Origin of the sequence: Pseudomonas sp. CFBP 13602 (genome assembly GCF_014842725.1) — a bacterium.
Classification (GTDB): Bacteria; Pseudomonadota; Gammaproteobacteria; order Pseudomonadales; family Pseudomonadaceae; genus Aquipseudomonas; species Aquipseudomonas baltica.
Genome location: NZ_JACYVT010000003.1, coordinates 226541 through 281962 on the forward strand (window position 1 = coordinate 226541; position 55422 = coordinate 281962).

53 protein-coding genes and 5 tRNA genes (2 of these 58 only partly in view) are annotated in these 55422 nt (G+C 61.4%); 26 read left to right on the plus strand and 32 right to left on the minus strand.

Features of this window, described 5'->3' with window-relative positions:
* A protein-coding gene (locus tag IFU31_RS07460) for an MFS transporter (protein WP_122475240.1) crosses the window boundary here: on the minus strand, positions 1-320 show its start. The gene continues 895 nt to the left of window position 1, outside the view; 320 of the gene's 1215 nt are visible here — the first part of the coding sequence; it begins with the start codon at positions 318-320; its stop codon lies off the left edge, out of view.
* Between the two features lie 228 nt (positions 321-548).
* Here IFU31_RS07460 and IFU31_RS07465 point away from each other — a divergent pair, with 228 nt between their 5' ends.
* Together IFU31_RS07465 and IFU31_RS07470 are read left to right on the plus strand one after the other, a co-directional pair.
* Positions 549-1418, plus strand: coding sequence for an isocitrate lyase/PEP mutase family protein (locus IFU31_RS07465; protein ID WP_122475242.1), 870 nt, complete (start codon positions 549-551; stop codon positions 1416-1418).
* A gap of 358 nt (positions 1419-1776) precedes the next feature.
* Positions 1777-2940, plus strand: coding sequence for a type III PLP-dependent enzyme (locus IFU31_RS07470; protein ID WP_122715155.1), 1164 nt, complete (start codon positions 1777-1779; stop codon positions 2938-2940).
* 42 nt (positions 2941-2982) lie between these two features.
* Here IFU31_RS07470 and IFU31_RS07475 read toward each other — a convergent pair whose 3' ends face one another.
* Together IFU31_RS07475 and IFU31_RS07480 are read right to left on the minus strand one after the other, a co-directional pair.
* Positions 2983-3741 carry a tetratricopeptide repeat protein gene (locus tag IFU31_RS07475; RefSeq protein WP_192102625.1) on the minus strand — a complete coding sequence of 253 codons (759 nt, stop codon included), beginning with the start codon at positions 3739-3741 and terminating at the stop codon, positions 2983-2985.
* Complete coding sequence (locus tag IFU31_RS07480; RefSeq protein ID WP_122475247.1) at positions 3738-4418, minus strand: Fe2+-dependent dioxygenase; 681 nt, start codon at positions 4416-4418, stop codon at positions 3738-3740. The genes IFU31_RS07475 and IFU31_RS07480 overlap by 4 nt, the downstream gene beginning before the upstream one ends.
* 205 nt (positions 4419-4623) lie before the next feature.
* On the opposite strand from IFU31_RS07480, the gene IFU31_RS07485 reads away from it, so the two are divergent.
* Together IFU31_RS07485 and IFU31_RS07490 are read left to right on the plus strand one after the other, a co-directional pair.
* Positions 4624-6933 (plus strand): TonB-dependent receptor, encoded by a 2310-nt coding sequence (locus tag IFU31_RS07485; RefSeq protein ID WP_192102626.1) that lies wholly within the window; start codon positions 4624-4626, stop codon positions 6931-6933.
* A 159-nt stretch (positions 6934-7092) separates the two neighbouring features.
* The gene (locus tag IFU31_RS07490; protein WP_192102627.1) at positions 7093-9618 is read left to right on the plus strand and encodes a PepSY domain-containing protein; all 2526 of its coding nucleotides are present in this window, start codon (positions 7093-7095) and stop codon (positions 9616-9618) included.
* A 276-nt stretch (positions 9619-9894) separates the two neighbouring features.
* On the opposite strand, the gene IFU31_RS07495 is transcribed toward IFU31_RS07490, so the two are convergent.
* From IFU31_RS07495 to ptsP, 3 genes are read right to left on the minus strand one after another with little or no spacing between them, the layout of a single operon-like run.
* On the minus strand, positions 9895-11625 hold the full coding sequence (locus IFU31_RS07495; RefSeq protein ID WP_122715150.1) for a PTS fructose-like transporter subunit IIB: 1731 nt from the start codon (positions 11623-11625) through the stop codon (positions 9895-9897).
* An 11-nt stretch (positions 11626-11636) separates the two neighbouring features.
* Positions 11637-12578 (minus strand): 1-phosphofructokinase, encoded by a 942-nt coding sequence (gene pfkB, locus IFU31_RS07500; RefSeq protein ID WP_192102628.1) that lies wholly within the window; start codon positions 12576-12578, stop codon positions 11637-11639.
* The gene (gene ptsP, locus IFU31_RS07505; RefSeq protein ID WP_192102629.1) at positions 12578-15451 is read right to left on the minus strand and encodes a phosphoenolpyruvate--protein phosphotransferase; all 2874 of its coding nucleotides are present in this window, start codon (positions 15449-15451) and stop codon (positions 12578-12580) included. Before ptsP ends, pfkB begins: the two co-directional genes overlap by 1 nt.
* Positions 15452-15785: 334 nt before the next feature.
* Here ptsP and cra point away from each other — a divergent pair, with 334 nt between their 5' ends.
* Together cra and IFU31_RS07515 are read left to right on the plus strand one after the other, a co-directional pair.
* On the plus strand, positions 15786-16781 hold the full coding sequence (gene cra, locus IFU31_RS07510; RefSeq protein ID WP_192102630.1) for a catabolite repressor/activator: 996 nt from the start codon (positions 15786-15788) through the stop codon (positions 16779-16781).
* Positions 16782-16783: 2 nt separating this feature from the next.
* Entirely contained in the window at positions 16784-17572 is a 789-nt protein-coding gene (locus IFU31_RS07515; protein WP_192102737.1) for a TatD family hydrolase, read from the plus strand.
* A gap of 105 nt (positions 17573-17677) precedes the next feature.
* Here IFU31_RS07515 and ampE read toward each other — a convergent pair whose 3' ends face one another.
* From ampE to IFU31_RS07530, 3 genes are all read right to left on the minus strand, one after another.
* Positions 17678-18514, minus strand: coding sequence for a regulatory signaling modulator protein AmpE (gene ampE / locus IFU31_RS07520; protein WP_192102631.1), 837 nt, complete (start codon positions 18512-18514; stop codon positions 17678-17680).
* On the minus strand, positions 18511-19074 hold the full coding sequence (gene ampD, locus IFU31_RS07525) for a 1,6-anhydro-N-acetylmuramyl-L-alanine amidase AmpD (protein WP_192102632.1): 564 nt from the start codon (positions 19072-19074) through the stop codon (positions 18511-18513). Before ampD ends, ampE begins: the two co-directional genes overlap by 4 nt.
* A gap of 93 nt (positions 19075-19167) precedes the next feature.
* Positions 19168-21390 carry a DUF1631 domain-containing protein gene (locus IFU31_RS07530; RefSeq protein WP_192102738.1) on the minus strand — a complete coding sequence of 741 codons (2223 nt, stop codon included), beginning with the start codon at positions 21388-21390 and terminating at the stop codon, positions 19168-19170.
* A 276-nt stretch (positions 21391-21666) separates the two neighbouring features.
* Between IFU31_RS07530 and nadC the strand changes: the two genes are divergently transcribed.
* From nadC to IFU31_RS07555, 5 genes are all read left to right on the plus strand, one after another.
* A complete protein-coding gene (gene nadC, locus IFU31_RS07535; RefSeq protein WP_185795227.1) occupies positions 21667-22515 on the plus strand; it encodes a carboxylating nicotinate-nucleotide diphosphorylase in 849 nt (282 codons plus the stop codon).
* Between the two features lie 44 nt (positions 22516-22559).
* A complete protein-coding gene (locus IFU31_RS07540) occupies positions 22560-22814 on the plus strand; it encodes a hypothetical protein (protein ID WP_122715142.1) in 255 nt (84 codons plus the stop codon).
* A 178-nt stretch (positions 22815-22992) separates the two neighbouring features.
* Positions 22993-23577 (plus strand): SMI1/KNR4 family protein, encoded by a 585-nt coding sequence (locus IFU31_RS07545; RefSeq protein ID WP_122475267.1) that lies wholly within the window; start codon positions 22993-22995, stop codon positions 23575-23577.
* Positions 23578-23798: 221 nt separating this feature from the next.
* Entirely contained in the window at positions 23799-24050 is a 252-nt protein-coding gene (locus IFU31_RS07550) for a type II toxin-antitoxin system HicA family toxin (RefSeq protein ID WP_122795362.1), read from the plus strand.
* On the plus strand, positions 24047-24403 hold the full coding sequence (locus IFU31_RS07555; protein ID WP_192102633.1) for a type II toxin-antitoxin system HicB family antitoxin: 357 nt from the start codon (positions 24047-24049) through the stop codon (positions 24401-24403). Before IFU31_RS07550 ends, IFU31_RS07555 begins: the two co-directional genes overlap by 4 nt.
* Positions 24404-24434: 31 nt before the next feature.
* On the opposite strand, the gene IFU31_RS07560 is transcribed toward IFU31_RS07555, so the two are convergent.
* The 5 genes from IFU31_RS07560 to IFU31_RS07580 all read right to left on the minus strand — a co-directional run bounded on the left by IFU31_RS07560 (position 24435) and on the right by IFU31_RS07580 (position 27783).
* Positions 24435-25208, minus strand: a complete 774-nt coding sequence (locus IFU31_RS07560; RefSeq protein ID WP_192102634.1) for an EAL domain-containing protein — start codon at positions 25206-25208, stop codon at positions 24435-24437.
* 90 nt (positions 25209-25298) lie between these two features.
* Complete coding sequence (locus IFU31_RS07565; protein WP_122475273.1) at positions 25299-25916, minus strand: TPM domain-containing protein; 618 nt, start codon at positions 25914-25916, stop codon at positions 25299-25301.
* 18 nt (positions 25917-25934) lie between these two features.
* Positions 25935-26708 carry a TPM domain-containing protein gene (locus tag IFU31_RS07570; protein ID WP_192102635.1) on the minus strand — a complete coding sequence of 258 codons (774 nt, stop codon included), beginning with the start codon at positions 26706-26708 and terminating at the stop codon, positions 25935-25937.
* Positions 26705-27304, minus strand: coding sequence for a LemA family protein (locus tag IFU31_RS07575; protein WP_122475276.1), 600 nt, complete (start codon positions 27302-27304; stop codon positions 26705-26707). Before IFU31_RS07575 ends, IFU31_RS07570 begins: the two co-directional genes overlap by 4 nt.
* A gap of 260 nt (positions 27305-27564) precedes the next feature.
* A complete protein-coding gene (locus tag IFU31_RS07580) occupies positions 27565-27783 on the minus strand; it encodes a hypothetical protein (protein ID WP_192058563.1) in 219 nt (72 codons plus the stop codon).
* Positions 27784-27907: 124 nt separating this feature from the next.
* Here IFU31_RS07580 and IFU31_RS07585 point away from each other — a divergent pair, with 124 nt between their 5' ends.
* Positions 27908-28087 (plus strand): hypothetical protein, encoded by a 180-nt coding sequence (locus IFU31_RS07585; protein WP_122475279.1) that lies wholly within the window; start codon positions 27908-27910, stop codon positions 28085-28087.
* Between the two features lie 55 nt (positions 28088-28142).
* Here the strand turns inward: IFU31_RS07585 and IFU31_RS07590 are convergent, their stop codons facing one another.
* On the minus strand, positions 28143-28388 hold the full coding sequence (locus IFU31_RS07590) for a hypothetical protein (protein ID WP_192102636.1): 246 nt from the start codon (positions 28386-28388) through the stop codon (positions 28143-28145).
* A gap of 166 nt (positions 28389-28554) precedes the next feature.
* On the opposite strand from IFU31_RS07590, the gene IFU31_RS07595 reads away from it, so the two are divergent.
* Complete coding sequence (locus tag IFU31_RS07595) at positions 28555-29322, plus strand: hypothetical protein (protein WP_192102637.1); 768 nt, start codon at positions 28555-28557, stop codon at positions 29320-29322.
* On the opposite strand, the gene IFU31_RS07600 is transcribed toward IFU31_RS07595, so the two are convergent.
* A complete protein-coding gene (locus tag IFU31_RS07600) occupies positions 29319-29729 on the minus strand; it encodes a VOC family protein (protein WP_192102638.1) in 411 nt (136 codons plus the stop codon). The genes IFU31_RS07595 and IFU31_RS07600 overlap by 4 nt on opposite strands.
* 426 nt (positions 29730-30155) lie before the next feature.
* On the opposite strand from IFU31_RS07600, the gene IFU31_RS07605 reads away from it, so the two are divergent.
* Complete coding sequence (locus IFU31_RS07605; RefSeq protein WP_192102639.1) at positions 30156-30461, plus strand: DUF1484 family protein; 306 nt, start codon at positions 30156-30158, stop codon at positions 30459-30461.
* Positions 30462-30534: 73 nt separating this feature from the next.
* On the opposite strand, the gene IFU31_RS07610 is transcribed toward IFU31_RS07605, so the two are convergent.
* Positions 30535-30610, minus strand: a tRNA-Thr gene (locus IFU31_RS07610).
* Between the two features lie 21 nt (positions 30611-30631).
* Between IFU31_RS07610 and IFU31_RS21855 the strand changes: the two genes are divergently transcribed.
* Entirely contained in the window at positions 30632-31087 is a 456-nt protein-coding gene (locus IFU31_RS21855; RefSeq protein ID WP_446731022.1) for a hypothetical protein, read from the plus strand.
* 47 nt (positions 31088-31134) lie between these two features.
* Here IFU31_RS21855 and IFU31_RS07620 read toward each other — a convergent pair whose 3' ends face one another.
* Positions 31135-31524, minus strand: coding sequence for a pilin (locus IFU31_RS07620; protein WP_192054742.1), 390 nt, complete (start codon positions 31522-31524; stop codon positions 31135-31137).
* A 223-nt stretch (positions 31525-31747) separates the two neighbouring features.
* Between IFU31_RS07620 and pilB the strand changes: the two genes are divergently transcribed.
* From pilB to yacG, 5 genes are read left to right on the plus strand one after another with little or no spacing between them, the layout of a single operon-like run.
* Positions 31748-33445, plus strand: coding sequence for a type IV-A pilus assembly ATPase PilB (gene pilB, locus IFU31_RS07625; protein ID WP_192054743.1), 1698 nt, complete (start codon positions 31748-31750; stop codon positions 33443-33445).
* 4 nt (positions 33446-33449) lie between these two features.
* A complete protein-coding gene (locus IFU31_RS07630; RefSeq protein ID WP_192054745.1) occupies positions 33450-34667 on the plus strand; it encodes a type II secretion system F family protein in 1218 nt (405 codons plus the stop codon).
* Position 34668: 1 nt separating this feature from the next.
* Complete coding sequence (locus IFU31_RS07635) at positions 34669-35538, plus strand: prepilin peptidase (protein ID WP_192102640.1); 870 nt, start codon at positions 34669-34671, stop codon at positions 35536-35538.
* Positions 35535-36158, plus strand: a complete 624-nt coding sequence (gene coaE, locus IFU31_RS07640; RefSeq protein ID WP_192102641.1) for a dephospho-CoA kinase — start codon at positions 35535-35537, stop codon at positions 36156-36158. The genes IFU31_RS07635 and coaE overlap by 4 nt, the downstream gene beginning before the upstream one ends.
* Complete coding sequence (gene yacG / locus IFU31_RS07645) at positions 36155-36358, plus strand: DNA gyrase inhibitor YacG (RefSeq protein ID WP_192102642.1); 204 nt, start codon at positions 36155-36157, stop codon at positions 36356-36358. The genes coaE and yacG overlap by 4 nt, the downstream gene beginning before the upstream one ends.
* Before the next feature lie 132 nt (positions 36359-36490).
* Here yacG and IFU31_RS07650 read toward each other — a convergent pair whose 3' ends face one another.
* A complete protein-coding gene (locus IFU31_RS07650) occupies positions 36491-36916 on the minus strand; it encodes a DUF3830 family protein (protein ID WP_192102643.1) in 426 nt (141 codons plus the stop codon).
* 100 nt (positions 36917-37016) lie between these two features.
* Between IFU31_RS07650 and IFU31_RS07655 the strand changes: the two genes are divergently transcribed.
* Positions 37017-37646, plus strand: a complete 630-nt coding sequence (locus IFU31_RS07655) for a DUF1780 domain-containing protein (protein ID WP_122475299.1) — start codon at positions 37017-37019, stop codon at positions 37644-37646.
* 329 nt (positions 37647-37975) lie between these two features.
* Positions 37976-39277 (plus strand): NAD(P)/FAD-dependent oxidoreductase, encoded by a 1302-nt coding sequence (locus IFU31_RS07660; protein WP_192102644.1) that lies wholly within the window; start codon positions 37976-37978, stop codon positions 39275-39277.
* Positions 39278-39522: 245 nt separating this feature from the next.
* Here the strand turns inward: IFU31_RS07660 and IFU31_RS07665 are convergent.
* From IFU31_RS07665 to rluD, 7 genes are all read right to left on the minus strand, one after another.
* A tRNA-Pro gene (locus tag IFU31_RS07665) sits at positions 39523-39599 on the minus strand.
* Positions 39600-39697: 98 nt separating this feature from the next.
* Positions 39698-39773 (minus strand) — tRNA-Lys (locus IFU31_RS07670).
* Between the two features lie 5 nt (positions 39774-39778).
* Positions 39779-39855: transfer RNA gene (locus IFU31_RS07675), tRNA-Pro, on the minus strand.
* Between the two features lie 10 nt (positions 39856-39865).
* A tRNA-Asn gene (locus IFU31_RS07680) sits at positions 39866-39941 on the minus strand.
* Between the two features lie 386 nt (positions 39942-40327).
* Entirely contained in the window at positions 40328-42892 is a 2565-nt protein-coding gene (gene clpB / locus IFU31_RS07685; RefSeq protein ID WP_192102645.1) for an ATP-dependent chaperone ClpB, read from the minus strand.
* A gap of 251 nt (positions 42893-43143) precedes the next feature.
* A complete protein-coding gene (pgeF, locus tag IFU31_RS07690) occupies positions 43144-43881 on the minus strand; it encodes a peptidoglycan editing factor PgeF (RefSeq protein ID WP_192102646.1) in 738 nt (245 codons plus the stop codon).
* Complete coding sequence (rluD, locus tag IFU31_RS07695; protein ID WP_122475306.1) at positions 43878-44840, minus strand: 23S rRNA pseudouridine(1911/1915/1917) synthase RluD; 963 nt, start codon at positions 44838-44840, stop codon at positions 43878-43880. The genes pgeF and rluD overlap by 4 nt, the downstream gene beginning before the upstream one ends.
* 150 nt (positions 44841-44990) lie before the next feature.
* On the opposite strand from rluD, the gene IFU31_RS07700 reads away from it, so the two are divergent.
* From IFU31_RS07700 to IFU31_RS07715, 4 genes are all read left to right on the plus strand, one after another.
* Entirely contained in the window at positions 44991-46013 is a 1023-nt protein-coding gene (locus IFU31_RS07700) for an outer membrane protein assembly factor BamD (protein WP_122475307.1), read from the plus strand.
* A gap of 112 nt (positions 46014-46125) precedes the next feature.
* Complete coding sequence (locus tag IFU31_RS07705) at positions 46126-46359, plus strand: PP0621 family protein (protein WP_122475309.1); 234 nt, start codon at positions 46126-46128, stop codon at positions 46357-46359.
* On the plus strand, positions 46349-47944 hold the full coding sequence (locus IFU31_RS07710) for a sensor histidine kinase (RefSeq protein ID WP_446731023.1): 1596 nt from the start codon (positions 46349-46351) through the stop codon (positions 47942-47944). Before IFU31_RS07705 ends, IFU31_RS07710 begins: the two co-directional genes overlap by 11 nt.
* A gap of 2 nt (positions 47945-47946) precedes the next feature.
* The gene (locus tag IFU31_RS07715; protein ID WP_192102647.1) at positions 47947-49293 is read left to right on the plus strand and encodes a sigma-54-dependent transcriptional regulator; all 1347 of its coding nucleotides are present in this window, start codon (positions 47947-47949) and stop codon (positions 49291-49293) included.
* 167 nt (positions 49294-49460) lie between these two features.
* Here the strand turns inward: IFU31_RS07715 and thiO are convergent, their stop codons facing one another.
* The 6 genes in view from thiO to pilV are tightly spaced (at most 20 nt apart) and all read right to left on the minus strand, a layout consistent with a single transcriptional unit that may run on beyond the window.
* Positions 49461-50561 carry a glycine oxidase ThiO gene (gene thiO / locus IFU31_RS07720; protein ID WP_192102648.1) on the minus strand — a complete coding sequence of 367 codons (1101 nt, stop codon included), beginning with the start codon at positions 50559-50561 and terminating at the stop codon, positions 49461-49463.
* A gap of 20 nt (positions 50562-50581) precedes the next feature.
* Entirely contained in the window at positions 50582-50977 is a 396-nt protein-coding gene (locus IFU31_RS07725) for a type IV pilin protein (RefSeq protein WP_185795216.1), read from the minus strand.
* Positions 50978-50985: 8 nt separating this feature from the next.
* Entirely contained in the window at positions 50986-54099 is a 3114-nt protein-coding gene (locus IFU31_RS07730) for a pilus assembly protein (RefSeq protein ID WP_446731024.1), read from the minus strand.
* Entirely contained in the window at positions 54083-54592 is a 510-nt protein-coding gene (locus IFU31_RS07735; protein ID WP_192102650.1) for a pilus assembly PilX family protein, read from the minus strand. Before IFU31_RS07735 ends, IFU31_RS07730 begins: the two co-directional genes overlap by 17 nt.
* A 10-nt stretch (positions 54593-54602) precedes the next feature.
* On the minus strand, positions 54603-55337 hold the full coding sequence (locus IFU31_RS07740; RefSeq protein WP_185795213.1) for a PilW family protein: 735 nt from the start codon (positions 55335-55337) through the stop codon (positions 54603-54605).
* Positions 55334-55422, minus strand: the end of a protein-coding gene (gene pilV, locus IFU31_RS07745; protein WP_192054759.1) for a type IV pilus modification protein PilV. The gene runs 388 nt beyond the window's last position; the window shows 89 of its 477 coding nt (coding positions 389-477); the start codon falls outside the window, past its right edge; its stop codon occupies positions 55334-55336. Before pilV ends, IFU31_RS07740 begins: the two co-directional genes overlap by 4 nt.

Genomic DNA, 55422 nt, shown 5'->3' on the forward strand with positions numbered 1-55422 from the left:
ATGGACAGCAGCATGATGCCAATCAATGTGCAGACCATGCCGGCGGGCAACAGCAGCGGCTTGGGATGGCGATCGGTGTAGAAGCCGATCCAGGGTTGCAGCAATGATGCGGTGACCTGGAAGGTCAGGGTGATCAGGCCCACCTGGGTGAAGGTCAGCCCGTAGCTGGCCTTGAGCATGGGATAGATCGACGGCAGCACCGCCTGGATCAGGTCGTTGACCAGGTGCGCGAGGGCGCAGGCACCCAGGATGCGCATCACCAGCGGGCTGGTCTGTGCAGCGCCTGGCGCAGGGTTGGCGATTGTTGTGGGAGTGGCCATGGGGATTCCGTTGGCAGGCAGGCATGGCCGGACACTCTGCCATTTTGCGTGCGCCGTCGCCAGTTGCCGAAGCAGGCGAATCAGGCACGGCGCAATGGCGCCAACGAATACAACTTCACCCGTGCGGTGATAAACTGGCGCCAGTCACTAAAAACCCATGAAGAATCGATAAAGTTCCAGAAACCCTCCGCATGAGGCATTGGGGTTTCGCCAGAATCAGGAGCGATCATGCCCAAAGTTTCCCACACGGCCCTGCGTCGCCAGTTCCGTGAGCTGCTTGCTTCAAAACAGTGTTATCACACCGCTTCGGTGTTCGATCCGATGTCTGCCCGCATTGCCGCCGACCTGGGCTTCGAGGTCGGTATTCTCGGCGGTTCGGTGGCGTCGCTGCAGGTGCTGGCGGCCCCCGACTTCGCCCTGATCACCCTGTCCGAGTTCGCCGAGCAGGCCACACGCATCGGTCGTGTGGCGCAGTTGCCGGTGATTGCCGACGCCGACCACGGCTATGGCAACGCGCTGAACGTGATGCGTACCGTGGTCGAACTGGAACGCGCCGGCATCGGTGCCCTGACCATCGAGGATACCCTGCTGCCGGCGCAGTTCGGTCGCCGCTCCACCGACCTCATCTCGGTGGCCGAAGGGGTCGGCAAGATTCGCGCAGCGCTCGAAGCGCGGGTCGATCCCGAGCTGACCATCGTCGCCCGGACCCACGCCGGGGTGCTTTCGACCCAGGAAGTGATCAGCCGCACCCAGGCCTACCAGGCCGCTGGTGCCGATGGCATCTGCATGGTCGGCGTGAAGGACTTCGAGCACCTGGAACAGATTGCCGAAAACCTCAGTGTGCCGCTGATGCTGGTGACCTACGGCAACCCTGCGCTGCACGACGACGCACGCCTGGCGGCGCTGGGTGTGCGCGTGGTGGTGGACGGCCACGGCGCCTATTTTGCAGCGATCAAGGCGACCTACGACTCGCTGCGCGAACAGCGCCAGCAGTTCAGCAAGAGCACCGACCTGAGCGCCACCGAACTGACCCACACCTACACCCATCCGGAGAGCTACGTGAGCTGGGCCAAGGAATTCATGAACGTGAAGGAGTGACCGACGGGCCAGCCCCTCGGGAACATCATGCGGTCATGTGGGTCGGTTAAAAGGGAACCGCTGCAGCAGTGTGCAGCGGTTGCAGTGCCAGCAATCGAGCAACGTACGAAAACGCGACATTTTTAGTTGCTCTCAAGCCTTCCACGCCCTAAAGTTCGCGCCGACCGTCCATGCTGGAAACGATCCATCCGGCTCAAGTACTGACGACGAGACAACAGGCCACCGGAAAGCAGCTTTCCGTGGCCTTTTTGCTTTCGCCCGACATGCCTTGGGAAGTAGGCGAACCAAAGTGGGGATACGGAGGACGGTCATTTGAGCCCATTTATATTCACGACGTTTGCCACCAGGAGTCCCTAGCATGTCGATCAACGTCGAAGACTACTTCGCACCCGATACCTTCAACAAAATGAAGGCGTTCGCCGACAAGCAAGAAACCCCATTCGTAGTCATCGATACCGCCATGATCAGCAAGGCCTACGATGACCTGCGCGCCGGTTTCGAATTTGCCAAGGTGTATTACGCGGTCAAGGCCAACCCGGCCGTGGAAATCATCGACCTGCTGCGCGACAAAGGCTCGAGCTTCGACATTGCCTCGATCTACGAGCTGGACAAGGTCATGAACCAGGGCGTGGGGCCGGAGCGCATCAGCTACGGCAACACCATCAAGAAGTCCAAGGACATCCGCTACTTCTACGACAAGGGCGTGCGCCTGTACGCCACCGACTCCGAAGCCGACCTGCGCAACATCGCCAAGGCCGCGCCGGGTTCGAAGGTCTACGTACGGATCCTTACCGAAGGCTCGACCACGGCCGACTGGCCGCTGTCGCGCAAGTTCGGCTGCCAGACCGACATGGCCATGGACCTGTTGATCCTGGCTCGCGACCTGGGCCTGGTGCCGTACGGCATCTCCTTCCACGTCGGCTCGCAGCAGCGTGACATCAGCGTGTGGGACGCGGCGATCGCCAAGGTCAAGGTGATCTTCGAACGCCTCAAGGAAGAAGACGGCATCGTTCTCAAGCTGATCAACATGGGCGGTGGCTTCCCGGCCAACTACATCACCCGCACCAACAGCCTGGAAACCTATGCCGAGGAAATCATCCGTTTCCTCAAGGAAGACTTCGGTGACGAGCTGCCGGAAATCATCCTCGAGCCGGGCCGCTCGCTGATCGCCAACGCCGGCATTCTGGTCAGTGAAGTGGTGCTGGTGGCGCGCAAGTCGCGTACCGCAGTAGAGCGCTGGGTGTACACCGACGTGGGCAAGTTCAGCGGGCTGATCGAAACCATGGACGAGTCCATCAAGTTCCCGATCTGGACCGAGAAGAAAGGCGAGATGGAAGAGGTGGTGATCGCCGGGCCGACTTGCGACAGCGCCGACATCATGTACGAGCACTACAAATATGGCCTGCCGTTGAACCTGGCCATCGGCGACCGCCTGTACTGGCTGTCCACCGGTGCCTACACCACCAGCTACAGCGCGGTGGAATTCAACGGCTTCCCGCCTTTGAAATCGTTCTACGTCTGAATGCACCAGGGACTTGCGGGCAGCCTCGGGCTGCCCGTGACTCTACTGCTCCAGCGCCTGCAAGCGCTGCGCGTAGAGGCTGGCCATCGCCCTGATGGCCGGATGTCTGACCTGCTCCAGCACCTTCATGCTGCTGCGCAGGAAATTCGCGTTCCCCCCTTCGAGAGCCCGCTGCAGCCAGATCAGTGCGGTATCGACGTCGCCCTCCTCTGCCAGCATCGCGGCATGGCTGAATTGGCCGCGGAAGTCTCCCGCCTGGGCCGAACGCATGTACCAGACCTGTGGCCTGGGTAGATCGGCGCCCGCCACCAGCCCCTGTTCCAGGTAACGCCCTACCAGATTCATGGATTTGGCGTGGCCCATGGTGGCCGCCTGCAGATAGCAGGCGAACGCTCGCGGGTGGTCGAGTGCCACGCCGCGCCCGGTACCCAACAGATTGGCCAGGTTGTACAGGCCCCAATCGAGCCCGGCCCGTGCCGCGTGCAGGTAATGGCCGGCAGCACGTTCGGCACTGGCCTCGCAGCCCCATCCGTGTTCGTGGCAGCGACCGAGCATGTTGTGCGCCATGGCATGGCCCCGGCTGGCCGCGATGGCAAACCATTTCAGTGCAAGCGCCGCATCACGTTCGATACCGCGGCCATCGAGCAGGATCTGCCCGAGCAATGCCTGTGCATCGACCACGCCCTGCCCCGCAGCGATCACCAGCGCCTGGGCGGCCTTGCGCGGTTCGGCGACGAGCATCGCCTTCAACTGCTCGTTGTCCAGCACCTCCCGACGGCGCAGGCTGAAGTCGCCGCTCATACATCCACCCAGCGCCGCAGCAGGTTGTGGTAGGTGCCGGTGAGTTGAATCAGCGAGGGGTGCTCGGGGACGTCGCGGCTCAACTGCTGGATCGCCCCGTCCATCTCGAACAGCAGCGCCCGCTGACTGTCTTCGCGAACCAGGCTCTGCGTCCAGAAGAACGATGCGAAACGCGCGCCGCGGCTGACCGCACGCACCTTGTGCAGGCTGGTGGCCGGGTACAGCAGCAAGTCGCCGGCCGGCAGCTTGACTTCGCGAGTGCCGAAGGTGTCCTGGATCACCAGTTCGCCGCCGTCGTAGTCCTGTGGATCGCTGAAAAACAGCGTCGAGGACAGGTCGGTGCGTACCCGTTCGATGCTGCCCTTGGCCTGGCGTACGGCATTGTCGATGTGAAAATCGAAACTTCCGCCTGCGGTGTAGCAGTTGATCAGCGGTGGAAACACCTTGTTCGGCAATGCCGCCGACATGAACAAAGGGTTGGCCCACAGGCGTTCGAGCAGCGCCGCGCCGATCTCCATCGCCAGCGGGTGGCCTTCGGGCAGTTGCAGGTTGTGCTTGGCCTTGGCCGACTGATGGCCTGCCGTCATCCGCCCATCCGCCCAATCGGCCTGCTCCAGGGCCTGGCGAATGCGCAGCACTTCGTCGCGCGCGAACAATCCGGGAATGTGTAGGAGCATGGAAAGTCACCGCAAGCCAAGGGGCAGCAATGGTATTGATTCCCATTGCCGGAACACAAGCGCGCATGTCCTGAAATGCAGACAAAACCGTCGAGCAAATTGTAAAGAATGTAAACGGCTCTCGAATAGCAATATTTCGCAATTGCTACAAATATGCAGTTACATTATGCTCCGCCGCCTCATAACCTTGGGGAAGGTTTCCACCATGACGCGCCAACACCACTTCATTCCGGTCTCATCGCCACGGCTGCTGGCCTCTGCCATCGGCATGGCCCTGGGCGCTACCTGCGCCGCGCCAACGGCACAGGCCGCGCCGGCCAGCGAGGCCAAGGGCGCCTCAGTATCGCTCGGTGCCACCAGCATCACCGGCGACGCGCAGGAGCCGACGTCCTACCAGGTCGAGCGCGCCTCGTCCGCCAAGTACACCGCGCCGCTGGTCGATACCCCGCGCTCGGTGACGGTGGTGCCGCAACAGGTGATCAAGGACACCGGTGCACTCAACCTGCAGGACGCGTTACGCACGGTACCGGGCATCACCTTCGGTGCCGGCGAAGGCGGTAACCCGCAGGGCGACCGACCCTTCATCCGCGGTTTCGACGCACAGGGCGACACTTACCTGGACGGCGTACGCGATGCCGGCGCGCAAAGCCGGGAAATCTTCGCCGTGGAATCCATCGAGGTCAGCAAAGGCCCCAACTCGGCCATCGGCGGCCGTGGCGCTGCGGGCGGCACCATCAACCTGGTGAGCAAGAAAGCGCACCTGGGCGACTCACTGGATGGCGGTTTCACCTGGGGCTCGGACCAGACCCAGCGCTATACCCTGGATGGCAACTACCAGTTCAGCGACAGCGCCGCCGGGCGACTCAACCTGATGAGCCACCAAAGCAACGTGGCCGGGCGCGACCAGGTCGACTACGACCGTTGGGGCATTGCGCCGTCGCTGGCCTTCGGCCTGGGCACCGAGACTCGGGTCTTCCTCGACTATTACCACCTGGAGAGCGACGATCTGCCCGACTCGGGCATTCCCTACAGCATTCCGGCGGCGGGCAACGCGGGCCGCACCTCGGCCAATCCGGACAAGCCTGAGGACGGTGGCAGCCGCAGCAACTTCTATGGCCTGAGCGACCGTGACTTCCGCAAGACCCGCAGCGACATCGCCACCTTCGCCATCGAGCACGACCTCACCGACGCCTTGACCGTGAAGAACACCCTGCGCCATGGCAACACCATGCAGGACTACATCCTCACCCAGCCCGACGACAGCCAGCGCAATGTCAACAACGGCAGTGTCTGGCGCCGCGCCAACAGTCGCGTCGGCAACACCGCGACCACCACCAACCAGACCGATCTGTTCGGTGACTTCTACGTCGGCGGGTTGAAGAACAGCTTCTCCACCGGCATCGAATTCAGCCGCGAAGACAGTGACCGCAGTTCCTACACCGTCAACACCGACACCACGCCGCGCACCGCCGGCGCCAGCACCAACTGCACACCGGGCAGCATCGTTTCCAGCGGCTACAACTGCACGTCGCTGGCCAACCCCAATCCGGACGACCCGTGGAGCGGCGCCATTGCCCGCAACTACGCCGGCACCGACACGTCCAGCAAGACGCGGGCGATCTACGTGTTCGACACGCTGGAGCTGAGCCCGCAGTGGCAGGTGAACGCCGGCCTGCGCTACGACCACTTCGAAACCGACTACCGCACCTTCACCGCCGCCGGTGCCACCACGGCCAAGGGCAAGGACACCAGCGAGTTCGTCACCGGCCAACTGGGGCTGGTGTGGAAGCCTGCCGAGAACGGCAGCGTGTATGTTTCCTACGCCACCTCGGCCACCCCACCCGGTTCGCTGGTGGGCGAAGGCATGGAAGGCAACCCGCTGGGCGGAGCACCGGATCGCGCAGGCAACCTGCTGAGCAGTGACCTGGAGCCCGAAGAAACCACCAACTACGAAGTCGGCACCAAGTGGGACCTGCTCGACCAGCGTCTGTCGCTGACCGCCGCACTGTTCCGCACCGAGAAAGAAAACACCCGCGTGCAGACCAGCACCTTTGCCTACGAGAACGCCGGCAAGACCCGAGTCGATGGCCTGGAGCTGTCGGCGTCCGGCAAGCTTACCGAGCAATGGCAGGTGTTCGCCGGCTACAGCTACCTGCAGGCGCGCGTGGTCGACAACGGCCCGCTGGGCGCGGCCAACGACGGCAACCAGATGCCCAACACGCCGAACAACAGCGCCAGTCTGTGGACCACCTATAACCTGACGCCCAAGCTGACCATCGGCGGCGGCGCCTTCTATGTCGACGACGTGTTCGGCAATGTCGCCAACACCACCATGGTCGACAGCTACGTGCGCCTGGATGCCATGGCCAGCTACAAGATCAGCAAGCATTTCGACGTGCAGCTGAACGTGCAGAACCTGGCCGACAAGACCTACTACGACAAGGCTTTCAGCACCCACTTCGCCAACCAGGCGGCGGGACGCACGGCGCTGTTGAGCACCAACTTCCACTTCTAGCCACTGCGCGTCGGTTGCTGCGCCCCGCTCGTTTCGACGACGCGGGGCGTTTCACGTCGCAACGGCAATGATCAGAATCGGTGCGCCTGAGACTGATTCTCAGCCAGTGCTGCATAATGCCGTCTGCCCTCCTTTCGATCGGCCCGCTCAAGGTGATTCGTGTTCAAGAACGTCCTCTTCCAGTTGCACTGGTTTTTCGGCATCACCGGCGGCCTGGTGCTGGCCCTGATGGGCATCACCGGGGCCAGCTACTCGTTCGAGGATGAAATCCTGCGCGCGCTCAATCCGCAGACCCTGAACGTGCAGATTCGCGATGGCGGCATCCTCCCTGCTGCGCAGCTGGTGGAAATCCTCGAGCAGCGGCAGGGCAGCAAGGTTGCCGCATTGCGTGTGGACCTGGTCGACGGCAGCGCCGCACGGGTGTCGTTCACCCCGCCGCCAGGGCAACGTCGAGGGCCTTCGGCCTATTTCGATCCGTACACTGGGGAGTTGCAGGGCGAGGTGGTCGGCGAAGGCTTCTTCGACTTGATGCTGGACCTGCATCGCTTCCTGGCCATGGGCGCGACGGGCCGGCAGATCACCGCAGCCTGCACCCTGATGCTGGTGTTCTTCTGTCTTTCCGGCCTGTATCTGCGCTGGCCGCGCAAGGCGCTGCAATGGCGCACCTGGCTGACCCTGGACTGGGCCAAGAAGGGTCGCGCCTTCAATTGGGACCTGCATGCGGTGTTCGGCACCTGGTGCCTGCTGTTCTATCTGCTGGCGGCCTTGACCGGCCTGACCTGGTCTTACCAGTGGTTCGGCAACGCGGTGAACAGAATGCTCTCCGACAACCCTGCCGCCCAACGCATCGAGCGGCGCACCGCGTCTTCTGCCGATGTGGCGCCCACGGTGGATTACGACGCGCTGTGGGCCAGCATCCAGGGCGCGGTCGGTCCACGACTGAGCGTGGTCAATATGCGTGTTCCGGGCAATGTCGGCCTGCCGGCAACGGTGTTCTACCTGCGTACGGATTCGCCCCATGATCGGGCCTTCGGCCTGCTCAGCCTCGACCCGGCCACCGGTCAGGTCAAGGACATCCAGCGCTATGAGGACAAGTCGCTGAAAGCGCAACTGCTGACCAGCATCTACGCCCTGCATGTGGGCAGTTATTTCGGCCTGGTCGGTCGTATCCTGATGATGCTGGCGAGCCTGACGATGCCGTTGTTCCTCATCACGGGCTGGCTGCTGTATCTGGATCGGCGTCGCAAGAAGCGCCAGGTACGCCTGGCCCGCGGCGCCTTGCACCAGCAGGACGAGACGTCGGCCGGTTGGTTGATCGGGTTCGCCAGCCAGAGCGGTTTCGCCGAGCAACTGGCGTGGCAAACCGCCGGGCAACTGCAGTCGGCCGGTCAGAACGTGCGTGTCCGCGCCTTGGGCGAGGTGGATGAAGCGCAGCTGCGGCAGGCCGACAAGGCGTTGTTCGTGGTCAGCACCTTCGGCGACGGCGAGGCACCCGACACCGCGCGCGGCTTCGAGCGCAAGGTGCTGGGCAGTGCCTGTGCCCTGCCCGGCTTGCGCTACGCAGTGCTGGCGCTGGGTGACCGGCAATACCAGCAGTTCTGCGGGTTCGCTCATCGTCTGGACCAATGGCTCGATGAGCGTGGCGCCCAGCCGCTGTTTGCCTCGATCGAGGTCGACAACGCCGACCCAGCGGCCTTGCAGCACTGGCAGCAGCAATTGAGCGGGCTGACCGGGGGCGTCGCCCAGGCCGTGTGGCAGGCACCGGCGTTCAGCCCGTGGACCTTGCTCGAACGCCAGCTGCTGAATCCGGGGAGTGAAGGCGCAGCGGTCTATCGCATTGCCTTGCACAATGATGGCGAGGCCCACTGGCAGGCTGGCGATCTGGTCGACGTGCTGCCACGCAACGGCTGCGCGGCCATCGACCAGTGGTTGTCCGGGCTGGGGCTGCAGGCGTCTGCGCTGGTTGAGGTCGATGGCTTGCAGGAGCCGCTGGGTCAGGCGCTGGCCAGTCGGCAACTGCCGGCCAGTCGCGGGCACCTGGTAGGTTTGCATGCACAGGCGCTGGTGGATGCGCTGATACCCATCGCTGCACGTGAGTATTCCATTGCTTCGCTGCCCAGCGACGGCCGGCTGGAACTGATCGTGCGCCAGGAGCGCCACGCCGACGGCAGCCTGGGGCTGGGGTCGGGATGGCTGACCGAACACGCCCAGGTGCACGGCGCGGTCAGCCTGCGCTTGCGGCGCAACGCCGGCTTTCATCTACCGCAGGAGCCGGTGCCGGTGATTCTGCTGGGCAACGGCACCGGTCTGGCTGGCTTGCGCAGCTTGCTCAAGGGCCGCATCGAACAAGGCCAGCGGCGCAATTGGTTACTGTTCGGCGAACGTAACCGAACCCATGATTTCCTGTGCGCGGATGAGTTGCTGGGGTGGCTGGCCAGTGGTGATCTGGCGCGGCTGGATCTGGCGTTCTCGCGTGATCAGGCGCACAAGGTGTACGTGCAGGATCGGTTGCGCGAGGCCGGTGAGGTGTTGCTGCAGTGGGTGGAGGATGGTGCAGTGATCTATGTCTGCGGCAGCCTGCAGGGCATGGCCAGCGGGGTGGATGAAGTGCTGGCCCAATTGCTGGGCCGGGAACGCCTGGACGACCTGATCGAAACCGGCCGCTACCGACGCGACGTCTACTGACCCACCGCGCATACCGCCGACGCGGCTCGCGCCGCTGCTACAGGGGTTGCGGTGTGTCAGCCTCACCGCGATGAAACCGCACACCGCATCCAGCCTGATCGCCCCCTCTGTAGCAGCGGCGCAAGCCGCGTCGGCGGTACATGCGGTGTATCAACCTCACCGCGATGAAACCGCACGCGCCCTCTGTAGCAGCGGCGCGAGCCGCGTCGGCGGTGCATGCGGTGTATCTGGCTCACCACGGTGAGGCCGGACGCGGCTTGCGCCGCTGCTACGGGATCAGGCCTTGACCGGCTCTACGGCAATTTCCTGGACTTCCGGCTTCTTGATCACTGCATACACCACCGCAGTCAGCAAGGCCCCGGCAACGATGGCCAGCAGATACAGCAAGGCATGGTTGATCGCGTTGGGAATCAACAACACGAACAGCCCACCGTGCGGCGCCATCAGCTTGCAGCCGAAGTACATCGACAATGCGCCGGTCAACGCGCCACCGACCAGGCTCGCCGGGATCACCCGCAGCGGATCCTTGGCAGCGAACGGTATGGCACCTTCGGAAATGAAGCACAGCCCCAGCACCAATGCCGCTTTGCCAGCCTCACGCTCGGTCTGGGCAAACTTGCGTCGAGCCAGGAAGGTGGCCAGGCCCAAGCCAATCGGCGGCACCATGCCGGCGGCCATGGTCGCGGCCATCGGCGCGTAGCTCTGCGAGGCCAGCAGCCCCACCGAAAACGCGTACGCCGCCTTGTTGATCGGTCCGCCCAGGTCGACGCACATCATCGCCCCCAGCAGCACGCCCAGCAGCAACGCATTGGTAGTACCCATGCTGTCGAGGAAGGTGGTCAGCCCAGCGAGCATGCCGGCCACCGGTTTGCCCACTACGTAGATCATCACCAGGCCGGTGAACAGGCTGGCCAGCAGTGGAATGATCAGGATCGGCTTGAGCGCTTCCAGGCTCGCCGGCAGGCGCGCATAGCGGTTGATCGCCTTGGCGGCGTAACCGGCAATGAAACCGGCCGCGATACCGCCAATGAAGCCCGCACCCAGGGTGCTCGCCAGCAAACCACCGATCATGCCAGGCGCAAGTCCCGGACGGTCAGCGATGGAGTAAGCGATGTAGCCCGCCAGCAACGGCACCATCAGCTTGAATGCCGCCTCGCCACCGATCTGCATCAATGCCGCTGGCAAGGTGCCCGGCTCCTTGAACGCCTCGATACCGAACACGAACGACAACGCGATCAGCAAACCGCCCGCCACCACCATCGGCAGCATGAACGACACACCGGTCAACAGGTGCTTGTAGACGCCGGTCTTTTCCTGCTTCTTGGGCGCACCGGCAGCGCTGCCGGTGGACTCCACTTCACCTTCGGCCAAGGCCTTGTTCAGCGTGGCCTGGGCCTGTTTCAAGGCGATACCGGTACCGCAGCGATAGATCTTCTTGCCGGCAAAACGCTCGGTAGCCACTTCGATGTCGGCGGCCAGCAGCACCACGTCGGCTTCGTCGATGGCCTGCACGCTCAACGGATTGCGCGCACCCACCGAACCCTGGGTTTCCACCTGCAGTTCATAACCCAACTGCTTGGCGCCTTGCTGCAAGGCCTCGGCCGCCATGAACGTGTGCGCCACCCCGGTCGGGCAAGCGGTGACCGCTACCAGCCGTGGCGCGCGCGACGCGGCCGCGGCGGCTGCCGGTGCCGCGGCATAGGGCTTGGCCTGATCGGCGGCCTGGCGCAGGAAGCCGTCGACGTCCTGCAGGGCGTGGGCCGGGCTGCTCTGGAACAGACGCTTGCCGACGAAGCGGCTCAGGTCCATGGCGCCGGTGTTGACCACCAGCACCCAATCCGCGTTCTCGATATCGGCTGCGCTCAGACGCAGTTCCGGGTGTTGCGGGTCGAACACTTCAACGAAGGTGGTCCAGCCCTGGCGACGGGCCGCAGCGTCGAGCAGACGTGCGCTCAAGACGCTGGACACCCGCCCGCTGGGGCACGCGGTGACAATAGCTAGTTTCATCTTCAACCCTCTTATTGTTCTGTCAGCGGACGTACGCTGACGCCGCTTTCAAGCCGCGCCAGGTGCGCGGCATCACTGATTCCGAAGCCGATCTGCGTCACCGCCATGGCGGCGATCGCCGTGGCCGTGCGCAGGCTGTGTTCCGGCGCCTGCTCGCTGAGCAGACCGTGCACCAGCCCGGCCAGCAGCGAGTCTCCGGCACCTACGGTGCTGGCGACCTCGACGGTGGGCGGCAAGGCCTGCAAGGCGAGGTCGGCCGCGAACCAATTGACGCCGCGTTCACCCTGCGAGATCACCACATTGGCGACGCCGTCGGCCAACAGGCGCTGCGCCGCAGCCGCTTGCTCGACCGGCGTTTCCACGGAATTGCCGAGCACCTCGGTCAGCTCGTGGGTGTTGGGCTTGATCAGCCATGGACGCGTCTTCAAGCCCGCACGCAAGGCAGCCCCGCTGGTATCGAGTGCCACCTTCAAGCCCATGTGCGCAAGCTGTTCGAGCAGCGCCTGAAACCATTCAGGGCTCACCCCACGCGGCAGGCTGCCGGCCACTACGACGGCGTCGTGGCCCGCTGCAATGTCGTGCAGGCGAGCCAGCAAAGCGGCCTGGGCTTGGTCGTCGACCACCGGCCCTGGACCATTGAGGTCGGTGACCCGGCCACTGCGTTCGGCCAGCTTGATGTTGCTGCGCGTCTCGCCCGGCACACGAATGAACGCATCGGTGAAACCGCGTTGAGCGAACAAGGCCTCGAACGGTTGCGGGTTGGCCTCGCCCAGAAAGCCGCTCACCGTCACTTGATGGCCGAGGTCGGCCAACACCTGGGCAACGTTGAGGCCCTTGCCGGCGGCGTGCCGGTGCAAGGCAGTGCTGCGATTGACTTCGCCCAGTTCCAGTCCGTCGATTTCCACGGTCAGGTCCAACGCCGGATTGAGCGTCAGGGTCAGGATGCGTGCCATCAAGATTTCTCCACCAGGGCACGTACCTGCGCAGCGGTGCCCAGCCCGAGCGCATGCCGGGCCAATTGTTGCGCGTGGCTGAGCGTCAGCTCGCGCACCCCCGCCTTGACCTCGGCGATGCTGCGCGCCGAGACACTCAATTCATCCACGCCCAGGCCGACCAGCAACGGCACTGCCAGTGGATCAGCCGCCAGTTCGCCGCACACGCCGACCCACTTGCCGTAGTCGTGTGCCGCGCGCACGGTGATGTCGATCAGTTGCAGCACCGCGGGATGCAGGCCATCGGCCTGGGCCGAGAGGGTCGGGTGACCACGGTCGATGGCCAGCGTGTACTGGGTCAGGTCGTTGGTGCCAATGCTGAAGAAGTCGACCTCGCGGGCCAACACCGGGGCCAGCAATGCCGCCGACGGCACCTCGATCATGATGCCCAGCTGCAGGTCCTTGACCGGAATCTCGCGACGCACGCGCTCGGTCATGTCCTTGGCCTGGCGCCACTCTTCGAGGCTGCCGACCATGGGGAACATGATCCGCAACGGGCGGTTGTCGGCGGCGCGCAGCAGTGCGCGCAGCTGGCCTTCCATCACGTCGGGACGCTGCAGGGTCAGGCGAATGCCGCGCACCCCCAGGAACGGGTTCTCTTCCTTGTCGATCGGCCAGTACGGCAGCGGTTTGTCGCCGCCCACATCGAGCGTGCGCACCACCAACGGCCGACCTTGCAGGCCATCGAGCACGCGGCGGTACTCGGCTTCCTGCACCGCCTCGTCCGGGGCTTGCGAATGGGCCATGAAAATCAGCTCGGTGCGCAGCAGGCCAACGCCTTCGGCGCCCTGCTCCACGGCCTTGGCGACACCGGCGCTTTCGCCGATGTTGGCGAACACTTCCACCGCGTGCCCGTCCAGGGTCACGGCGCTCTCCATGCGTCGCTCGGCTGCCGCCTGCAGGCGCTGCTCGCGACGGTCACGGTCGGCCAGCGCCTGTTCCAGCACCTCGGGCGCCGGGGCCACAGTCAGCAGGCCGCGCTGGCCGTCGATCAACAATGCGGTGCCGGCGGCAATCTGCAACACCGCCTCGCCTGCGCCCACCACGGCAGGAATGCCGAGGGCACGCGCAACGATGGCGCTGTGCGCAGTGGCGCCACCGCGGGCGGTCAGAATCCCGGCCACGCGCGCCGGGTCCAGACGGGCGACGTCGGATGGGCCGACCTCGTCCATCACCAGAATATAGGCCTGCTTGGGTTCTTCCAGGGTAGGCACGCCGCACAGCTGCGCCAGCACGCGACGGCCGATGTCGCGCAGATCGGCTGCGCGCTCGGCCAGCAGCGCATCCTGCAGCGATTCCTGCTGCACCGCGGCCGCTTCGATCACCGTGTTCCAGGCCGCGGCAGCGCTTTCGCCCTGCTGCAGGCGGGCAGCGACTTCATCGGTCAGGGCCGGGTCGTCGAGCATTTCCTGGTGAGTGACGAAAATCTCGCGGATGGCTTGTGCCTGGGCGCGCTGGATCAACCCGTCGATGTCCTGCCGGACCTGGCCAAGGGCGGCCTGCAAGCGTTCACGCTCCAGCGCCACGGACTCGCCACGCTGGGGAAATTCGAAATCGTGCAGCACCTGGATGTGCGCCGGGCCCATGGCGATCCCAGGGGCAGCGGCGACACCCTGGACCTGCACGCCCGCGCCTGGCGCCTGTGGCTTGAGCTTGACCGCCTTGGTCACAGCGGGCGGCGCAGGCGCAGCCTCGGTGACGCTCGGCAGCGGTTCCACTTCCTCGCCCAGGCCCTCCTCGATGGCCGCCAACAACGCCGGCAAGGCGTCGCCGGCAATGGTCGGCTCGGCGACCAGTTCCAGGGTCTGACCGCGCTGCGCACCCAGGCTGAGCAACTTGCTCAGGCTCTTGGCAGACACCGCGAGACCGCCGGACTCGACCACCCGCAAGCGAATCTCGCCTTCGAAGCTCTTGGCCAGCTGCGCCAGAATCTTCGCCGGCCGCGCGTGCAGGCCATGTGCGTTGGCCAGCACGATGCGTGCGCTGGGCCAATCGGCAGGTAGCTCACCGCCCAGCGCTTCGAGCACGGCGCGAGTGCTGGTAGCAGCGCCCAATTCGTTGCCGCGGCCTTCGATGAGCAATGCGCACAGGCGTTCGAGCAAGGCCTGGTGAGCTTCGCCCAGGCTGGCCAGGCAGAACAGCCCAGTCAGCGGCTGGCCCAGGTAGCGCAGGGGTTTGTCGGGGGTGACGAAGGCCAGGCCCGGACGCTTTACGGTCTGCTCGCTGTGCAGCCACCACAAGCCATCGCCCAGCGGCAGGGCTTCGACCTGCTGAAGCAGCGCGGCAAAACCATTGCTCACGCAGTCGGCCTGACGCAGCAGACGCGCACCACGCCAGACCAGTTCCTCGAAGTCTTCGGCCATCACGCTCAAGCCGATCATCTGCGCATCCAGCGCCAATTCCTGCGGCGCCCCTTGCAGCAGCTTCAGCAACGCGGGTGCATCGGTGGCCTGGCGCAGCGCTTCACCCAGGTCGGTTTCACCCAGCGCGCGGGTCAGCAGTTGCAGCAGGCGCAGGTGTTCGTCGGACTTGGCGGCGATGCCGATGGCCAGGTAGACCTTCTGGCCGTCACCCCAATCCACGCCTTCGGGAAATTGCAGCAGGCGCACGCCGGTGGTGAACACCAGGTCACGGGTATCGGGCGTGCCGTGGGGAATGGCGATGCCTTGGCCCAGAAAGGTCGAGCCTTGAGCTTCACGCGCTTGCAGGCCGGCCAGGTAACCTTCGGCCACCAGGCCATCGGCAACCAGTTTGTCGGCGAGCAATTGCAGGGCGGCGGGTTTATCCACGGCGCTCTGGCCCATGGATATCTGCTCTATAGTGAGCTCCAGCATTGCCTCTCTCCTTTACAGCGGCGGCAGCGCGCTGAGGTATTGTTGTGAAGTGTGAGCATAGAGCATCGAGGTGCGCGCTCTGTACTTCCGATAGGTCCGGCCTGCGTTGCCGAGGGTAAGGTTGAGACCTCGACAAGAGATGTTTTACGGCAGGAAACACGCGGGCTGAAACGTTTAATCTAGAATGCAGCGCACGTTACTCGATAATCTTCGATGATTGAAGTCCAACCTGTCGGTTACGTTGCCTGAACTTAGCCTGGCGCCACCCGACAAACGATGAATGAGCGCGCTTCAATGCCTCGGCATGGGCGCGACGACACTAAGGAATCAACGGTTGAAACTCAGCGATATTGCTCGCCTGGCTGGCGTCTCGGTCACCACTGCCAGTTACGTCATCAATGGCAAGGCCGCTCAACAGCGCATCAGCAAGGCGACGGTGGCGCGCGTCGAGGCCATCGTCCAGGAACAGGGCTTCACCCCCAACCCCCAGGCAGCCGGGCTGCGCAGTCGGCACACGCGTACCCTGGGCTTCATCCTGCCGGACCTGGAAAACCCCAGCTACGCGCGCATCGCCAAGCTGCTCGAACAAGGTGCCCGCGCCCATGGTTACCAGCTGCTGATCGCCAGCTCCGACGACGATGCGGCCAGCGAGCTGCAACTGCTGCAGCTGTTTCGTGCCCGACGTTGCGACGCGCTGTTCGTTGCCAGTTGCCTGCCGGCCAGCGACGACAGCTACCGTGAATTGCAGGCCAAGGGCACGCCCGTGATCGCCATCGACCGGATGATGGACCCGGCGCAGTTCTGCTCGGTGATCAGCGATGACCGCAACGCCAGCCTGCAATTGACCCAGAGCCTGCTGCTGCCCAAGCCTCGACACATCGCCTTGATCGGCGCACGGCCGGAACTGAGCATCAGCCAGGCGCGAACCGAGGGCTTCAATACTGCGCTGGCCGATTTCGATGGCACGGTGCTGGTCGAGCACAGCGAGTACTTCAGTCGCGAAGGTGGCCAGCATTCCATGCAAGCCTTGCTCGACAAGCTCGGCCACCTTCCCGACGCGCTGGTGACCACCTCCTACGTGCTGCTGCAGGGCGTGTTCGATGTGCTGCAGGAGCGGCCGCTGGATTCCCAGGCAATGCACCTGGGCACGTTCGGCGACACCCAGTTGCTGGACTTCCTGCCGCTGCCGGTCAACGCCATGGCCCAACAGCACAACATGATCGCCAGCAAGGCGCTGGAACTGGCACTGGCCGCTGTGGAACAAAAGCACTACGAGCCCGGCGTGAATGCCTTGGCCCGGACCTTCAAACAGAGAATTCACGAGGGCTGATGGTGCGCTTGATCGACACCCATACTCACCTGGATTTTCCCGACTTCGATGCCGATCGCGCGCGCGTGCTGGACACCGCCACAGCGCGTGGTGTGGAGCGGGTGGTGGTGCTGGGTGTGCATCAAGCCAACTGGCAGCGGGTATGGGACCTGGCGCTGGCGGATGAGCGGGTGTATGCGGCCTTGGGCCTGCACCCCGTGTTTCTCGAAGAGCACCGGCCCGAGCATGTGACTGCCTTGCACGAGTGGCTTGAGCGTTTGCACGGACACCCGAAGCTGTGTGCAATCGGCGAGTTCGGCCTGGATTACTACCTCAAGGACCTGGATCGCGATCGGCAGCAGGCGTTGTTCGAAGCGCAGTTGGACCTGGCCGTGGCGTTCGAGCTACCGGTGTTGCTGCACGTGCGGCACAGCCATGCGGCAGTGATCGCGACCTTGAAGCGCTTCAAACTGCCCCGCGCAGGGGTCATTCATGCATTCGCCGGCAGTTGGGAAGAGGCACGGGAGTATTTGAAGCTGGGCTTCAAGCTGGGCCTGGGTGGCGCGCCGACCTGGCCGCAGGCGCTGCGCATGCACAAGGTACTGCCGCGTTTGCCGCTGGAGGCCATCGTTCTGGAAACCGATTCGCCGGACATGGCGCCTGCGATGTATCCGGGTGTACGCAACAGCCCGGAGCATCTGCCGGACATCGCCGAGGCATTGGCGCGCATCATGGGCACCGATGCCACGACCCTGGCAGCGGCCAGCACCCGGAACGCCAATGCAGTGTTTGGTTGGGCGGATGCGCAGTGACCCCGGACGCGGCTCGCGCCGCTGCTACACAGGGGAAGAAGCACCAGTGCTCCCTGTAGCAGCGGCGTAAGCCGCGTCCGGGGTCAACGCGATGAACCTGCAACATCACGCCAACACCGAACACACCGCCAAAACCGCATACCACAACACCCCTGCGCGCACGACCATCTGCCACAGGCTGTCCAACGTCTCCACTCCTAGCTGCCCTACCACTGGCGCCGGAACATCACCGGCCACTCGCCCGACGCGATCGATCAGCGCCGCAGCGGTAATTTCCCAGCTGAGCACCTCGTGCAACATCACCCGGCTGACCGCCACGAAGTTGCCCACCAGCGCAAAGCTGGCCGCAAGCAAACGTACCGGCAGCCAGTCCAGAGCATGACGCAGCCGCTGCGCCCGCAGGGCTATCGCCGGATGCCGAGACTGCTCGGCCACCAGGGTCACCAGCCGATAGACCAGCGCCGCCACCGGACCCAAGGCGGCGTACCAGAAAATCACCGCGAAAAAGCTTTGATAGGCTTCCCACAACAGGTGCCCCTGCACCCTTTGCAGCAGGCTGCCGCCGTTGTCGGCGAGGACGCCCATGTCGCGTTCGGCCACATGCACCGCCGCCTGGGTGTCTTCACGGCGCCAGGCATCGCGAAACGGCCCCAGCCCAACCGTGATGTCACCGCGGCCCAGGCTGTAGATCAGCACCAGCAAATGCACCGGCAGCGCCAGCAAGCCATAAGCCACCGGCTGCAGCGCATACAGCACGAACGCCAGCAGCAGCGCCGGCAGCGCCACGCTGATGCAAAGCACCAGCCACGGCTCGCGCGCCAGCCCCGGCCGGGCTTCGAGCCGATGCAGTTCACCCAGGAAAAAACCGTCACGTTGCACGCGCTGGCGCAGCCCGGAAAACTTCTCGGCCAGCAGGACCAGCAGCAGCACCAGAAAAATCATCGTGCATCCTCTTCATTCAGCAATGCGGCACGGTAGCGTGCCCAGTCGAAACAAGGGCCGGGGTCGGTCTTGCGGCCCGGGGCAATGTCGCTGTGGCCGCAGATGCGCTCCACGCTCAGCGCCGCAAAGAGCTCGAGCAACAGCCGAGTCAAGGTCACGAGCGCTGCATACTGGGCATCGGCGAAGGCTTGATCATCAGTGCCTTCCAGTTCGATGCCTACAGAAAAATCATTACAGTTTTCGCGGCCATCGAACAACGACACTCCAGCGTGCCAGGCGCGATCCAGACAGGAGACGAATTGCGTCACCGCACCGTCACGCTCGATGAGAAAATGCGCGGACACGCGCAGATGGGAAATCCCCTCGAAATAGGGATGCTCGCTGCAATCCAGACGGTTCTGGAAAAACTCGTGCACCTTGCCCGTGGCAAACTGCGCCGGCGGCAAGCTGATGTTATGGATGACCAACAGCGAGACTTCGCCGTCGGGACGCTCGTTGAAATTGGGCGAGGGGCAATGGCGAACGCCGTCGCACCATCCCGTAAGGCCGTTCAAGCGCATGAGGTCAACCGCATCTGGAGTCCTGCCGACAATCAAGGCGCTCCAGTATGAACCCTCACGCGCAGGAAGGCAGCCTGCGCGTGGCCGGGCTCATCAGTGTGCCTTGAGCTTGCGCAGGTTGGTGACCACCGAATCCAGGGCTCGATCGAACAACAAGGTGTCGTCGAGCACCCGCACGGTGCCGCGGCGGAACTCGATCGCCAAGCCCATGCGGGTCTTCTCCAGCACCTTCATGCCAGTGCGGTTGACGAACACGTACTTGCCCGAGGTCTCGATGATCGCGGTCAACTTGCAGCGCAGCTTGAACTCATCGTTTTCCTGCAATTCCACCCAGCTGCCGACACGCAGCTTGTCGACCTGCAGCAGGCCTGGATCATCGTCGGCCAGGCGTACTTGGGCCTCGCTGTCGGCGGCTTCGCCCGGGGACGCCAGCACGATCTCTTCGACCACCTGCACCAGCGATTCCTCACCAGGCGTCACCCCCTCGAGATTCGCCAGATCACGCTGGAACGCCTGCACATGCAGCACCTCCAGCTGACTGAAGAATTCACTGGTGGCGAACGGATCGAACGCGGTGCTGGTAAGACCATCGCGCAGAGACTTGAGCAAGCCGGGCACCAGTTCCAGCAAACGCATGCGCATTTCCGGGTCGTCGTGAGGTTCGACGCTCCAGATCAGATCGTCGACCGTGGACAAGGCCGCCTGCCACTCGGACGAATTGGCCCCGTGTTTCAGGCACACGAGCAGCAACACGCGACTCCAGGCGTCCTGCAGCACATTGACCACCACCTGCGGCAGCTTGCGCCCCAGCAAGCGGCTGTTGAGTTCTTTCTCGACCAGATGCCGCGCCAGATCCGCACGGGCGCGGCCCTCTTCGGCATCGCGGGTACGCTGTTCGAGCAACTCGCTGCGACGACGCTCGTCATTGCTGAATGCAAGGAAGTCGACCAGCAGCTCGGAAAACAACGAGGTGTCGTCGACGAAATCGTTGAGCAGGCGCTGGACGATCTGGTCGATGCGCAGGTACAGCGCATCGCGCTGATAATCGTCGCGGCTGCCCCAGCCCATCGCCGCCGAGGCGATTTCGTTCAGCAGCCGCCGCGCCGGGTGCGCACCCCGGCTGAAAAAACTCTTGTCCAGTACCGCGACCTTGAGCATGGGAATCTGCAGGCGTGCGATCAGGGCCTTCAGCGAGTCGGGCAGGTTGCGATCGTCGAGGATGAATTCGAACAGCATGGCAATCAGGTTGATGACGTCTTCGTCCATCACCCCGACTACCCGAAACTTACCGCTCTTGACGCTGACGCGGGTCAGCAGTTGTTCCAGCTGCTGGCGCAGGTCGTAGTCGTTCTGCGGCGGCTGCTGGGGCACGTACTGCTGCAAGTGGGACAGCAGGCGCAGCAGATCGCTGGTTGAGATCGGCATGGCCTCGCTCGGCGGCTCCATCTTCGGCGCCATGCTGCCGCGCAGGTCGTGCAGCAAGTCCTGCAGGGCGCCAAAGGCTTCCTGCACATTCTCGTCACGCTGAGCGGACTTGCTCGGCGCCTCGGCGCGTGTTTCCGGCTCGGTGGCAGCGGGGCGCGGGCGGTCGCTGGAGCGGTCGGCGGCGCGACGCGCAGGCGCGGCCTTGAGCTCGGGCAGGATGCCGGCCGCGATGAGCAGTTGATTGGCTTCGGCGTACAGCTGATCGGTATCGGTAAGAACGTATTTCTCGAACAGCTTGAGGATGATCAGCTTGACCTTGATCTCCACACCCAGGCTGCGCCCGGCCTGGAGGAAATAGTCGCACAGCATGACCGGCCCGAGCGGATTGGTGGAATCGTCCAGGCGGCGGGTCAGTAGCACATTCAAGCGGGTCGTCAGTTGGCCCAGGGCAAAACTGTCACGGCTGAGGACCTTGGCCACCATCGCATCCAGTGCCACCGTGCGTTCCAACTCGTCGTTGGGTACCAGCGCCAGCTTGTCGTAGCTCAGCGGCGGCGGCGCGCTGGCCTCGACCGTGTCGTACTGACCGACGCGCACGAAGCTCTCGTAGAATTTCTCGAGGAAACCGCGCTCGATGCTCTTGCGCTTGAGGCGCAGATCGCGCATGGCTTCGAAGAAGGTATTCTGATCGACGTTGTTCAACGCCCGGTCGGCCATTTCGAACAGGGTATCGTCGGCGTTATCGAACAACACCTGCAGGGCCTGCTTGAGCTGCAGCGCGGCTTTGTCGCGCACCTGCAACAGGACGACAGGCAGGCGCACACTGGCAGGCTGGCTCGCGTGATCGGCGGCAGCCTTGTTCAGTGAAACCACTTTCCCATCGTTCGCCATCAAGACCCCCACCAAGAGAAATAGAGCGTCGACATCCCTGTCAACCACGTGACGTCATTTACCTGACCTCACCGACAGTGATCTCTGACTACCAAGGTGGCAAGCAGTTCAGCGAACACGGGGCTAAGTAGGAGATTGACCGTAAATATGTACGAAAGCTCACAGCAGCCGACCAAATGCACAGCTTTTTACGGTGCATGAAGGCGCGGGCTACAGGGCTTCGCTCCAAGCGCTGCAGTATCCTATAATCCGGCCACTTTGCCGATGGAGCGCGTCATGTCCAATCTTCGTCTTGCCGATCTGACCGCTGAAATCGAAGCCAACGTGCGCCGTGCGTTGTTCGAAGACGTGGGCAGCGGCGATATCACTGCGCAACTGATCCCGGCCGAGCGCCTGGCCAAGGCCAGCATCATCACCCGCGATGCCTGCACCGTTGCCGGCAGCGCCTGGGTCGATGCCGTGTTTCGCCAGCTCGACCCGCGCGTGGCGGTGCATTGGCAGGTAGTGGATGGGCAGCAGGCCCAGCCCAACCAGCCCTTGTTTCACCTCGAAGGCCCGGCACGCTCGCTGCTGACCGGTGAGCGCAGCGCGCTGAATTTTCTGCAACTGCTGTCGGCCGTGGCCACCCGCGCGCGGTATTTCGCCGAGCGTGTCGGCCATACCCAGGTCAAGCTGCTGGACACGCGCAAGACCGTGCCGGGCCTGCGCCTGGCGCAAAAGTACGCGGTGACCTGCGGTGGCTGCCACAACCACCGGATCGGCCTGTACGATGCCTTCCTGATCAAGGAAAACCACATCGCCGCCTGCGGTGGCGTGGCTCAGGCAGTAGCGGCGGCGCAGCGCATCGCGCCGGGCAAGCCGGTGGAAATCGAAGTCGAAAGCCTGGAGGAGTTGCGCGAAGCCCTGGCAGCGGGTGCCGACATCGTCATGCTCGACGAGCTCAGCCTCGCCGACATGCGCGAAGCCGTGAGCATCAATGCTGGCCAGGCCAAACTCGAAGCCAGTGGCGGCATCAACGATTCGACCCTGGTCAGCATTGCCGAAACAGGGGTGGACTACATCTCGATCGGCAGCCTGACCAAGGATGTAAAAGCGGTAGACCTGTCCATGCGCCTGAGCCTGTGACAGCCCACATAGATATCGACCAGCAAAGGTATGGAGTTTTCGCAGTGACCAGCACATCCACCCAAGGCGCTCACCAGGTCTACATCATTCGCATCGACGGCACCCGCTTCGGCCCCTTCGACTCGTCCCTGGAGCCCAACAAGGCGTTGATCTACGAGGTGACGCTCAATGCCGGCGCAGGCGACCGCATCGAATTGCATGACGCCGCCGGAGAGGTACAGACCCACGTGATCTCCAACACCCATTTCCAGCCGCAGATGAGCGACGTGCCCGCCCACTACACCGTTCGCTGGCGCTGATACCTCGCGCCCTCTGTGATAGCAGAGCTCTGTGGGAGCGGGCTCTGCCCGCGAAGAGGCCATTGGCCTTCCACCCTCCTCCCAGCCCCCCACATACCCCCTAAACAGTAAATTCCCTTGACTCCCCCCCACAAATCGCCCAAAGGTGCTCAAACAAAACCCGTGTAAGGAAGCAGCCTTGAGCATCGTCGAACAGTTCCACTCAGGCCTCAAAGCCGCCCTGCCCGCCGCCAGCCTAGACGAACTCGCGTTCGCCACCGGCGCCTCGCCCACCCAACTGGACGCTCTCAAAGAGGTCTACCCGGACTGCCCGGACAGCCTGCTGCAACTGCTTGCCAAGGTGAACGGCACGCACTGGCAGAAGTACGAAAAAGGTGAAGTCTCGGTGCTCATCCTGGGCTCGGACATCGCCGAATACCCGTACTACCTGCGCTCGGTCGAGCAGATCCTCGAAGACCGCGCCGCCAACGACAAAAGCATCGCCGACATCTACGACGACTTCTTTCTGGAAAACCCGGAAATGGTCGATCGACGCATCGACGCCGACGTCAGCCTGGGCGAGCGCCTGTGCTTCTCGCACTGCATGAACAACGGCGGCACGTCAACGCTGTTCATCGACTTCAACCCGACCGGCAAAGGCACCAAAGGCCAGGTCATCCGCTTCGTCCACGACCCGGACGAATACGTGGTCATCGCCGACAGCTTCGACGACTACCTGAAGATGCTGATCGACGACAAGTTCGCGTTCATTCTCGAAGATTGATGCACCAATGACCGAGCTCATTCCACGAATGAGCTCGGTCATTGCATGGATAGTTACAACTCGTATTACCCCTCGGCCTCAGGGCCTTCCCGCACCCCCGCACATCCTTCGTATCACTTCCATTTGTCCGAAAACCCGGCCCTGCGCTACACATAGCTGGGCACCACACATTGACTTGAAAACGGACAGCAACTAAATTCAGTTGCACAAAAGGAGTGGTAATGTCCAGGCATGGAAAGCTGGTCGCCAAACTGATCTCGCAGGAAAGTGAGTTCACATGGCCTGAACTGGTGAGCCTGCTGCAAGGGTTCGGCTTTCAGCCAGTCCAGGGAAGCGGCAGCCGCGTGAAGTTCCACAATGGTAATCCCGCAGCGTTGATCAGCCTTCATCGCCCTCATCCGGGTAGTGAAATCAAGCCCTACATCCGCCGCCAGATCATCGCGCAATTGAAAAATGGAGGCTTGCTGCCATGAACCAACTGCTTCAACACCGCGGCTACTTCGGATCGATCGAAGCAAGCCCGGAAGACGACTGCCTGTATGGCAAAGCACAGTTCATTCGGGCGCTGATCAGCTATGAAGGGCAAACCGTTGCGCAATTGATTGCCGCTTTTCAGGCCGCAGTGGATGACTATCTGGAGACCTGCGCGGATTTGAAGGTCACGCCGGAGATTTCCTGCAAGGGCTCCTTCAATGTGCGCATTGGCCACGAACTGCATCTGGCGGCCAGCATCGCGGCAAATCGGCAAAGCATTACGCTCAATGACCTGACCAAACAGGCACTCGCCAGTTATCTGCATTACGAGTCGACAAACCGTGCCGACTGATCAGCCTGCCAGACACTTCAAGGCTTGAGCGTCAACGCTTGAGCGGCAACTCGCCGATGGCGGGACGGGCGAACAGGTAGCCTTGCTGAAGATCGATACCCAATGCTTGTAAGGCCGCGCTTTCACCGACGGTTTCGACGCCTTCGGCCACCACTGTGATGTTCAGCTTGCCGGCCACCAGCACGATCCCCGCCACGATGGCTTGCCGCACGGCGTCTTGATCCAGCGCGCGAGTCAGCGCCATGTCGATTTTCAGCACGTTGGGCTGGAACGTCGCAAGCATGTTCAAACCCGAATACCCCGAACCGAAATCGTCGATTGCCGTAGTGAAGCCCTGCTTCTCGTATTCAGCGAAAATCGACTGCAGATGCGCCGGATCATCCACACGCTCACCTTCGGTGACTTCGAACATCAGCCGATTCAGCGGAAAACCGAATTCGCGGGCAGCCTCGAGCGTTGCGCGAATGCACGTTTCGGCGCGATAGACGGCTTTGGGCAGGAAATTGATGCTCAGCAGGCAGTCGGGCAAGTCGAGCAGACCCCAACGGGTTGCCAATTCGATGGCCTTGACTCGGCAGGCCTGGTCGAAGCGGTAGCGATTGCCATCGTTCACCATACTCAGGATGCTGAACGCGGACTCGCCGTTGATGCCGCGCACCAGCGCTTCGTACGCCCAGGGCTTGCCACTGCGCACATCGAGAATCGGCTGGAACGCCATGGTGAAGTCGAAACCCAATGCATCCAGGTTTCGACAGTCGGAACAACCCACTGCCTTGAACGGCTGGGGAAAAATGATCGGGCTCATAGCGAGGCTCCGTGGGCAAAGAACGAATGATAGCGCATTGCCACTTCGACAGCTCATAGCCTCGCTAGATCCGTCTGATTGGCCGAACGGTCAGCCCAGTACGACCAACCGATCCGGTAGCTCGTTACGAGGATGAGTGACCGGCACGTGCTCACGCAACACCTCGCCACACGCCTGGATACAGCCGACGAAACCTTCCATCGTTTCACCGCGCTTGACCCGCGCAGTGAACGCTTCGACGATCGCGTTCCAGGTGTCATCCCCGACGCGACTGGAAATCCCCTCGTCCACCAGAATTTCCACGTACCGTTCTGCCTCCGAAACGAAGATCAGCATCCCCGTTCCGCCCTGAGTGTGATGCAATTTGCGCTCCAGAAACTGCCGGCGCGCCATGTTCGCCGCTCGCCAATGCCGCACTCGGCGCGGTACCAGCGCCGTGGTCAGGGCCGGAATGCGAAACAGCAGCCCCAGTACGATGAAGGTTGCCCATTGCGCCAGCAGCAGCTGATGAGCATTCAGCCAGCCGGGGTAATAGTTGATCAGACCCGGCACCAGCAATGCGATCAACCCCGCCCACAACAACGGAATGTAGGTGTAGTCGTCCGAGTGCGGTGCAAGCACCGTGACCAGCTCGGCGTCGGTGTGCAGTTCTGCCTCGGCAATCGCCGTGGCCACGCGCTTCTGCGCGCTTTCGTCCAGTAATGTCATGCTGCGTACCCGCTCGATTTACCAGCCACCCGATGCACCCCCGCCGCCGAAGCCGCCGCCACCGCCACCAAAACCGCCACCGCCGCCGCCGCCGCCGAAACCACCGCCACCACGGCCTCCGCCACCCAGCAGGCCGCCTAGCACCGCACCCGTGAGTACCGAACGACCGCCGCCGCCTCGGCCACCGCGCCCCCCTCCGCCACCGCCGCGAATCATTACTATCACGATGATGATCAGTATCAGGAAGGCCGGCCAGGGCAGACGCTGCTGATCCCGGCCCTGGTCCTGCGCGTTGCTGCGCTGCGGCTCGGCCAGGGGATCACCCCCCAGCACCTGCAACATGGCCGCTGCGCCCGCACGAATGCCGCCGGCGAAATCGCCTTGGCGAAACGACGGCACAATCACGTTATTGATGATGATGGAGGACTGCGCATCGGTCAGTTGCCCTTCCAGGCCATAACCGACCTCGATGCGCACCTTGCGCTCGGCCTTGGCGACGATCAGCAAGGCGCCATTGTCCTTGCCTTTCTGGCCAATGCCCCAGGCACGCCCGAGCTGGTAGCCGTAATCGGCGATGTCCGTGCCTTGCAGGTCCGGCACGGTTACCACCACGACCTGCTCGGAGGTCGCCTGCTCGTGTGCCTCGAGCATCTGGCTGAGCTGGCTGCGGGTCTGCCCGTCGAGCAGGCCCGCCTGGTCCACCACTCGACCGCTGAGCGCCGGAAACTCCAGCGCTCCGGCAGTGGCGGCCCACAGCAGCATCAACAGCGGCAGGCACCGCCATGGCTTCATTGGAACTTCACGCTCGGCGCTTGCTCGGCATTGGGTGCCGTGGCCTTGAAGTTCTCGCGAACCTTCTGATCACGGTACATGGTCATCTGCCACAGCTTGCCGGGGAAGGTACGGATCTCGGTGTTGTACTTCTCGACCGAGGCAATGAAGTCACGACGTGCTACCGCAATACGGTTCTCGGTGCCTTCGAGCTGCGATTGCAGCGCCAGGAAGTTCTGGTTCGACTTCAGGTCGGGATATCGCTCGACCGTCACCATCAAACGGCTCAAGGCGCCGCTGAGTTGCTGCTGGGCCTGATCGAACTGCTGCAGCTTGGCCGGATCGTCCAGCGTGTTGGCATCGACCTGGATCGACGTGGCCTTGGCGCGCGCCTCGATCACTCGGGTCAAGGTGTCCTGCTCCTGCTTGGCGTAGCCCTTCACCGTTTCCACCAGATTGGGGATCAGGTCGGCACGACGCTGGTACTGGTTCTCCACCTGAGCCCAGGCCGATTTCACCTGTTCGTCATATTGCGGAATGTTATTGACGCCGCAGCCACTGAGCAGCGTGGTGAACATCAGCACGGTCAACAACCGTGTGCGCAGGGAAATGGTCATGGTGGGGTCAAGCTCCTTGGAAGGCAGTGGTCATGGCCACTGCAACGCGCCGACGCCTGGTTCGGGTCGACGCTTGGATAGGTGAGGTTAGCAGGCCTGGCTGGGCGAAACGCCAAATCGCAGACAAAGAAAAGCCCGCCGACGGGGAGGAAAGCGGGCTTGAAGAAGGAGCAAGGTCAACATTACGCCCAAGAATGTAAATGCCGCGTGAAACGGATGTGAACGGACGGTTAGCTGCACTTTTCTCCTTTTTCACGACATCAACGACCATCGGCGATCTTGCGTTCGATCTCGGCGGTCTTGCGCTGCAAGGTCTCGGCGTCCTGCTCTTTCTCCTTGATGGAGGTAGGCGTGATGACCTTGTCGACGCCTTCGGTGGCCGGCGTTTCATGCTCGATGTCGCGCTCAACCACGTTCACCGGCTTGCCGCTGGCATCGAGGGTCGGGGCTTTTGGCTGGATTTCATCGCGTGTGGTCATGGTAGGAAGCCTCTGATGGTAAGTAGAGATTCGAGGCATTGCAGGCAAGGTAAGTTCCTGTGCAACGCTTCGGACTGCACCTTGGCCGAAGGCGCCGGTCACAGCTTCTTTGGGAGGAAAAACCATGGCCATCTCCGTCAAGAAACTCGAAGGCAATGACATCCCCGAGCAGTACCGTACACACGACATGGACCCGGTGTTTCAGGTTCAGGACAGCGAAGGACAGTTGCACATACGCACCAGTGACGTGGAAGCCGCTGCCCTGGCAGTGGAATTCAGCGAACAGGACAAGCAGCCCGAGTGACCGAACAAAGCGTGCAGGACGTTGCCGACCTGCACGCTTTGTTCAACGGCCCCGCCTAATCGCCCAGCAACCACACACCGGCGCTGACCAATGCCGCAATCAGCGTGCCGCCGAACAAGGCGTACTCGAGCTTGCTGCGATTCAGCGCCTGGACCACGTGGTCGATGTAGGCCTCGATATCCGCCGCCCGGCGGCGCATCTCCAGGCCTTCGATGACGTCCTGCACCCGCGCATCGAGCAACGGCGACACACACAGGTAGACCGAAGCGTAGCTGGCCAGAATGATGAAGAAGTATTTCACGGTTGGCATCCTTGCCCAGAGTCAGGGGCGGGCTTATAGGCTGTCGGCACACAGGACGAAAACGATACAGGTCGAGGCAAACAATCGCCATTCCCGGCGTCGATTGAATAAAAGCCCAACGTCGAATCATGTACAACGTATGGACTAAAAACAACGACGCACGTACATGACTGTTTTCTACCTCAAGCTGCTCATCACGCCGCTGCTCATGCTGTTCATCTCCATCGCTGCCAAACGCTGGGGTACGCACGTTGGCGGGCTGCTGTCCGGGCTTCCAGTGACCTCCGCCGTGGTGATGCTGTTTCTCAGCCTCGAACAAGGCCCGGGGTTCGTGGCAATGGCAGTGCCCGGCGCACTGGCCGGCGTGGCGGCAATTCAGGCAACCTACCTGTTCTATCTTGCGGTGACCCGCCATGTTTCGGTGGTGCTCGGATGCCTGGCCGCCGTGGTGTTCTATGTTGCCACAGCGCTACTGATGAACCGGCTGGGATCACCCATTGCCTCCATTGCCATTACCCTGTGCTTGGTGGTCGTGCTGATTCGGGTGACGTCGAACGATGGCAAAGCCCTGGCGCCCCCGGTCGCGTTACCCAGCTGGATCATCCCCATGCGGATGTTGACCGCTACCCTCCTGCTGCTACTGATCACCGCAGGGGCGCAGTGGTTGGGCCCCGTGGTCAGCGGCTACCTGGCGCCCATTCCGATCATCGCCTGGCCGCTCGCCGTTTTTGCGCATGTGCAAGGCGGACGCCAGGAACTCGCGGCGATTGTCAGAGGCAACGCGATTGGCGCCGTCGGCGTGATCGGCTTCTACCTCAGCTTGCAGGAGATGGTAGTGCAACTAGGCATACTGCCCGCCGTGGCGACAGGCGTGTTGCTGGCGGTACTGTTGACGGCTGGGGTCGCGCGCCTGGCCAACTTGCGTCGGAGTTAAGCTGAACTGGCCATATCCGATGCATGAACGAAACATAACTTGTTGCCTTCAGGGTCCCGGCAATAGGCGCCGTAGTAGTCCTCTGAATACTGCGGCCGCAAACCCGGCGCCCCCTCGTCGCTGCCACCGTTGTCCAACGCTGCCTGCCACGCGTCCCGCACCTGCTGCTGCGACTGCGCCGCAAAGCTGACCTGCATGCCGTTGCCCCAAGTGGCCGGGAGGCCGTTGAACGGGAGCTGGATGTAGACCTGGGGCCAGGGCTTATCGGGCCGTTGCCAACCAGCGCCGGCTGGGCCCCCGTCGTTTTCTTCCGGCATGCGGATAAGGCCGAGGGCTTGGAAGATGTGGTCGTAGAAGGCGACCATTTTTGCCAGGTCGCGGGCGCCGATTTGGATGTGGCTGAACATGCTTTACCCCTAGGCCTGATCACATGTGAATAACTGCCTGGATGACAGCATTTCCTCCGATGTCGGCCAAACATCTTGCCTTGATTTTATAATCCTATCGCGCGTACATTCGCCTCGTCGCTGCAAAATCAGCGACCGGGTTTGGTCGCCCGAGTAGATAAAGGCGCTACAGCGCCCCATCACGATTGCAGGCGCTTTTTTTGCGCAGGCAGCCTCGTGTCATGGCGGCTGTGCGCAGGACACCCTCGGGTGTGCCGGATTCCTTTATCGCCGGTCGACCAACCTTCGTACAGCTGCCACCCACTCGTTTGGTCGCGAGCGTGGCGGCGTTTACTTGATAAAGGAATGTCCTATGAAAGCTTATTTTACGCCTATGGCCTGTTTACGCTCCGATGCCTGCGCGCCATTGCATGGGAGGGGTAAACAATGAACAAGCTCTCGAATCGACTCACCCATATACAAACGGATCTGCAGTGCTGGCTCAGTGAAGACACTTCTGTCGATGCTTTCGAAGATCTGAATGGAAGACTTTTGGCACTTGCCGAGGGCGTTGCCGTGCTGCAGGAATCGGTCAGTACCTTGAGCGAGGTGAATGGGGCACTGGAGGTGGTGCTGCAGTTGCTGTTCGATGCCGAAGCAGAGAAGATTTCGTGCAATCACCTTTACTGCTTGATGGAGCCGATTCAGGGGAAGCTTGACGGGGCTTTGGAACGGATGGGGGGTGTGATCTAGCGCGGGGATGAGTAGTCGTGCGCGAGGGTGGGAGGTTGCCGATGCTGCTTTGGGTGGCTGGGCTGGGATCGGATGGTGCCGGAGATAGGAATCGAACCTACGACCTTCGCGTTACGAGTGCGCTGCTCTACCGACTGAGCTACACCGGCTTAGTTATAGAGGAAAAACATATGGCTACTGACCTTAAAACGAGTCAAACTCCAGGGCATTCGACAATAGAATCAATAGCGCTAACCGAACTGGTGCAGGCCCACCCGCCGGCATTGGTTCGAGACCATGTCATAGTTTTTCCGTTGATTGATGCCGGTCCATTAGCGACGGTGCACGTGATAGTGGCCAGCCCAGAAGATGCAAAACCTGTAGCCGTGATACTGCTGCAATTTGCGGTAGTGCTCGGAGCCGAAATGTCGGCTGTCGAATTCACATCAACCCCTTGGTCCAAAGCCATCTGGACGTCTCGCTTTAGCATGCTCATTTCAGAAAACCCGGCCGTGAGCTTGGCCCTTGCCGAGTACTTAAGGAACAAGGGGATGGCGATGGCCGATATGATCCCTAAAATAGCGACCACTATCATCAACTCAATAAGCGTGAAAGCTCTTGAAGATTTCATAACACGCCACCATTAACGCTAAGAAGATCCACGTAGTAGTGCCTACGTGGATCGCCTATTATCTCAGGAACAGCCTTTGGGTTTGTAATCGCCAAGGCTAGCGGTAGAACAAGCCCAACCACCAGTGCCTCGAGTCAGCGTGATGGTCCCACCCGAGATAGCGGTCGGCGCATTCTGCAGGGTGCACAGGATTGAACCTGTTTGTCCGTCGGTGATTGTCCAAGCACAGTTAGATGTAGTCGTAGCATTGAGCGCAGCGGCGGTTACAGTAGTACCGGAGTTCAGCAAATCCTCAAAGTTGATTTTGAGCCCTGAAGCCTCAGCAAGACCAGCAGACGCTTTGGCGCGCGCTTGATACTTGGAATACTGTGGAATGGCGATCGCTGCAAGAATGCCGATGATCGCTACAACGATCATAAGCTCAATCAGCGTAAAACCCTTTTGCGCTTTCATATACCTACTCTCCAATAAAATGAAGGTCGGGGGACCTAAAGTCTACAAAGCAAAACCCATGCCATTTTTTAAGTCACTCATACCCGCGCAAATCCATCCATACCTAATCAAAGCGGGAGTAAAAAAAGCAACAAAGTGACATTTTTTGTCAGGTGCATTTATCTTGATTGGCACCCCGCTCTGACTGCGCTATAAAAGACGCACTAAAGGAGCACGCATTCAAATGAACGATATCGCCCTAACCGGCTTGGCCAAGCAGCTCGTCGTTGCCGAATTGCTTACTGACAAGGAAGCGTTGCTGGCGCTTACCCAAGCGCAGCGTCAAAAAATACCGTTCGTGAATTACCTGGTGCAGAATCGCTTGGCAAAGAGTCGAGAGGTTGCAGAAATTGCCGCTGATCAGTTCGGTGTGTCCCTGCTTGACCTGCACGCAGTTGACCGCGATGGATTTCCAAAAAATCTCGTTAGCGAAAAACTTATTAGGCAACACCATGCGCTGCCTTTATGGCGCAGAGGCAATAAGCTTTTTATCGGGCTGTCCGACCCCACCAATCATCTCGCAACGACGGACATCCAATTCAGTACGGGCTTAACCACAGAGGCCATACTGGTAGAAGATGACAAACTTACTGAAGCCATCGAAAAGTTTTTTGACAATGGCTCAACTGGACTTGAAGAGCTCAGCGATGTCGACTTGGAAGGATTGGACATCCAAAGTGGCCATGACGACAAGGACGAGCCTATTGCCCAAGATTCAGATGATGCACCTGTCGTTCGCTTCGTAAACAAAATGCTACTCGACGCCATACGAAGCGGATCATCCGACTTGCATTTCGAGCCGTACGAGAAGACCTATCGGGTCAGATTCAGAACCGATGGCATCCTGCGAGAAATTGCCAAACCGCCTATCAATCTATCAGGCCGCATAGCTGCACGCCTGAAAGTGATGGCGAGCTTAGATATTTCAGAGCGCAGAAAACCTCAAGATGGTCGTATCAAGATGCGCATCTCGAAGTCTAAATCGATTGATTTTCGCGTTAATACGCTCCCCACACTCTGGGGGGAAAAGATAGTGATGCGTATACTGGACCCGTCCAGCGCACAGATGGGCATCGATGCCCTTGGGTATGAACCCGATCAAAAGGCGCTGTATCTCGAAGCGCTGAGTCAGCCTCAGGGCATGATTCTGGTTACCGGCCCTACGGGTTCGGGCAAGACGGTTTCGTTATACACAGGTATTAACATCCTTAACACGATCGATATAAACATTTCCACCGCCGAGGACCCTGTGGAAATTAACATGGAAGGGATCAATCAAGTCAATGTTAACCCCAAGCAGGGTATGGACTTCGCGCAAGCGTTGCGTTCGTTTTTGCGCCAAGATCCCGACGTGATCATGGTCGGCGAGATCCGTGATCTCGAGACCGCAGAAATTGCGATCAAGGCTGCACAGACTGGACATTTGGTTCTCTCTACCTTGCACACCAACAGCGCGGCCGAGACGCTTACCAGGCTTCAAAACATGGGAATTGCCAGCTTTAATATTGCCACCTCGGTGAGCCTTATCATCGCTCAGCGTTTGGCTAGAAAGCTTTGCCCGCACTGCAAACGCGAGGCTGACATTCCGCGCGAGGCATTGATCTCAGAAGGTTTCCCCATTGAAACCATCGGTGGCTTCAAAGTTTACGAGCCTGTCGGATGTGATCAGTGCAACGGTGGCTATAGAGGCAGACAGGGTATCTACGAGGTGGTGAAAAACACCAAAGCCTTGCAACAGATCATCATGGAAGCTGGTAACGCTATAGAGATCGCTACGCAAATGAGGAAAGAGGGATTCAACGATTTACGCACCTCTGGACTGTCCAAGGTTATGCAAGGCGTTACAAGTCTCGCAGAAATAAATCGTATAACCAAGGACTAGTAAAATGGCTATCAAACCTGACAAAATCCATAACTTCTCTTGGGAGGGTGTTGACCGAAAGGGTACCAAAGTCGCAGGCGAAATCAAAGGGCATAATATCGCCACGGTAAAGGCCTTGCTTCGAAAGCAGGGAGTAGCGTCGACCAAGATAAGAAAGAAAACCGATTCTATTTTTGGAGGCGGCAAAAAAATCAAGCCCATTGACATCGCACTGTTTACACGCCAAATGTCTACTATGATGAAAGCCGGAGTTCCGCTTCTGCAATCCTTCGATATCATAAGCGAGGGTTCAGAAAACGTCCGCATGACAAAGCTGGTCAACGGTATAAAACAGGACGTAGCAGCAGGCAATAGTTTCGCCATATCGCTACGCAAAAAGCCTGAGTACTTTGACGAGTTGTATTGCAATCTTGTAGATGCCGGTGAACAGGCAGGTGCACTGGAAGCGTTGCTTGAAAGGGTTGCCACATACAAAGAAAAGACGGAGCTATTGAAAGCAAAGATAAAAAAAGCAATGACGTACCCCATTGCGGTCCTGTTAGTGGCTGCTGTTGTATCGTCCATTCTTTTGATAAAGGTTGTTCCTCAGTTTCAATCTGTTTTTGCGGGCTTTGGAGCCGAGCTGCCAGCGTTCACCCAAATGGTTATCGGGCTTTCTGAGGCATTGCAAAACTGGTGGCTTATTTTCCTGGCAGGTATCTTTGCCGCGATTTTTTTATTCAAGAATGCGCACAAGAGAAGTCAAAAGTTTCGAGACGCAATCGACCGCCTTCTGTTGAAAATTCCGGTGGTAGGCAAGTTGATCTACAAATCGGCGATAGCCCGTTATGCGCGCACGCTCTCCACCACTTTCGCCGCTGGCGTGCCGTTGGTCGAAGCGCTTGATTCCGTAGCTGGCGCTACCGGCAACGTCGTCTTCAAAAACGCCGTAAACCGAATCAAGGCCGACGTTTCCACCGGTATGCAGCTCAACTTTTCCATGCGCTCAACCGGTGTGTTCCCTACCCTTGCCATCCAAATGACCGCCATCGGCGAAGAATCCGGCGCTCTGGACGACATGCTCGACCGCGTAGCAACCATCTACGAAGCCGAAGTCGACAACATGGTCGACAGCCTCACCAGCCTCATGGAGCCGATGATCATGGCGGTACTGGGCGTGGTGGTCGGTGGCCTGGTTATTGCGATGTACCTCCCCATCTTCCAACTCGGCTCCGTCGTCTAACATGCTCCTACTTGAATTCCTGGCCAGCCCGCTGGCCCTGATGTTCTGCGCCCTCCTCCTGGGCCTCATCATCGGCAGCTTCCTCAACGTCCTCATCCACCGCCTGCCCATCATGCTCGACCGTGACTGGACCACGCAGTCCCGGGAAATGCTCGGTCTGCCGCCGGAGCCCAAAGGCGCGGCGTACAACCTGCTGCTGCCCCACTCCGAATGCCCGCACTGTGCCCACAAGATCCGCGCCTGGGAGAACATTCCGGTGGTGAGCTACCTGATGCTGCGGGGCAAGTGTGCCAGTTGTCGGGCGAAGATCAGCCTGCGTTATCCGCTGGTGGAACTGGCCACGGGCATCTTGAGTGCCTTTGTGGTGTATCACTTCGGCTTGAGCTGGCAGGCCGGTGCGTTTTTGCTGCTGACCTGGGGCTTGCTGGCGATGAGTCTGATCGATGCCGATCACCAATTGCTGCCGGATGTGCTGGTGCTGCCGTTGCTGTGGCTGGGGTTGATCGTCAATGGCCAGGGGTTGTTTACCAATCTCTACGACGCGCTGTGGGGCGCGGTGGCGGGTTATCTGAGCCTGTGGCTGGTGTATTGGGTGTTCAAGTTGATCACCGGCAAGGAAGGCATGGGCTACGGCGATTTCAAGTTGCTGGCCATGCTCGGGGCTTGGGGTGGCTGGCAGATATTGCCGCTGACCATTCTGTTGTCGTCGCTGGTGGGAGCGGTGCTGGGGGTGTTGATGCTGCGGATGCGCAACGCGCAAACCAGTACGCCGATCCCGTTCGGGCCTTATCTGGCCATCGCGGGGTGGATTGCATTGCTGTGGGGTGATCAAATAACCACTTCATACATGCAGTTTGCCGGGTTCCGATGACAACAGCTGTGGATAAACCTTGGGTGCTGGGCCTCACCGGCGGCATCGCCAGCGGCAAGAGCGCGGCAGCGCAACGCTTTGCCGAGTTGGGCGTGCACGTGGTGGACGCCGATCAGGCTTCGCGCTGGGTGGTGGAGCCAGGGCGGCCAGCGCTGGCGGCGCTGGTGCAGCGCTATGGTGCGGCGCTGTTGCAGGCCGACGGCAGCCTCGACCGTGGGGCGTTGCGCAAGGTGATCTTCGAGGATGCGCAGGAGCGGCGCTGGGTCGAGGCTTTGCTGCATCCGTTGATCGCCGAGGAAATCGCCCAGTCGCTGGCTTCGGCGACGTCGCCCTATGCGGTGTTCGTGTCGCCGCTGATGGTCGAGTCGGGGCAGTATCGGACTACCCAGCGCTTGCTGGTGGTGGATGCGCCGGAGGCGGTGCGGGTTGCGCGGACTTTACTGCGCGATCACACCACGCCCGAGCAGGTCCAGGCGATTCTGAAAGCCCAGGCGAGCCGCGAGCAGCGGCTAGCGCTGGCGGACGATGTGCTGGTCAATGACCGCGATCTGGCCTGGCTGCACTCGGAAGTCGAGCGGCTGCATGCTTTTTATCTGACTTTGCGTGGAGGCCGAGAATGAGCCAACCCTTGATCGTTGATTGCCCGACTTGCGGGGCGCCGGTGGAATGGAAGGCAGCGAATGCGAACAGGCCGTTCTGTTCCGATCGTTGCAAATTGATTGACCTGGGGGCCTGGGCGTCCGAGGAGCACAAGATTCCGGTGAGCCCGGATGCCGAGGACGACCTGTTCAGCGAGGACCTGCCACCGCGGGGGCATTGAGGCGGCCTGTCGAACATGGGTCGTGGGTGCTTGTTTGGTACGGTCTTGGAAACCGCGTTTAACGCCGACGCGGCTTGCGCCGCTGCTACAGGGGCGGGGTTAGCCGCGTCGGGGAGCACCGAGCAGGTGCGGTCACGCCAATTCGAACAACACCTCTTGCGCACCTTCCCACAAGGTCTTCACACCCAAGGCGCGGAGGTTTTCCTTGCCCTGCACCACAGTAAGGAAATGATTGCCGGCCAACTGCCCCATCTTGCTGGCGAAGCAGCAGGAGCCGTAAGCCAGCAGGATCTCCGTCTCGCTGTACGGCCCGGGATAAAACAACACGTCCCCCACCGACGGGTGGCTGGTGTGGTTCTCGAACCCGACCCGCTCGTCACCGCGCAGCAACTGGAATTCACCCAGCGGCACCCAGCACGCCTCGCCACTCCAGCGCACATGGATGATCTTCTGCCGATACGGCAGCAGCTTGAGAAACGCATCCACCGTCTGCGGCGCATCGGGATGGGTTTCGGCCAAGAATTCGTAGCCGCCGGAGGTGATCTTGATGCTGGGCATGGTGCAGCTCCTGGGAAAATCCCATCCTTACCCATCGCCGAGAGATTTTGAAGCGTCGGCTGTTATTCTTTTCGTCGCACAGGCGGGCTAAGCTAGGGCCATGGATGACTCCGACTACCTGCGTTTGCTCACCAGCCAGGCCGAACAGGCCAATGCCTTCCTCTCCAATGCGCGCAAGTGGGAGCGCGAGCGTTGGGTGTGCGAGCGCCTGTTGCAGGGCCTGAACATCGCCTACCGTGACGATGAATTCACCCCCGCCGGCCAGGAGCCGCCGGACGTGCTGTTCCGTGAAGCCAGTTTCGAAGTGTTCTTCGTGCTCGACGAAGGGCGCAGGCTCAACGATGAATGGCGCGAGGAGTTGCAGCGCCGCCGCAGCGCTTTCTCCCTCAGCCAACTGGTCCGGCGCGAGGCACGCCCCAAACGCATCCGCGCGCCCGAGCTGCTGCAGCGGCTGGCACCGACCTTGCGCAAGAAAGCCCACAACTACCGCGAACGCGGGCTGGACCTCGGTGAGCTGGACATCATTGCCTTCGCTAGCCTCAAGCGCGAAACCCTGGACTTGAACAGCCATTTTCCGCCGCCTACCGAGTTTCTTCGCCAAGGCTGGCGCTCGCTGTCGCTGGTCGGACCCACCTTTGCCCGGGTCTTGTTCGCTCATCCGGATGCGCCGGATTTCCTGCGCAACAACCTGGGCCGCAGCATCGTTTTCGATGTGGGCATCAGTTTGTGAACACACCCTTTTACCAGTCATGGCGCAGGGGCCGTGCGGATGATACAAAGCGCTCTCGCCCGCACCGCCCGTCAGGAACCCTGTAGCCTTGCCAGCGTCTGAAACGTCTACCTGTTCAGGGTCGCCTGCCCTGCCACGTGACACTCGCCCATTGATCGGCGGTCACTCGTGCGCGCCTCGGTTGCAAGTCGAGCACCTGCTCCTTGCCCTGGGGACAGCCGTAGCAGGGCTTGTCGATCCATCTGTTCGAAGGTGTGGAGCTCTGAGCTGCCTTGCGCTCGCCCACCCCCCGCAGACACCCGAATTCGTTAACCTTATGAGAGCTTTCCATGACACAACGCATCGTTATTGTCGGCGGCGGCGCCGGCGGCCTGGAACTGGCCACCAGCCTGGGCAAGACCCTGGGCAAGCGCGGTACGGCCAGCGTCACGCTGGTGGACGCCAACCTGACCCATATCTGGAAGCCACTGCTGCATGAAGTGGCCGCCGGCTCCCTGAATTCGTCTGAAGACGAGCTCAACTATGTGGCTCAGGCCAAGTGGAATCATTTCGAGTTTCAGCTTGGCCGCATGAGCGGCCTGGACCGCGCGGCCAAACAGATCCAATTGAGCGCCACCCTCGATCCGGAAACCGGCCTGGAGCTGGTACCGGCGCGCAGCATCGGCTATGACACGCTGGTGATTGCGGTAGGCAGCACCACCAACGACTTCGGCACCAAGGGGGCGGCGGAGCACTGCCTGTTTCTCGATACCCGCAAGCAGGCCGAGCGCTTCCACCAGCAACTGCTCAATCACTACCTGCGCGCCCATGCCGGGCACGACGAGAGTCGCGCGCAGATCAGCGTCGCCATCGTTGGCGCCGGTGCTACCGGTGTCGAGCTGGCAGCCGAGTTGCACAACGCGGCAAAAGAACTGGCGGCTTACGGCTTGGGCCGCATCGCGCCGGAGAACATGCGCATCACCTTGATCGAAGCCGGCCCACGGGTGCTGCCGGCGCTGCCCGAGCGCATCGGTCAGCCGGTGCACCAGACCTTGGAGAAGCTCGGTGTGACGGTCTTGACCAATGCCGCGGTGAGCGAGGTGACTGCAGAAAGCCTGCTGACCAGCAGCGGCCAGGTGATTCCGGCCAGTTTGAAGGTGTGGGCAGCCGGTATTCGTGCGCCTGGCTTCCTCAAGGAGATCGATGGCCTGGAAACCAACCGCATCAATCAGTTGGTGGTACGCCCTACCCTGCAGTCTACCCGTGACGATGACATCTTTGCCTTCGGTGACTGTGCGGCGTGCCCGCAGCCGGGCACCGACCGCAACGTGCCACCGCGCGCGCAGGCGGCCCATCAGCAGGCCTCGTTGCTGGCCAAGTCGCTGAAGCTGCGCATCGAAGGCAAGGCGCTGCCGGAGTACACCTACAAGGATTACGGCTCGCTGATTTCCCTCTCGCACTTTTCGGCGGTGGGCAACCTGATGGGCAACCTGACCGGCAGCGTCATGCTGGAAGGTTGGCTGGCGCGCATGTTCTACGTGTCGCTGTACCGGATGCACCAGGCGGCGCTGTATGGCCTGTTCCGCACCGGCATGCTGATGCTGGGCAGCCGCATTGGCCGCGGCACCGAGCCGCGATTGAAGCTGCATTGATCCATCGTTGCCTGCAATCCCTGTAGCAGCGGCGCGAGCCGCGTCATTGGCGATGCGGTGTGTTTGACACTCCGCGGTGTGGCCGGACGCGGCTTGCGCCGCTGCTACAGGGGTACGCCGCGTTACCGGCTACGTGGTGTGTCTGATACAACGGGTGCTGGCGGACGCGGCTTGCGCCGCTGCTACAGGGGCGGAATGGAAGGCAAAAAAAAGGCGCCCATGACAGGCGCCTTTTTTCATGAATATGGTCGGGGTAAGGGGATTCGAACTCCTGACATCCTGCTCCCAAAGCAGGCGCGCTACCGGACTGCGCTATACCCCGGTACAAAAAAGGCACCCCGGAAGGCGCCTTTTCTGCTGCCCACTGCTGTTAAACGGTGGGGCTTTTTAAGATTCGATCCAGCGAACCGGAATCAAAAATGGTGGGTCGTGTGGGATTCGAACCTACGACCAATTGGTTAAAAGCCAACTGCTCTACCAACTGAGCTAACGACCCAAATATGGTCGGGGTAAGGGGATTCGAACTCCTGACATCCTGCTCCCAAAGCAGGCGCGCTACCGGACTGCGCTATACCCCGATATGAAATTTGGCTCCGTGACCAGGACTCGAACCTGGGACCCAATGATTAACAGTCATTTGCTCTACCGACTGAGCTATCACGGAACTATCAATTTCAGTACATCTACAACCGCTGCAGCTTCAAGCCTGTATCACTACCGCCTTGAACTCTTCGACCCGTTCGCATCGCTGCGTTCATGTCTCTGAGGCGCGCTATTCTACAATTTTCAAAACCTCTGTCAACCCTTTAAATTGCTTTCAAGACACTGATTTGCAACTTTTTTTCAGAACCGGTGAAGCCAGTGGCTCTGCGGGATGACGTACAGCGGGGCGCACTTTACAAGCCTTGAAACGAAAATGCAACGGCAAATCAATGGGGTGGGTTAGTGAGGGCCTCTTCGCGGGCAGAGCCTGCTCCCACAATGACTTGAGCGCCCGCAGGAGCGGGAGCGGGCTCTGCCCGCGAAGAGGCCCTCACTGCCACTCATCACTCAAGCAAACACAATCTCGTCATCGACCACCGACGCCTGCACCGATGTCCCTGGCAGGAATTTGCCCGAGAGAATCAGCTGTGCCAGCGGGTTCTCGATCCAGCGCTGGATCGCACGCTTCAACGGACGCGCGCCATACACCGGGTCGTAGCCCACCGCGATCAGCTTATCCAGCGCCTCGTCGCTCAGCTCCAGGCTCAGATGGCGCTCGGCCAGACGGCTCCGCAAGCGGGCCAGCTGGATCTGCGTGATCCCGGCGATCTGGTCGCGCGCCAGCGGCTCGAAGATCACCACCTCGTCGATCCGATTGACGAACTCGGGACGGAAATGGCTGGTGACCGCATCCATGACCGCCGCGCGCTGCGCCTCGCGGTCGCCGACCAGCTCCTGGATACGCGCCGACCCCAGGTTCGAGGTCATGACGATCACGGTGTTGCGGAAGTCCACGGTACGCCCGTGGCTGTCGGTCAGACGGCCATCTTCCAGCACTTGCAACAGCACGTTGAACACGTCCGGGTGAGCCTTTTCGACTTCATCGAGCAGCAACACCGAGTACGGTTTGCGACGCACCGCTTCGGTCAGGTAGCCGCCCTCTTCATAGCCAACGTAGCCGGGTGGCGCACCGATAAGGCGAGCGACCGAATGCTTCTCCATGAACTCGGACATGTCGATGCGCACCATTGCTTCTTCGGTATCGAAGAGAAACTCGGCCAGCGCCTTGCACAGTTCGGTCTTGCCCACACCGGTCGGGCCGAGGAACATGAACGAGCCGCTGGGCCGGTTGGGATCGGACAATCCGGCACGCGAGCGCCGCACTGCGTTGGACACCGCCACCACGGCCTCTTCCTGGCCGATCACGCGTTGGTGCAGCAGGCTTTCCATCTTCAGCAGCTTGTCGCGCTCGCCTTCGAGCATCTTCGACACGGGAATCCCCGTCCACTTGGAAACCACCTCGGCGATTTCTTCCTCGGTCACCTTGCTGCGCAGCAACTGGTTCTCGCTTTTGCCGTGCTGGTCGACCATCTGCAGGCTGCGTTCCAGATCGGGGATGATCCCGTACTGCAACTCGGCCATACGGCTCAAGTCGCCGCGCCGACGCGCTGCTTCCAGTTCTTGACGCGATTGTTCGATCTTCTGCTGAATCTGCGCCGAACCCTGCACCTCGGCTTTTTCCGAGGTCCAGATTTCTTCCAGGTCGGCGTATTCGCGCTCCAGTCGGTTGATTTCCTCGGTCAGTTTTTCCAGACGCTTGATCGCGGCCTCGTCATCCTCTTTCTTCAAGGCCTGGGACTCGACCTTGAGCTGGATCAGACGGCGCTCCAGGCGGTCGAGCACTTCGGGCTTGGAGTCGATCTCCATGCGGATGCGGCTGGCCGCCTCGTCGATCAGGTCGATGGCCTTGTCGGGCAACTGGCGGTCAGTGATATAGCGGTGGCTGAGTTTGGCTGCCGCGATGATCGCGCCGTCAGTGATGGCCACCTTGTGGTGAACCTCGTAGCGCTCCTTGAGGCCACGCAGGATGGCGATGGTGTCTTCCTCGCTCGGCTCCTCGACCAGCACCTTCTGGAAGCGCCGCTCCAGGGCGGCATCCTTCTCGATGTACTGGCGGTACTCGTTGAGCGTGGTGGCACCTACGCAGTGCAGCTCGCCACGGGCCAGTGCCGGCTTGAGCATATTGCCCGCATCCATCGAGCCTTCGCCTTTGCCGGCGCCGACCATGGTGTGCAGTTCGTCGATGAACAGAATGATCTGCCCTTCCTGCTTGGACAGCTCATTGAGCAGCGACTTCAGGCGCTCCTCGAACTCGCCGCGAAACTTGGCGCCGGCGATCAGCGCGCCCATGTCCAGGCTGAGCAGGCGTTTGCCGCGCAAGCCATCGGGGACTTCACCATTGATGATGCGCTGGGCCAGGCCTTCGGCAATGGCAGTCTTGCCCACACCGGGCTCACCGATCAGTACCGGGTTGTTCTTGGTGCGGCGCTGCAGCACCTGGATGGTCCGACGGATTTCGTCGTCACGGCCGATCACCGGGTCGAGCTTGCCTTCCTCGGCGCGCTTGGTCAGGTCGACGGTGTATTTTTCCAGGGCCTTGCGCGACTCCTCGGCGTTGGGGTCGTTGACCGCCTCGCCACCGCGCAGGTTGCTGATGGCATTTTCCAGCGCCTTCTTGCTGACGCCCTGGCCCAACAGCAGCTTGCCCAGTTTGCTGTTGTCGTCCATGGCCGCCAGCAGCACCAGTTCGCTGGAGATGAACTGATCGCCCTTCTGCTGCGCCAGCCGGTCGGCCTGGTTGAGCAGGCGCGCCAGGTCCTGGGACATGTTGACGTCGCCGGTCGGGTTCTGGATTTTCGGCAACTGGTCGAGCTCTTTGCTCAGCGCCTTGCGCAGGCTGTTGATGTCGAAGCCCACCTGCATGAGCAACGGACGGATCGAACCGCCCTGCTGGTCGAGCTGCGCCTGCATCAGATGCGCCGGTTCGATGGCCGGATGGTCCATGCCAACGGCCAGGGATTGTGCGTCGGATAACGCGAGTTGAAGCTTGCTGGTCAAACGGTCTATACGCATGAGTCACCTTCCTGAAAAGGGGCAGGCCGGAGCGATGGACACACCTGATAAAGAAAACCTGCCGGGGATGACAGTTAGATGGGGGGTGTTGGTGAAGATTCAAGGTTGGGGGTTGCAGATCTAGATAGGTTGTGTCAGTGCCGGCCTCTTCGCGGGCAGAGCCCCGCTCCCACAAATGCAGATTGATGGCCTCTCAGCGAGCCCAGTGTGGGAGCCGGGCTCTGCCCGCGAAGGGGCCATCGGCTGCGAAGCTAGGGTTCCAGCCACACCAGTGAAGCGAATCGCCCCGTGACCGACGCGCGGCGATAGGAAAAGAACCGCTCATCTTCCACGGTACACATCCCCCCGCCATACACCGCCGTCACCCCCACCGCAGCGAGGCGAATCCGCGCCAAGGCATAGATATCAGCCAGGAACTTGCCAGGCGCAGCACCTGGCACGAATGCCTCACCCGCTTGCGGGTGGGTGACCATGAACGCCTCACGCACCTCGGCGCCGACCTCGAACCGACGCGGACCGATGGCTGCCCCCAGCCAGGCCATCAGTTGCCCGGGCGGTTCCTGGAAACCATCGACAGTGGCTTCCAGCACCCCGGCCGCCAACCCGCGCCACCCGGCGTGGGCCGCTGCCACGCGGGTACCTGCCCGATTGCAGAACAACGCAGGCAGGCAATCGGCAGTCATGGCGGTGCAGGCAATGCCGGGGGTGGTGGTCCAGCTCGCATCCGCCTCGAGTACGCGGCTCGGGTCGGCCTCGACCACACGGATCCCATGCACCTGGTTCAGCCAGGCCGGCAGGATGCCGAAGTGGGCGGTCAGACGCAGGCGGTTCTGCACCACGCACTGTGGATCGTCGCCCACATGCGCGCCCAGGTTCAAACTGGCATACGGGGCCGGGCTGACGCCGCCTTCACGGGTGGTCACGCAGGCCCTCACCGACGCCGGAGCCGGCCAGTCGGGAAACAGCAGGCCCTGCGCGAACGTGGTCACCCGATGAAGGCCTCGCGATCCTGCTTGAGCAGCGACAGCAGCCAGACGAAGTCGTCGGGCAAGGGCGATTCCCAGCCCATGCGCTCACCGGTCGTCGGATGATCCAACTCGAGGAAGCGCGCGTGCAGGGCCTGGCGCGGGAAGGTTTTCAGCGCGTCGACCATGGTGGCGCTGGCCGCAGGCGGAATGCGGAAGCGCCCGCCGTAGGCCGGATCGCCCACCAACGGGAAGTTGATGTGCGACATGTGCACGCGGATCTGGTGGGTCCGACCGGTTTCCAGCTTGACCCGCACATGGGTGTGGGAGCGGAAACGCTCGAGCACGCGATAATGGCTGACGGCTTGCTTGCCGCCCTCCATCACCGCCATGCGCTGGCGCTGCTGGCCGTGCCGACCGATCGGCGCGTTGATCTTGCCGCCTGCGGTAACCACGCCGATCACGATGCATTCATAGATGCGGCTGACCGAGCGGCTCTGCAGTTGGGTCACCAGCTGCGTCTGCGCCTGAATGGTCTTGGCCACCACCATCAGACCGGTGGTGTCCTTGTCCAGGCGGTGGACGATGCCGGCACGCGGCACGTTGATGATGTCCGGCACGTGGTGCAGCAGTGCGTTGAGCAGCGTGCCGTCGGCGTGGCCGGCGGCCGGATGGACCACCAGGCCGGCCGGCTTGTTGATGACAAGGATCTGGTCGTCTTCGTAGACGATGTCCAGATCGATGTCCTGGGCCACCCATTCACCTTGGGCTTCCTGTTCGGCATTGAGCTCGAGCAGGGCACCGCCATGCACGGTATCGCGCGGGCGCAGAACGCCCCCGTCCACGGTCAGGCGGCCCTCTTTTATCCAGGCGGAAAGGCGCGAGCGCGAGTGCTCAGCGAATAATTGGGCGGCGACTTGGTCGAGGCGTTGTCCGCCCAAATCGGACGGTACCTCTGCGCGAAGTTGTATGATCTCGGACATGCTCGGACTAGGCGGCGGCACAGCCTTTGGTTTCGGCTGCACGCTTGTGGTTAAATACGGCGTCTTTTGCCCCGGTGGTTCCACGGGGTGCTCATCATAACAGGACGGCCACGCCCGAGACAGCGGCCGTTTATAGGGACGCTAGCCGCCATGCAAGTGAAACACCTGCTGCTGATCGCCATCCTCGGATTCACCGCGGCCTGTTCTTCGACCAAGGAAGTGGTCGATGAAAACCTCAGCGAAGTCGAGCTGTACCAGCAGGCGCAGGCCGACCTGGACAACAATAGCTACACCAGTGCCACGGCCAAGCTCAAGGCGCTGGAGTCGCGTTATCCGTTCGGCCGCTATGCCGACCAGGCGCAGCTCGAGCTGATCTACGCCAACTACAAGAACTCCGAGCCGGAAGCGGCGAAGTCGGCTGCCGAGCGTTTCATTCGCCTGCACCCGCAGCACCCGAACGTCGACTACGCCTATTACCTCAAGGGCCTGACCTCGTTCGACCAGGACCGTGGCCTGGTGGCGCGTTTCCTGCCGCTGGACATGACCAAGCGTGACCCGGGCGCTGCCCGCGACTCCTACAACGAGTTCGCCCAGCTCACCAGCCGCTTCCCCAACAGCCGCTACGCGCCCGATGCCAAGCAGCGCATGATCTATCTGCGCAACCTGCTGGCGTCCTACGAGATCCACGTGGCTGACTACTACCTGACCCGTCAGGCCTACGTCGCTGCTGCCAACCGTGGCCGCTACGTGGTGGAAAACTTCCAGGAAACGCCGTCCGTCGGCGACGGCCTGGCGGTGATGACCGAAGCCTACATGCGTCTGCACCTGGATGACCTGGCCGCGACCAGCCTGGACACCCTGAAAACCAACTACCCGGATCACCCGAGCCTGGAAGACGGCAAGTTCGTGCCCCAGCAGGACGAAGCGGACAACCGCTCGTGGATCTCCAAGGCCACCCTGGGCTGGATCGGCAACAACACCGACCCGCTGCCGCCGGGCGAAACCCGCGCCAACCAGGATGTGCAGCGTCAGTATCAGGAAGCGCGCGACGCCATTCCGAAAGAACTGCTGCCACCTGAAGACGGCGGCACCGCCGACCAGCAGCAGCCAAACGCCGAAGAGGGCAAGAGCCGTTCGTGGTTCAGCTACGCCACCTTCGGTCTGTTCGACTGAAGCTGGGCTGCATTGAAAAAAGGGGCCTGATGGCCCCTTTTTTTTCGCCGCTTGCTCCGCATCGGGCGCGCTCCTACACTGCGCCATCTCCCCTGGCAAAGCTGACCATCCCATGATTCGCCTGATTTTCTGGATCGCCGTCGTGTTCGCCGCCATTTGGCTGTGGCGCAAATTCAAGAACCCGGCGCGCGCGCCTCGCCAGGATGACAAGCCGGCATCGCTGAGCATGGTTCGATGCGCCCAGTGCGGCGTGCATCTGCCAGAAGACAGCGCGCTGCGCCGCGACAGCCATTGGTATTGCAGCAAGCCACACCTGGAGCAAGGGCCCGGCAACGGTGCCCGCTGAAGCGCAGTTTCTCGGCGGCGCCCAGGCGCAGCGGATGCTGCGCCTGTACCACCTCTACCGCTTGACCATCGGCCTGTCGCTGGTCCTGCTGATTTCCAGCAACATGGACAACCGCCTGCTGGAATTGGCCGATGGCGAACTGTTTCGCGCCGGCAGCTGGCTGTACCTGATCCTCAACATCCTGGTCGTGGTGCTGATGGGCAACCCGCGCCGGGTCTTGCCGGTGTTCAGCCTGGCCACTGCCGACGTGATCATGCTCGCGGGCCTGTTCTACGCCGGCGGCGGTACACCCAGCGGTATCGGCAACCTGATGATCGCCTCGGTGGCGATGGGCAATCTGCTGCTGCGCAACCGCCTGGGCCTGTTGATCGCCGCACTGGCCACCATCGGCATCATCTACCTGACGTTCTACCTGAGCATCTCGCGCCCCACTGCCGCCAACGACTACCTGCAGGCCAGCACCCTGGGTGTGCTCTGCTTCGCCGTGTGGTTCGTGGTTCAAGGCCTCAGTCGCCTGTTGCGCACCAGTGAGAACCTGGCCGAGCAGCGCGCCAGTGACGTCACCAGCCTGGAGGCGCTGAACGCGCTGATTCTGCAGCGCATGCGCACCGGCATCCTGGTGCTGGACACCGAACTGCGGGTGCAGCTGGCCAACCAGGGGGCCTTGGGGCTTTTTGGCCGCATGACACTCAATGGTGAGCTGATCGCCGTCCACTCACCCGACCTGATCGAACGGTTGCTGCAGTGGCAGACCAACCCTGCCCTGCGCGTGAAAAGCCTCAAGTTCTCCCCTACCGGGCCGTCGATCCAGGCCAGCTTCATTGCCCTGCGTCGCGGCGGTGAACAGCAGCAGACCCTGGTGTTTCTCGAAGACCTGTCGCAGATCGCGCAGCAGGCCCAGCAACTCAAGCTGGCCGCGCTCGGCCGCCTCACGGCCAGTATCGCCCACGAGATCCGCAACCCGCTGGGCGCCATCAGCCATGCCGGGCAATTGCTGCAGGAATCCGAAGACCTGCCGGTAGCCGACCGGCGTCTGACGCAGATCATTCAGGATCAATGCAAGCGCATGAACCTGATCATCGAGAACGTGCTGCAGCTGTCGCGCCGGCGCCCCAGCGCACCGCACCCGCTGGACCTCAAGGCGTGGCTGGAAAACTTCGTCAGTGACTTTCGCACCACCGCGCGCCCGGGCCAGCAACTGCACATGTACGTCAGCGACGGCACCCTGGAAACCCGCATGGATGCCAACCAGCTGACCCAGGTATTGAACAATCTGGTGGAAAACGGCCTGCGCTACAGCGCCCAGCAACAGGGTCGCGCGCAGGTCTGGCTGAATCTTTTCGTAGAGCCCACCAATGGCCTGCCGATCCTCGAGGTGCTGGACGATGGGCCGGGCTTTGCCGCCGATCAGTTGCAGCACATGTTCGAGCCTTTCTTCACCACCGAAAGCAACGGCACCGGGCTGGGCCTGTATATTTCCCGCGAGCTGTGCGAAAGCAACCAGGCCCACCTAGACTACAGAGCACGTGAAAAAGGGGGCAGCTGCATGCGCATTACCTTCGCCCACCCGCGCAAACAGGGATGACTATGAGCGCCAGGCAAAAAATTCTGATCGTGGATGACGAGCCGGACATCCGCGAACTGTTGGAGATCACCCTCGGCCGCATGAAACTGGAAACCCGCAGCGCACGCGACGTCAACGAGGCCCGCGAATGGCTGGGGCGCGAATCGTTCGACCTGTGCCTGACCGACATGCGCCTGCCCGACGGCACGGGTCTTGAGCTGGTGCAGTTCATCCAGCAGCGCTACCCGCACCTGCCGGTGGCGATGATCACCGCGTTCGGCAGCCTGGACACCGCCATCAATGCGCTCAAGGCCGGCGCCTTCGATTTCCTCACCAAGCCGGTCGACCTGCCGCGCCTGCGCGAGCTGGTCGGCACCGCGCTGCGCATGCCGGCGCCCGCCCCTGTCGGCAAGGAACCGAGCATCGACCAGCGCCTGCTCGGCGATTCGCCACCGATGTTGGGGCTGCGCAAGCAGATCGGCCGGCTGGCACGCAGCCAGGCGCCGGTCTACATCAGCGGCGAGTCGGGCAGCGGCAAGGAACTGGTCGCCCGGCTGATTCACGAGCAGGGCCCGCGCGCGGATCGGCCATTCATTCCGGTCAACTGTGGGGCTATCCCCGCCGAGCTGATGGAGAGCGAATTCTTCGGCCATCGCAAGGGCAGCTTCACCGGTGCCACAGAAGACAAGCCGGGGCTGTTTCAGGCGGCCAATGGCGGCACGCTGTTTCTCGACGAAGTGGCCGACCTGCCGTTGACCATGCAGGTGAAGCTGCTGCGCGCCATCCAGGAAAAGGCCGTGCGCGCCGTGGGCGGGCAGACCGAAAACGTGGTCGATGTGCGTATTCTCAGCGCGACCCACAAGGACCTCGCAGCCGAGGTGGCGGCGCAGCGTTTTCGCCAGGACCTCTACTACCGACTCAACGTGATCGAGCTTCGGGTGCCCTGCCTGCGCGAGCGCCGTGAAGACATTCTGCTGCTGGCTGCCAGTGTGCTGGCGCGCCTGGCACAGGGCAGTGGCCTGCCGCCCGCGCAGTTGACCCCGGCAGCACTGGAAACCCTCAAGGGCTACCGCTTTCCCGGCAACGTGCGCGAACTGGAAAACATGCTCGAACGGGCCTACACCCTGTGCGAAGACGATCGCATCGAGGCGAGCGACCTGCGCCTGAGCGAAACGGCAGTCAGCGTGGAGTCCGGCGAACCCAGCCTGGCCCAGGTCGACAACCTGGAAGACTACCTGGAAAGCGTCGAGCGCAAGCTCATCCTGCAAGCGCTGGAAGAAACCCGCTGGAACCGCACGGCAGCAGCGCAGCGGCTGAACATGTCGTTCCGCTCGATGCGCTACCGCCTGAAAAAGCTGGGCCTGGATTGATTCCCTGCCACCGTGTCAAGCCGCGTCGGCGGTGTATGTGGTATGCCTGAATGAACGCGGTGCGGCCGGACGCGGCTTGCGCCGCTGCTACAGGACAACGCGATCCCCGTAGCAGCGGCGCAAGCCGCGTCGGCGGTGCATGCGGTGCGCCTGAATGAACGCGNGTGCTACAGGGGGATGCGGTTTTGCGGCGCGTAGGGGGCTGGATCGATCACGGCTTCGCGACCCAGCAGCAGGTCGGCCAGCAGGCGACACGACGCTGGCGCCAGCACCAACCCATTACGGTAGTGCCCGCAGTTCAACCACAAACCCGGATGCCGCGGCAGCGCACCAATGAACGGTACCCCCTCCGGCGACCCCGGACGCAACCCAGCCCACTGTTGCACCGGCGTGGCCTCGGCCAGGGCCGGCAGCAGATCGACCGCCGAGGCCTGCAAGCTGTTCAGCGCCTCTACCGTTGGCGTCTTGTCGAAGCCCGCATGCTCCAGCGTGCTGCCGATCAATACATGCCCATCGCGGCGGGGAATGGCATAGCGCCCCTTGGCCAGTACCATGCTCGGCAAAAAATCGGCTGCGCATTTGAACAGGATCATCTGCCCCTTCACCGGCTCCACCGGCAAGTCGATGCCCAGGGTCTGCAACAACTCACCGCTCCAGGCACCCGCGGTCAGCACCACCTCGTCGGCCAGCACCTCCCCCTGCGCTGAATGCACGCCGACCACCCGCTGGCCATCGAGCAAAAAACCCTGCACTTCACACTGCTCGCGCACCGTCACGTTGGGCAGCGCCGACAAGGCCGCTTTCAAAGCCTTGATCAAGCGTGGATTGCGCACATTGGCGACATCGGCCATATGGATCGCGCGCCCGAACCCGGGCCCCAGCACCGGCACGGCCTCGTAGGTAGCTGAAATATCCACTGCCGCCAGCGGCCGACCATTGGCCCGTGCCCAGGCAAGCGCCTCGGCTTCATCGTCCAGGTCCAGCCAGTACAAACCGGTGGTGTACACCTGCGGATCGATGCCCGTATCGACGGCCAGGCGCTGCCCCAGGCGCGGATAGAAATCCTGCGACCAATGCGCCAACGCCGTAACCGCCGGCCTGTAGCGCCAGGGATACAGCGGTGAAACGATGCCACCGCCGGCCCAGGAAGACTCCTGGCCGACCGCGCTGCGGTCGATCAGGGTAATGCGACCCACATGGGCAGCAAGATTGTAGGCCGTCAGCAGGCCCATTACGCCGCCGCCGACAACCAACACATGGTCAGACATGAAACGATTCCAAAGAAGGCTCAGCGGCCCCAGCAGGTGGCTGAGGTGTTGCCGGCAGCCATGCCGGTGTTGGTCCGCGCGCCGGTTTGATTGATGACGAAACTGCCGCACTTGTCACCGACCATCATGCTGCCGGGCTTCGGCGCGGCCGTCAGGCTGAACGTTGTGGCGTCCTTTGCCGTCACGATGTTGTACCAGGCATTGCCCGCCACGTCGGGCACGTTGGCGTAGCTGCCGGTCCGTGTGAACCCCCTCTCGAAATTCTGCGCACCTTCGGCCAGCACCTGGCCGATCTCCACCCGATGCGTGCGCTTCACGTACTCGGTGTAGCTGGGGTAGGCGATGGCGGCAAGGATGCCGACGATGGCGACCACGATCATCAACTCGATAAGGGTGAAGCCTTGTTGCCTGCTCATACGGACACTCATTGTCGTTGTTGCCACATGATACGGCGGTTCGGGGAAACCACCTGTTGTTTAGGAGACCCGCCGCCACTGCCTGTCGTAGAGTCACCCGTGCTAGGCAGTTGAATAGCAACCATGTCATTCCCGTTGGAATCGACATAAGAGATCATTGATGCGGTATTGATCAAACCTCCCGATACGATCATTCCCGCAGTTGCCTCAGTACCGTTCAGGATGTTGAAATTCGTGATCATCTTGCCATTTTCGGCGTTCACTTCCATCAGCTTACTTGACCCAGCGCTCGAACATGGGTCCGAAACGTCAAGAATAGCGGTAGTGAAAAAAATGTTACCGTCGATCAACAAGGGTGGATAAAGCACCCGCTCCCCTGTCGATGTGGTGCCGTAGGTCAGCGGCATGTACCAACCCTTGCGGGTGTTGTAATCCACCTCATTCTGGCTGGTGTAGACCTTGGTGCCGGTGATATTGGTGATGGTCTGGCGTTGCAGCACCGACTCGGTGTAGTTCGCGGTCGAACCATTGGCGTCGACGATGGCGTAGAAAGACTGGGTCGTAGTTGTAGTTTTGTCCGCCACCTCGTTGAGCTTGCCTGTACCAAAGAAGATGATCTGCCGGCCCAGAGTGTAATTGCCTATGGTTGGCTGTGCTGTGATAGCTTGGGTCGCGCCACCCGAAGCTGTGAACAGTGGCGTATTGGCGAACCCGACCACGCCGTTCGTGGTACTGGTGAAATCAAATTTCCACATGCGCCCTTTCAGATCGCCACCATAGGCGTACTGAATAACGCCTTGGCTGTTTATGTCCAGCGCTACCGAGGACAGACCGTTGTCGGTTTCGCCTGTTGTAACTATCGGGGTCTGGATCTCCTTGATCAACGCGCCGGTAGCCAGATTGATCACAAACAGCGACGCGCGCCCCGTCGTACTGCCGTAACCGTTCGAGATGAATGCTGCCCAGGTACCGTCTTTCAATCGGGCCACTTCCGGCTTGCCATAGGCATAGCCCATGTTGCTGTAGCCCGTGGTGTTACTGTTGATTTCCCAAAGGGCACGAGTGGTATTGCTACCACCGGCTTCAAACAGCTGCAACGCATAATAAGCCCTGCCGCCAGCCCCCACACCGCCCAAAGCCAGCGTTTTCCAGCCGTTGTTGATTTGAGCGTCTGCGACAGTCAACTGACCGTCATTCAAGAACTTATGGCCAACACCATTGATATAGTTGGGGTTGGCTACTGCGTTCAAATTGGCCAACGTGGTAGATGGCAGATAGGCATAACGCCTTGTGCCATCGGTATTCAAAACGTTGGTCATCCCATCATTGCTGTTGACAACCAGAGCGGGGTTCATGCTCGCAGCCTTGGTCCCAAGGTACGTGGTATAGCTGAAATCGCCTGTCGTGTCGGTAGTGGTAATGGCAGTGGGCGAGGCATACACCAAGGGTGAGTTGATGATGTCGCCCAGCAATACCGAGCGCGTCTTCAGCCCGGTCTTGTTGGTGCCTTTCGTCCACTCGATCAGGTCATTGGCGGTAACTGGATTGAGGAGAGTGTTGAGACTCGATGCACCCACGGCCAGGGTAGCGATCTGGGCAGGAGAGAAATTCAGCAATGATAGTGCGATGGGCTGGCTGGTGAGTATGTTCCACGACTGAAAAACCGTAGTCCCGGCCGACTTAACCTTGTCATCCGTGCTCCATACCGCCGTGGCGCCGGGATTGCCTGAACTGTCCAGGTTATAGGCGCGTACCGTACCGCGCCAGTCGGTCGGGTCGTAGAATGTTTGATAGTACTGCGAAGACGCTGTGAGATTGACCGAGTTCACCGAACCGCCCCCGCCTGAACCAGCCTTGGAAGCAATGTCGTTAAGCGCAGCGGTCAAGGCAGCGCTCAAGCCTGCAGCATCAGTGGCTTGATAGTATTTGCCCTGGCCATAACCGGTCTTTTCAGCCGCATCTTTCAGCATCTGATTGTCGGCAGCGAAGCCTACTGTGTAAGTGGACATGTTCTGCTTGGGAAAATCCGCAGCATCCCAGCTCTTGCCGGCGGTATCTGTCCCGCCGGACCGCATGTCAATATCATTGGCAAACTTGGCGATGTCATCCAGGTACAACGTGTCACCCTCACCGTCACCAGTCAGATTATCGCCATCATTGCTGCTGTCACCGTCCCAGTTTGGCAGCCTTGATCCCCCGAGTGGGTCATTGGTTGGAAAAGTGCGGTCGTAAGTAGGCAGGCCGTCAGTGATCACTACCCCGTAGTTCTTTTGGCAGCGGTACTGGATAGGGCTGGTGTAGGTATTGGGCGTGCTGTTGTAGTAAGGCGTCATCCCCCTGAAATAACGAGTCACCTCGTAGTAGGCTTCCGCCAGCGGTGTGTTGGCGATGGCCCCCAGGTCGCCGATGGCATTGATCAATGCGTTGTAGTTGCTGTTCGCTTGGGCTGTGGTGGTAGAACTGTTGGCACTCAAGTCGGAAATCGCGCGGGGGATATTGCCACCCGGGCCTGGGTTGCCGGGAGCCGGCGGGTTAAAGGTGGCCAGACCGATACGCAGGTTGCGATTGGCGTTGACCAGCGCGGTCGCCGCGTCTCGGGCAACGTTGATCCGATAGTCTCCGGGCACCGTTGTGTCGGCAATGTAGTCACGGCTGGTGCTGCCGCTCGGCAGCCGGTCGATCAGGTAAGAGATGTACCGTGATGAATAGCGGGTGCTGCCGTTGCCCACCGGATCCGGGAGGCGCAGGCAATACACCGTGTTGGTACCTCGCGTGAATCCCGAATAACCGAATGAGCATCCACCCCGGTTGAAACTGCTGTAGAACAGATTTTCACTGTCCATGTCGATGTTTGTGACACTGAATCGGTCGCAGAACGTGGCGTAGTAGCAGTTATAGATCGTTGGACGACTGGTAGCCTGATTGAAGTCGGCTGTGCGGATCAGGTTATTCATACTACCGGAGTCATCCACCAGCAACATCACATTGGGCGTGACCGACCCCGAGCTGAGCAACGGAGAGTCCGCTGGTGCGAAGGCATACAGCGGAGCACTGACGTACAATCCAGCAAGTATCCCGGAACAGAACTTGATCACGCCGCGCATTCTACTGCTGCTTGGCATAGACACTCTCCAGCACCGTTCGCGAAGTACCCTGGATGCCTACCCCGGTAATGCGATACAGCTCATAGAATTTTTTGGTGGTGTTGATTGGCGAACCACTTGCAAGAATCGACGGGTTGTTGGTGGCACCCACTTTCTGAATGGCGTAATAGCCAGACCCGGACTGCACCCAGACCACACCATTGGCGGCAATATAGTTGCTGGTGCCAATGGTATTGGCGTTGGTCGGCGGGGCACAGGTGACTGCGGTGTTGCAGAAAGCCAGGGTGTAGGCTTCTGGCTTCACTGTATTTTCGCCAATGCGCAGCATGGCTTCGGCTATCTGGAACGAGCCGTTGCGCAGGGTCACGCTGCCTGCCATCTTTTCCTGCAATGTCGCGTTCTGCATCGACGACACGCCGATCAAAGTCAGCAACAGCAGAAAGACCAGGCACACTACCAACGTCATCCCACGTTGCGTGCTCGTTGCGCTGTAATGGGTGTGCGTACTCATTGAGGCCTCATCACAGCAACCGATTGCGCAAGGCAATCACGGTGTTGAAAGTCCGGGTTTGCGCACGGGTGTTGGGTGCAGCCGCCTGGTCGGCGAGCTGCAAACTGATGCGCACGCTGCGGATCAAGTCGAAGTTGGTAGGCGTGGCAACGTAGCTGCTGGCATTGATGTTAGCCGCGGATGAGGCCACGCCGAAAGTCACGTCAAAAGCCAGCACGTTGCTGATCAACGGGCTTTGGCTGTTGGCTAAACTACCCGCCAACACTTGATTGTTGGCAAAGGTATAGACGACCCGACGTATCGGAATGACCTGCTGACCAGCCAGTGCGGCAGGCATGGCTGCCGGTAAGTAGGCTGTTGAAAAACTGCGGCAGTCAGTAAGAATGTTCCAGTCGGCATTGGCGCCGTTATTGCCCACGTCGGCAGTGATCAACGTGAGAATCACGCTGTTGTTAGTGCCGCGGGTAATAGTGATCGGCGAGGCGTACGCGGCGGTGAAGTCTTTGGTAAGCGTGCTGTCGAGCGGATTGGCTTGGCAGCCAAAAAACCCTGTCATGCGAATTTCCTGGGCCATCTTGCTCATCAGAAAGCGTCCATCTTCCTGAATGCCCGCCGCAGCGTTCTGGCTCTGGTAAGTATTCTTCGCCGTGAGAAATATCTGGGTGACGCCCAACACGATGACCAGGCCCAGGGTCATGGCGACCATCAGCTCGATCAGGCCAATGCCTCGGGATGAGCGTCTCATTTGATCCCCTTGTCGATGGCCACGCGACTGGTCAGCGTGAAACTCTGCAGGCCATCGCCGACGCTCTGCACATTGGAAACGTTGG

What these genes read in the sequence shown, in the direction of transcription:
- IFU31_RS07465 (WP_122475242.1), top strand. Translation starts at nt 549, where the DNA reads ATGCCCAAAGTTTCCCACACGGCCCTGCGTCGCCAGTTCCGTGAGCTG.
- IFU31_RS07470 (WP_122715155.1), top strand. Translation starts at nt 1,777, where the DNA reads ATGTCGATCAACGTCGAAGACTACTTCGCACCCGATACCTTCAACAAA.
- IFU31_RS07475 (WP_192102625.1), bottom strand. Translation starts at nt 3,741, where the DNA reads ATGAGCGGCGACTTCAGCCTGCGCCGTCGGGAGGTGCTGGACAACGAG.
- IFU31_RS07480 (WP_122475247.1), bottom strand. Translation starts at nt 4,418, where the DNA reads ATGCTCCTACACATTCCCGGATTGTTCGCGCGCGACGAAGTGCTGCGC.
- IFU31_RS07485 (WP_192102626.1), top strand. Translation starts at nt 4,624, where the DNA reads ATGACGCGCCAACACCACTTCATTCCGGTCTCATCGCCACGGCTGCTG.
- IFU31_RS07495 (WP_122715150.1), bottom strand. Translation starts at nt 11,625, where the DNA reads ATGAAACTAGCTATTGTCACCGCGTGCCCCAGCGGGCGGGTGTCCAGC.
- pfkB (WP_192102628.1), bottom strand. Translation starts at nt 12,578, where the DNA reads ATGGCACGCATCCTGACCCTGACGCTCAATCCGGCGTTGGACCTGACC.
- ptsP (WP_192102629.1), bottom strand. Translation starts at nt 15,451, where the DNA reads ATGCTGGAGCTCACTATAGAGCAGATATCCATGGGCCAGAGCGCCGTG.
- ampE (WP_192102631.1), bottom strand. Translation starts at nt 18,514, where the DNA reads ATGATTTTTCTGGTGCTGCTGCTGGTCCTGCTGGCCGAGAAGTTTTCC.
- ampD (WP_192102632.1), bottom strand. Translation starts at nt 19,074, where the DNA reads ATGCGCTTGAACGGCCTTACGGGATGGTGCGACGGCGTTCGCCATTGC.
- IFU31_RS07530 (WP_192102738.1), bottom strand. Translation starts at nt 21,390, where the DNA reads ATGGCGAACGATGGGAAAGTGGTTTCACTGAACAAGGCTGCCGCCGAT.
- nadC (WP_185795227.1), top strand. Translation starts at nt 21,667, where the DNA reads ATGTCCAATCTTCGTCTTGCCGATCTGACCGCTGAAATCGAAGCCAAC.
- IFU31_RS07550 (WP_122795362.1), top strand. Translation starts at nt 23,799, where the DNA reads ATGTCCAGGCATGGAAAGCTGGTCGCCAAACTGATCTCGCAGGAAAGT.
- IFU31_RS07555 (WP_192102633.1), top strand. Translation starts at nt 24,047, where the DNA reads ATGAACCAACTGCTTCAACACCGCGGCTACTTCGGATCGATCGAAGCA.
- IFU31_RS07560 (WP_192102634.1), bottom strand. Translation starts at nt 25,208, where the DNA reads ATGAGCCCGATCATTTTTCCCCAGCCGTTCAAGGCAGTGGGTTGTTCC.
- IFU31_RS07565 (WP_122475273.1), bottom strand. Translation starts at nt 25,916, where the DNA reads ATGACATTACTGGACGAAAGCGCGCAGAAGCGCGTGGCCACGGCGATT.
- IFU31_RS07570 (WP_192102635.1), bottom strand. Translation starts at nt 26,708, where the DNA reads ATGAAGCCATGGCGGTGCCTGCCGCTGTTGATGCTGCTGTGGGCCGCC.
- IFU31_RS07575 (WP_122475276.1), bottom strand. Translation starts at nt 27,304, where the DNA reads ATGACCATTTCCCTGCGCACACGGTTGTTGACCGTGCTGATGTTCACC.
- IFU31_RS07580 (WP_192058563.1), bottom strand. Translation starts at nt 27,783, where the DNA reads ATGACCACACGCGATGAAATCCAGCCAAAAGCCCCGACCCTCGATGCC.
- IFU31_RS07585 (WP_122475279.1), top strand. Translation starts at nt 27,908, where the DNA reads ATGGCCATCTCCGTCAAGAAACTCGAAGGCAATGACATCCCCGAGCAG.
- IFU31_RS07595 (WP_192102637.1), top strand. Translation starts at nt 28,555, where the DNA reads ATGACTGTTTTCTACCTCAAGCTGCTCATCACGCCGCTGCTCATGCTG.
- IFU31_RS07600 (WP_192102638.1), bottom strand. Translation starts at nt 29,729, where the DNA reads ATGTTCAGCCACATCCAAATCGGCGCCCGCGACCTGGCAAAAATGGTC.
- IFU31_RS07605 (WP_192102639.1), top strand. Translation starts at nt 30,156, where the DNA reads ATGAACAAGCTCTCGAATCGACTCACCCATATACAAACGGATCTGCAG.
- IFU31_RS21855 (WP_446731022.1), top strand. Translation starts at nt 30,632, where the DNA reads ATGGCTACTGACCTTAAAACGAGTCAAACTCCAGGGCATTCGACAATA.
- IFU31_RS07620 (WP_192054742.1), bottom strand. Translation starts at nt 31,524, where the DNA reads ATGAAAGCGCAAAAGGGTTTTACGCTGATTGAGCTTATGATCGTTGTA.
- pilB (WP_192054743.1), top strand. Translation starts at nt 31,748, where the DNA reads ATGAACGATATCGCCCTAACCGGCTTGGCCAAGCAGCTCGTCGTTGCC.
- IFU31_RS07630 (WP_192054745.1), top strand. Translation starts at nt 33,450, where the DNA reads ATGGCTATCAAACCTGACAAAATCCATAACTTCTCTTGGGAGGGTGTT.
- IFU31_RS07635 (WP_192102640.1), top strand. Translation starts at nt 34,669, where the DNA reads ATGCTCCTACTTGAATTCCTGGCCAGCCCGCTGGCCCTGATGTTCTGC.
- coaE (WP_192102641.1), top strand. Translation starts at nt 35,535, where the DNA reads ATGACAACAGCTGTGGATAAACCTTGGGTGCTGGGCCTCACCGGCGGC.
- yacG (WP_192102642.1), top strand. Translation starts at nt 36,155, where the DNA reads ATGAGCCAACCCTTGATCGTTGATTGCCCGACTTGCGGGGCGCCGGTG.
- IFU31_RS07650 (WP_192102643.1), bottom strand. Translation starts at nt 36,916, where the DNA reads ATGCCCAGCATCAAGATCACCTCCGGCGGCTACGAATTCTTGGCCGAA.
- IFU31_RS07655 (WP_122475299.1), top strand. Translation starts at nt 37,017, where the DNA reads ATGGATGACTCCGACTACCTGCGTTTGCTCACCAGCCAGGCCGAACAG.
- IFU31_RS07660 (WP_192102644.1), top strand. Translation starts at nt 37,976, where the DNA reads ATGACACAACGCATCGTTATTGTCGGCGGCGGCGCCGGCGGCCTGGAA.
- clpB (WP_192102645.1), bottom strand. Translation starts at nt 42,892, where the DNA reads ATGCGTATAGACCGTTTGACCAGCAAGCTTCAACTCGCGTTATCCGAC.
- rluD (WP_122475306.1), bottom strand. Translation starts at nt 44,840, where the DNA reads ATGTCCGAGATCATACAACTTCGCGCAGAGGTACCGTCCGATTTGGGC.
- IFU31_RS07700 (WP_122475307.1), top strand. Translation starts at nt 44,991, where the DNA reads ATGCAAGTGAAACACCTGCTGCTGATCGCCATCCTCGGATTCACCGCG.
- IFU31_RS07705 (WP_122475309.1), top strand. Translation starts at nt 46,126, where the DNA reads ATGATTCGCCTGATTTTCTGGATCGCCGTCGTGTTCGCCGCCATTTGG.
- IFU31_RS07715 (WP_192102647.1), top strand. Translation starts at nt 47,947, where the DNA reads ATGAGCGCCAGGCAAAAAATTCTGATCGTGGATGACGAGCCGGACATC.
- thiO (WP_192102648.1), bottom strand. Translation starts at nt 50,561, where the DNA reads ATGTCTGACCATGTGTTGGTTGTCGGCGGCGGCGTAATGGGCCTGCTG.
- IFU31_RS07725 (WP_185795216.1), bottom strand. Translation starts at nt 50,977, where the DNA reads ATGAGCAGGCAACAAGGCTTCACCCTTATCGAGTTGATGATCGTGGTC.
- IFU31_RS07730 (WP_446731024.1), bottom strand. Translation starts at nt 54,099, where the DNA reads ATGCCAAGCAGCAGTAGAATGCGCGGCGTGATCAAGTTCTGTTCCGGG.
- IFU31_RS07735 (WP_192102650.1), bottom strand. Translation starts at nt 54,592, where the DNA reads ATGAGTACGCACACCCATTACAGCGCAACGAGCACGCAACGTGGGATG.
- IFU31_RS07740 (WP_185795213.1), bottom strand. Translation starts at nt 55,337, where the DNA reads ATGAGACGCTCATCCCGAGGCATTGGCCTGATCGAGCTGATGGTCGCC.